The following is a 48,622-nucleotide window of genomic DNA, read 5'->3' as shown; positions in this document are numbered from 1 at the left end:
AGTGATCCGGTGGTACCGCATGGAAGGGCCATCGCTCAACGGATAAAAGCTACCCTGGGGATAACAGGCTTATCTCCCCCAAGAGTCCACATCGACGGGGAGGTTTGGCACCTCGATGTCGGCTCATCGCATCCTGGGGCTGAAGTAGGTCCCAAGGGTTGGGCTGTTCGCCCATTAAAGCGGTACGCGAGCTGGGTTCAGAACGTCGTGAGACAGTTCGGTCCCTATCTGTCGTGGGCGCAGGAAATTTGAGAGGAGCTGTCCTTAGTACGAGAGGACCGGGATGGACGCACCGCTGGTGTACCAGTTGTTCCGCCAGGAGCACAGCTGGGTAGCTAAGTGCGGACGGGATAAGCGCTGAAAGCATCTAAGCGTGAAGCCCCCCTCAAGATGAGATTTCCCAATTAGTAAGACCCCTTGAAGACGACGAGGTTGATAGGCCTGAGGTGGAAGTGCAGCAATGCATGGAGCTGACAGGTACTAATCGGTCGAGGGCTTATCCAAAACTCTACCCACCAAAGTGACGTGAAGCTTCGAAGCTGAGTCCGAGTACTTTGGCGGGGCCCAAAAATATACCCCAAAAAGTGACGCGAGGCTTCGTAGGTAATTCCGATTACTTTTCGGGGACCCCGGGAACTGAATAGGGGCTAACACGCAAATCAAGTTTCGTATCCAGTTTTCAAGGATTAACCTTGAATCGTTTGGTGGCGATGGCGGAGGGGTTCCACGCGTACCCATCCCGAACACGACCGTTAAGCCCTCCAGCGCCGATGGTACTTGGACCGAAGGGTCCTGGGAGAGTAGGACGCCGCCAAGCATGAAGAAGAGCACCGCCGATCACTCGGCGGTGTTTTTGGTATTTTCGGAATGCTGCAGCGGAATGAAATGGATAGTGCTTTTTACAGCGGACACCGGGGGATGGTCACTTACGATATTCACTTGTGGCGTTATTTTTAGCTCGGTAGCGTCGTCTGAGTCTATTAGGACGGGAAATATTCGGGAAATGGGGAGATAAGGCCTTTTCGGTCCGTTAGAGTTTACAGTATGGCGGAGCGGGGCAGTTTCAACAAAGGAAGCCGCCACATAATGAGAAATAGTATTGTCGAGTATCCGTACCATCCTAATTTTCGCGATCTTCAGAAGGAATTTCCAACTTTAATCTCTAATTAGTACAAAATAGAAGGAGGTTTTTAGATGGAGCGGCGGCATGAAGTTTTGTTTGAGCAGTTGAATACATACAGGAGCGAACTGTTGGGAGTGGTCGAAGACATCACCGCAGAGGAAGCGGATATCGTCCCGGAAGGCTTTAACAACAATATCCGCTGGAATTTGGGGCATGTTTTGCTTGATCAGTATTTATGGATACATGCATTAACGAAAGAAGATATACCGATACCGTTGAAATTTAACGAATGGTTTGGATTTGGCACTAATCCGAGCCATTTCACGGAGGGGACGCCTTCACTGGGGGAATTGGCCAAACTCCTAAGACAACAGCCGCAGCTCATTAGGGAACAGAATGAAAATCGCATGGAGCAGCCGTTTCCGCCGACGGAAATGGGCATGCATACGATTGAGCAGGTGCTTGTAAGAACGATTTTTCACGAAGGAATGCATCTCGGAGCTATTCTGGCCATCAAAAGACAGCTTCGTAAGCTATCCCGCTAAAAGATTTGAAAATAAGCTTCTGCCATATGCCAAAAAACCGGGAGGCTTCCGATAAGGGGAGTCTCTCCGGTTCAAGGGCAATTCGCTAAACCATAGTGAATTATTTCACACTCTTGGCCGCTTCAACCAGCGCTTTGACGTATCCTTGGGTATCCACCAAAGTCGCTCCGCTGACAGCATCAACCCATTGTTCCGCACTTTTGCTGGACAGTTCGTCTTCGAGCTCGGCGACGGTTTTGCCGGTTACGTATTGCTCAATGGCAGCCAGCGACTCGTCGACTGGTGTCGTTGCGCCGGCTTCCTCTTTCATGTGCTCGCTATAATACTCGGCATTGGCTTTCTTGGAGGCAAGCACCATTTTCGGGTCTTTGTAGTTTTGCCCGAAATCTTGGTCCGAATTAGGAACGCCTTTGGCTACATCGGTGCTCATGAACTGGTAATCGTCCAAGGATGCGCCGATGATTTTGTCGCCCTGCATGGCCACAACGGCAACCGTGAAGCATTTGGTACCGTGCGCGGCGTATTCGACACGTCCCATTTTGACCGGCGCCGAGTCCGCAGCGGTGGTTGCGGCGGCCGCCGTTGTCGAGGCCTCGGCTGCTGCGCCGGAGCTGCTCCCAGATTGACCGTTGCTGGAGCATCCTGCAAAAACGGCGACTAGCCCCAGACTAAGCAGCAATAATGAGATTTTTTTCACAAACATGTTTGATATCCCCCCATGAGAATTAAATATGTGCCTTTTATTCATATCATGTTCTAAAGAACGGCGCCTATGATCTAACTCACCATTTTGTAAGCGTTATCATAAAAAAATGACCGATGGACAGATCACGGCTTTAGAGCGATTGACACTTATAGATATTTCTGACAAACTCATCATAGGATTGCCGCTAAACCGGCAAAATCAAATTTAAGGAAAAGAGGTGGGTTTGTGGAAATCAGACAGTTAAACGCAGACGAGTTTGATGACAGTTTGACTTTATCCGAATATGCCTTCCAGTATAAATTGCCGCCGGAGGATCGGGAGAAACAAAAGGCCCGGTTTAACCCCGAGCAGACCTGGGGGGCTTTTGAGGGGGGCGAATTGCTGGCCAAACTTACTTTGCTTCCGCTGCAAATTTACATACAGGGGAGAGCTTTGCCGATGGGAGGCATCGCCGGCGTCGCCACCTGGCCGGAGAATCGCCGGGGCGGGCTCGTCAGCAAGCTGCTGTCCAAGGCGCTGGCCCGAATGAATGAAGAAGGTCAGGTGTTGTCCTGCCTGCATCCCTTTTCCGTTCCTTTTTACCGCAAATTCGGCTGGGAATTGTACACAGACTATAAAAAATATACGATCAGCACAGGCAATTTTCCGGCAAAAACGCAAGTTGAGGGGACGGTAAAACGCGACATTAAAGACATCGAGCTGCTGAACCGGATTTACCATAAGTTTGCCCAAAAATATAACGGTACCCTCGTTCGCGATACCGACTGGTGGGAGAGAATGGTGATCGGCAGCGAAGATCATACGGCCGTATATTTTTCCGAAACGGGCGAACCGGAAGGTTATACGATATACCAGGTAAAAAATAGGGAACTGCTGGTTGACGAGTTTGTATTTCTAAACGATACGGCGCGAAAAGGTCTGTGGACGTATTTGGCCAATCACGATTCGATGGTGACCCAGGCCGTGGTCGATCATGTCCCTGCGGACGATTTGCTGCCGTTTATGCTGCACGATCCCCGCTGCAAACAGGAAATCGTACCGTATTTTATGGCCCGGATCGTCAACGCCGGCGCTTTTGCCGGTCAGTATTCGTTTGTTGCCCCGGCCCCGCAAACCCAAACGGCTCGGCTCAATCTTCGGATCATCGACGCGGTTGCCCCTTGGAATGACGGTTCGTGGAAGCTTGAAGTGGATGGCGAGGGGCACGGGCAGCTAGTGAAGGCAGAACAGACCGCCGTGGATGACGGTCTAACTTGCGATATCCAAACTTTGACGGCCATGCTGCTCGGTTATAAAAGACCGCGCGAAATGTATGCTTACGGCCGCCTGACCGGCCCGGAACGGGATGCGGAGACGCTGGAGCGGCTAATCCCGGTTAGCGCGACGGCTTTAATGGACTTTTTTTGACAAGTAATATAGAAAAAAGACAAAGACCGAGGACAACCCACGTCCTTCGGTCTTTTTTCTGCAATTTTCCCGCAATCAGAAAAATTCAAACCTCAAATCGCAATATTGCCTCCTCAAAAAATGTATCCGTTTTCGTTAGACTGAAAATGAAAAATCCGCAAAACCATTGAAAGGGGTACAAGAAATGAAAAGATCGAAACCGTGGGCCATCCTGCTCGCTGTGGTCATGATGGTGTCCTTGCTGGCCGCATGCGGCGGCGGGGGCGGCAACAGTAAGACAAGCAACGGCAGCGCCAACCCTCCGGCGACCACGAATGAAGGCGGAGGAACGGAGAACTCCGGCACCGGCACCGGCGAAAAAATCGAGCTGACCTTCTGGTCGCTGGGGACGACCAACTACGAGGAACTGGCCAAGGAGTATACGGCAGAGCATCCGAACATTACGATCAAGTTCCAAAACACGTCCGACCAAACGGCGCACCACAACAACCTGACGACGGCGTTGTCCGCCGGATCGGGCGCGCCTGACATCTTTATGTTGGAAATCGCCTTCATGGAACGTTTCATCAGCGCCAAAGACAAGTTCCACAACTTATATGATCTGGGCGCCAAAGACATCGAAAGCAACTACCTCGACTGGAAATGGAAACAAGCGACTTCGGTCGACGGTTCCTTCCAACTTGGATTGCCTACGGACATCGGGCCGACGGTCGTTTACTATCGTACGGACTTGGCGGAACAAGCCGGACTTCCTACCGATCCAGACGGCTTCAGTGCTGCCATCGATACATGGGATAAATTCGCTACGGTGGCGAAGCAGTTCAAGGAAAAAACCGGCAAACCGTTTGCCGATTTGACGGACCTCGTCTACAACGGTTTGCGCGACCAATCGCCGGACCAAATTTATTTCAACAAAGAGGACGGCGCTTTCATCGGCGATACGAATCCTCAAGTGAAGAAAGCATACGACTTCACGGTAAAGGGCATTCAAGAAGGCTGGATCGGCAACTGGATTCTGTGGTCGCCGGAATGGCAGAACGCGATCAACAAAGGCGATTTCGGCGTTATGCTCGGCCCGGCTTGGATCGCAGGCACGATCCGCAACGCCAAAGACTCCGCGGGCAAATGGCAAATCGCTCAACTTCCGGAGGGCGCGGGCAACTGGGGCGGTTCCTTCCTGACGCTGCCGAAAGAAGGCAAACATCCGAAGGAAGCTTATGAATTCATTTCCTGGCTCGTCAACAAAGACAACCAATTGAAATCGTTTAAAGAAAGCGGCTTGTTCCCTTCGATTCCGGCCGTATATCAAGAACCGGCATTCAGTGAAGACAAGGACGAATTCTTCAGCGGCCAAGTCATTGCCGAGGCGTACGCCAAATCGGCGGAACGCGTAAAACCGGTCTACTACGGTCCGCTGCATGACCAGGTCGACACGATCATCAAAAACGCGCTCAAAAACGTGCTGGAGAAAAAAGCGGACCCGCAAAAAGAATGGGACGAAGCGATGAAGCAAGCGAAAACGCTGGTTGACCGCAGCTAATACGAACAATTAGCAGTAACGAAATCCATTCACTCATCTCGATTCGCAAGGGGGGAACATACCCTCTTGCGAATTTGGATTTACCCTTAATTCACACCTTGGAGGTGCGTCCATGGCTGACACAGCAGCTACCGCAAGCCCGGTCCAGCCCGCTCCCGGAAAAAAAACGTTCTGGAACGAAACGAGGCGGAGCCGGCTTACGGCATACGGATTTATATCGCCGTTTTTTATTTTGTTCGCGATTTTCGGCCTTTATCCGATTTTTTTCACCATCTATTTGTCCTTCTTTAAATGGGACGCCCTGGGCCCGATGAAATATGTCGGCTTCAAAAACTATCAGCTGATTACGTCCGATCCGACGTTTTGGATCTCCTTCAGCAATACGATCCTCATGGGCCTCATGGGGACGGTGCCGCAGTTAATCGTTGCGCTGCTGGTTGCCGTGATGCTCAACTCGGCGCTCAACAAATACAAAAACACGTTCCGCGTTTTGTATTTCATGCCCAACATCACTTCGATCGTCGCCGTTACGCTGGTGTTCAGCACGATGTTCGGCAACAACGGGATGGTCAACTGGTTATTGAACAGCTTTGGCCTGGAAAGCGTCCCGTTCAACTCGGGCTGGTGGGGCGTTAAAATCGCCATCTCCACGATGGTCATGTGGCGCTGGATGGGTTATAACGCGATTATTTTCCTGTCCGGGCTGCAAAGCATTCCGACCGACATTTACGAGGCCGCGCGGATTGACGGAGCGAGCCGCTGGCAGCAGTTGATCAACATTACGCTGCCGCTTCTTCGTCCGTTTATCCTTTTCGTCACGCTGGTATCCACGATCGGAGCGCTGCAGCTTTTTACCGAACCGTATGTGTTCCTCGGCCAAGGCGGCACCGGCTCCACGCGCCAGGAAGGCGTCACGATGGTTACGTATTTGTACAGCGAGGCGTTCAAAAACGGGTTCTTCGGAACGGCGGCCGCCACGGCGGTGCTGCTGTTTATCGCCACGATTATTTTTTCGCTCCTTAACATGATGGTGTCAAGCCGCATGGGCGGAGATACGGGAGGGGAAAAGGCATGAGTGCGACTGCCATCAAAAAACGAAAACCTGATGATCCGGGCGTTCTGGCCAAAACTTTGTTTTATATCGTCATGGTCATCGGGGCCGTCTTGTCCGTGTTCCCTTTCTACTGGATGTTTGTCGTCGCCACCAATGAGAAGGATGCGGCTTTCCATATTCCTCCGCTGATGACGCCGGGGCTGGAATTTTTCAACAACTTCGACCGCGTGCTGGAGCGCACGGAATTTTTCCGGGCGATGTTCAACTCGATTGTCGTCTCGACCGCGGTCACGGTATCCGTCGTCTTTTTGAGCACTTTGGCGGGGTATGCTTTCGCTAAATACGAGTTTCCGCTGAAAAAAACGCTGTTCGTGTTCGTCATCGCCACGATGCTCGTCCCCGCGCAGCTCAGCGTGCTGCCGCAGTACGTCATTATGGCCAAGCTGCATTGGATCGACAGCTACAAAGCGCTGATCGTTCCGGCCATGGTCAACGCCTTTGGGATATTCTGGATGCGGCAATACATCTCTTCCGCCGTCCATTCCGAATTGATCGAAGCGGGACGGATCGACGGAGGCGGGCATTTCCGCATCTTCTGGAGCATCGCCATGCCGGTCGTCACTCCCGCTATGGCCACGCTGGGGATTTTGAACTTCATGAACGTGTGGAACGACTTTTTCTGGCCGCTGGTCGTGCTGAAAAATAAAGAAAACTATACGCTCCAGCTGGCGCTGCAGCAGCTCTTTACAAACAAGGACGGGCTCGATTTCGGGATGATCATGTCCGCGACCTTTACCGCGACGCTGCCGTTATTGATCGTGTTCCTACTGTTCAGCCGCTGGGTCATCGCCGGACTGACCTCGGGGGCGATTAAAAGTTAATGGGCCGAGAGTTTGCTAACTTGGCAAGGAATATATAACACGATGAAGAATAATAGAGTAAGGAGAGGCTTAGGGGGACACCAAACATGAAGCTCCGTCGAAAAATCTTGCTGGCTATTATTCTTCTTGTGTTTATTCCCGTAATCCTGATGGGGTCGATATCGTATTACAACTTTTCAAAAGCGATGGAGAACAAATCCAGCAATTTTTACTGGGTTTCGCTGCTGGAGACCGACCGCAAATTGAAGTTTGCGCTGAACGAGGTTGCGACCGTGTCCAATTCGGCGATCACGCAGCCGGTCATTCAAAAGCTGCTGAAACAGCCGGACTTTGCCGTGACGTACGAGCAGAAACAGGATATCAACAATTTGATCAACCATCCGATGATCACCTCCTTCGGCCTGTATTCGAAAGACAAGCTTAAATATCAATTAAATGAAGCGATGTCCTTTGAAGAATTAACAAAACAAAGCTGGTATGCGGCGATGATAGCGGCCGAAGGCCGTCCGGTATGGGTCGGCCCCGGCGAGAACGGCTCGGCTTCCGCAGGGAAACGGGTTCTGATTCAAGCGCGTTTGATTAAAGATTACTATTCGCTGGAGGATATCGGCGCGGTTGTCATTTACGTCAAACCCGATATTCTGGATCAGGTATTTTGGGATGCCGCCACGTTAAAGCAGGGGGATATTCTGCTGGTCAACAAGCAGGGGAATATCGTCTTTGACAAGTCCGGCGAACATATTGGGGAACAAACGGAGTTTCCTTTTTTGACCCGGGGGGATTCGGGCGAAAAAGGCTACTATACGGACAAATATCAGGGCGAGAAGTCGCTGATCACTTATTTGCCTTCCCATAACAAAGATTGGTTTCTGGTAGCGATCACCCCCAGCAAGCTAATCGCTTCGGAATCGCTGTCCATCCGCAATATCGCCATCGTGCTGGTGCTCGTCTCTTTGATCTCCGCGTTTCTGTTCGACCGGTTTTTCGTGCGCCGGCTCGTCCGCAGCATTATCGGCGCGGTTAACGGGATGAAACGGGTGCAGCAGGGTATCTTCGTACCGATTACCTCAACGGTGAGCGCCGGGGACGAAACGGATCTGCTGGTCGACGGCTTCAACCGGATGAGCACGCAAATCAGCGAGCTGATCGAACAGGTCCAGACGGAACAGGCGAGAAAAAAGGAAGTCGAGCTGCAGGCCTTGGTCGCCCAGATCAATCCGCATTTTATTTACAATTCGCTCGAATCGATCAATTCGCTGGCGGTGTTGCAGGGGAACAGGGATATCAGCAAAATGGTCGTGTCCTTGGGAAAGCTGCTCAGAATCAGCATTAGCGAAAATCAGCAGCTGATCCCGCTTTCGATGGAAATGGAGCATGTGCGGCATTATCTGGATATCCAGAAATTCCGCTTTGAGGACAAATTCGCTTACCAAATCGAAATCCCCGAGTCTCTGAAGTATTACAAAACCCAGAAGCTGATCGTTCAGCCGATCGTGGAAAATGCGCTGTATCACGCGATTGAGCAGATGGAAGAGAACGGGATCATTTCCATTACCGCCAGGGAAGGCGAGCGGGATATTTTGATCGACGTCATGGACAACGGTCCGGGCTTTGACTCGGATACGCTGATGCATTTATGGAGCAAGGACTGGGGCAATTTGAAAAAATACCGGGAAAACGGCGTGGGCCTGAAAAACGTTCACGAACGGCTGCGCATCCGGTTTGGCGGTTACTACGGCATCATGATATGTTCCTCTCCCGGATTCGGATCGATTATTCGCATCCGCATTCCGAAGATACTTCAATGAGCTTTATGCGAAAGTCTAACGATGAAGGGGGAGCCGCCATGCGCAAATGGTTTTTGAATTGGGGTTGGATCGTGGTTTACGCGTTTGTGCTTGCCGTATCGGTCCTGGTCATCGCCGCCGACGGGCATGAGCCGATCGAGGAGAGCCAGACGGACAAAATTACGCTGACGTTCCGCCATTTTTGGATCAAGGAGCATGACCGCCAGATGCTGAACATCGTCGAGGATGTCGTGGACGAGTTCCAGCGGACGCATCCGAACGTCAAGGTGAATTTTGAAGGGATGGACCAGACCGTCCATCGCGAGCAGAAGCTGAAAAGCGAAATGGTGACGGGAACGCCGCCGGATATGTTCGTGTTGTTTGGGGGCGCCGAAATCGAGCCGTACGTTCGCTCCAACCGGTTGATGGACCTGACCGGTTTCGTGAACGAAAACGGGCTGCAGGGAGAGTTTCAGGATCTGCATCTGTGGACATTTAACGATCGCATCTACGGGCTGCCGATCGAGGGGAACGCGGAGCCGCTGTTTTACAACAAGGAGATTTTCCGGGAGCTGCATTTGGATCCGCCGCAAACACTTGACCAGTTGAACCGGGCGGTCCGGGTGATCGCGGCGAGCGGAATTACGCCGTTTGCGCTGGGCAATGAGGAAAGATGGCCGGCCGCGATTTTTGCCCATTATTTAATGGACCGGTACGCGGGACCCGAGCTGATCGATGATCTGGTGAAGGGTGAGGGGAACCAAAGCTTTGTCAATCCCGGCTATATGCAAGCGTTTACGCATTTGGAGGCGTGGATTGACCAGCACGCGTTCAGCATCCCGGCCAACGATATGTCGACCGAAGAGGCCATCGAGCTTTTTACCAGCGGGAAAGCGGCGATGTATCTCAACGGGAGCTGGGACATCAATCTGTTTCATAACGGGAAAGCCCCGGCCGAATTCCAAAACCAGGTCGGTGTTCTCCCGTTCCCCGCCTTGACGCAGGACGGGGAGAAATCCCTCGCCGGGGGATACACGATCGGGATCGGGTTGTCCTCCAATCTGGATGAAGCGAAGCTGAAGGCGGCACAGGAGCTGCTGCGGGGTTTTTACACGGAGGAGGTTCAACGGCGGATCGTTTACGAAGCGCTGCGGATTCCATCGATGAAGATTTCCTACGATTCGAAAAAAACGGGGCCGGTATTCGCGCAGGTTACCCGGTTGATGGAACAGAGCCCGCCGAGTTTTGTGCCTTACGATAATGTCCTCTCTCCGGAGGTCAACAAAACATTTCTGAAGGTGCTGGGGGATATGATCGACGGGAGAAATTCTCCGGATGAAGCGCTGGAGCAAATTCAACAAACTTCGGAACAGTATTGGCGGCTGCGCAGGAGCTCCGCCCCCGAAGACTCGGTTTGGAGGTGAAGCAAGTGGAAGCAAAGCTGGATAAGGCGGAGAAGTACCGGGTTATTTTGGTCGATGACGAGCCGGTCATTTTACGCAGCCTGAAGGTGGCCGTACCCTGGGAGGAACTGAACCTGGAGATCGTCGGGGAAGCGCGGAACGGGGAAAAAGCGCTGCAGCTCGTCCGGGAGCTGTCCCCGCACATGATTATCAGCGACATCCGCATGCCGGGTATCGACGGGATCGCTTTGATGAAAAAGGTGCTGGCCGAAAACCCCAAGCGGCTGTTTATATTCATCAGCGGGTACGGGGAGTTTGAATATGCCCGCGAGGCGCTGCGGGAAGGTGCCTTCGATTATTTGCTGAAGCCGATCGACCATGATGAGTTGATCGAGATGATCCAGCGGGCCAAAAAAAACCTGGAAAAGCAGATGGAGAACGACAAGCTGCTGCATTCCGTCCAGGTTTTGTCGGTGCTGGCGCGCGAGCGCCTGTTTGCCGAGTTTATCGAGGGCAATCAGGGGCAGAGCCCGATTCAGCATATGCGCTGGCTGGAGAACAGCGAGCTGGCGCAGGAGTATTTTATGGCGGTCATCCAATTGGACCACTATATGAAATTGAACGAGCAATGGACCCCGGAAGAGCGGCGGTTGTGGCTGTTTGCGATCCGCAACATTTTGGGGGAATGGTCGATGGCAAACGGCGCGCTGACGGTATTTCCTTTTCATGGCGGGGAGTGGGTGCTGCTGTTTCCGGGTTCGCTCAGCGCGAAGAAGGAGGAGCTTGGCGGCGACGTCATCCGCCAAATCAAGATGAACACGAAATTGTCCTGTTCCATCGGGTTCAGCCAGCTGGCGGCGGGGATGGAGCAGTTAAGCGAGGCTTACCAAAGCGCGGCCAAAGCGCTGTACCGGCGGTTTTACAGCGACCGGGAAGGCGTGTTTCTCGACTCCGGTTCGGGTTCGGGGCTGGAGGCGGTCCGGGAAGCGAAATATCCGAAGCATCTGGAGGCGGCGCTGCTCGAGAGCATTCGTACACTGGACAGGGAGCGGCTGCTGGGTACTTTTGACGAGACGAAACGGTATATTGAAGATCAGGCGTTCACCAAGGAGATGGCCGAGCGGATGATCGTGGAATTGACGGTAGTGCTGTACCGCCAGTTTGAGCATCTGAATTTATCGATGGAATGGCCCCTGGAAGGGCTGCTGCAGGAGCTGCACTCCCTGGGCGCCCTGCATGAAATGATCGGTCTGCTGAAAAGCAATTTCGGCAAATGGATTACCGACAGCCGGGAGAACCCGTCCAAGGAGAATGTCCAGAATGTGATCGGCAAAACCCAGGAGTACATTCTCGGCAACTACCACAAGGACCTCAGCATCGACGAGGTTGCCGAGCTGGCCGGCCTCAGCATCAGCCATTTTTGCCTGCTGTTCAAGCAGGTGAGCGGATATACGTTCCTGGAATACTTGACCCAATGCCGTATCGAGAAAGCGAAATTCATCCTCAAGAACAGCCATGTCAAAGTGTACCAGGTTGCGCCGATGGTCGGCTACCAGGACCCGCGTTATTTCACGCAAGTGTTCAAAAAAGTCACCGGCATGACGCCAACCGAGTTCCGGGAGGCGGGGGCTTAGTAGATTTAGGGGACTTAGCAGATTTAGTAGATTTGCGAGTAATGCACCTGAAACTAGTAGAATGATCCGGAAATAATATGGCTTATCTGCGGACGGGGGCCATGGATCGCGTTGTGCTACTATATTAGTCTTGTGCACAGTATTATCCCCATGAAATAGCGGAACTTTAGGGTCTTATTTTCCGAATTTGAGCCTATTCATCACCATAGGGGAACATTTTGGGTCTTATTTTTCGATGAACAGGCCGAAAGGCGGACCTTTGCCACTAAATCTTGAAAATAACGCCATAAAATTCCTCTATGATTACGCAGCATAGGGGATGTCGCGGAAATAGCGCCCTTTTTTTCCTTTATGTTGTCACCCGAGATCTTCAATAGACTATTTTGCCGTTTTCTCAAGTCTTCACTTGCCATCATGCTAATGTTAATTCCAGAATCGTCTACTAGATATCGATATTCTCATTGGATATATCCAATTCAATTGGAAATAAAATGGCAGATCCGGCAGCTTGATTGGATATTTCCAATGTGAGTGTGAATGCTGCGCCCCTAACGCCTGCAAATCTAACGCGTGAAAAAGGCAACCCTACCTGAATGTGATCAGGATGAGGCTGCCTTTTAATTTTATGGCGTGGGTTAGCCCGTACCGATATTCTTTAAGCTGCTACGTTGGCCGACGTTTTCTCATAGCCGTTTTCTCCGGTAGAAGGCGATAAATGTGGCGGACAGGATCAGTACCAGCAGAGAAACGCCAGTGAGGATCGCTTCGATGCGGTTGGCGGCTTCGTTTCCGTTTCCGGCCCCTTGGCCGAAACCGCCCGGGCCGCCGCCCCTTGGACCGCCTCCGCCCATGGGGCCGCCGCCCCCCATCGGACCATCGCCGCCCATCGGACCATCGCCCGTCGGGCCGCCTCCGCCGGAAAAACCGCCCTGGCTTTGCCCGCGGTCTTCGCCCATGTTCCGGCCGCCTTGCCCCTGGTTGCCGGCGGCGCCGTTACCTTGCTGCGGGGCTCCAACCTGAGCGTTTTGCCCCGGTTGTCCATCCGTCAGCGCATCGGGGGCAGAGGTATCGGCGGTTTGCCCGCTCTGCGTGCTGGCTGCTGCGAGCTCGACGTTTTGCCAGCCCTGAGCGTTAGAGCCGTATTTGCCGCTCAGAGCGGCTGAGAATGCACCGGTTTTGCTTTGTTCACCTTGTCCGCTTTGAGTTTGGCCCTGCTGATCACCCTGCTGATCGCTCTGCTGGTCATCCTGTGCGTTTCTGTTGCCCGGCACATTTTGGTCAGCTTCGGGATTACCGCCCGCCTCGGGCATGCCGCCGTCACCCATAGGGGGCATACCGCCCATGCCACCCATACCGCCCATGCCGCCGCCGCTGCCGGAGCCATCTCCGGACGAGGGGATCGTTCCGGCAAGCTGCTGCGAAATGTTCTCTATTTGACTGGCATTCGTGGCGATTAATTGCGTGACGGCCTGTCCGAATTCTTCAAATGTGTAGAACGCCGTAGGATCGGCTTTGACATATGACGCAATCATTTCGGACAGTGCCGCTACGCGCTGGCTAAATGCTTTGTTGGCCAAAAAGCCGTCTACCGCCTGCTGGAGAATTTCATGGTAATAGGCCTTATACTCATCGACCGCAAGAAGCTTTGCTACCAGGGGCCGTTCGGAAACGGCGCCTTGCGTCGGCTCATCGATCAACAGGCTGCTTCTGCTCCGGTTAGTCCCGGCCCCTGCTTGGGCTGGTTTGCCTCCTTCGGCAGCCGTGCCTCCGCTGCTGCCCGCCGCGCCGTCTGCGGCAACTCCATCTGCCGCCCCGCTTGCGGCAGTTTCACCCGGCGCAGCACCGCCCGTCGCGCCGCCTGCGGCAGCATCGCCCGCCGCAGCCGCGCCTCCGGCACCGCCGCTTCCCTCGGCGTCAGCGGCGCCGTCCTTGCCGGAAGCTGTGCCGTTCGCACCGTCTGCACCCGCCGGCGCATTCGCCGCGCCATCCCCGCCGGCCTGAGCATTTGCAGCGTCATCCCCGCCGCCCGCTCTGCCGCCAGGGCGGCCCATACCGCGGCCCATGCCGCCGCCCATTCCTCCAAACGCCATGTTATAGTCCCAAGGCAGAACGGAGAAGACGCCGTCATCTTCGTACAAATAGTAGTTTTGTTTGTTTCCGCCGATATAGCTGTCCATATTGTTCGTCAGCACATTCAGCGCGATGTAGCCCAAAGCTTCCTGCACATCGATGTATTTTTCGTAATTGCTGCCGTTATTCAGCTCGTCCAGCATTTTGATCAGAATGTCGCCGTTCGTCGTTTTCGACTTCCGCTCAAGCCCGGTGTAGGCGTCCGGATCGTCGCCGAGCCATAGCAGATCGCTGCCGCTGCCGGTCATTACCCCTTTATACAGGGCGCCGTAAGAGTTCCCGAAATTTCGCTCAAGGTAAGCGTCGCCGACCTGCTCCACAGCCAGGTAAAATCCCCACAGCTTGCCGTTGATATAGATGTTCACGAACGAATGCTTTGGCGTCGGCAGCCCCATCTCCTCGGCCAGCTCATAGGTCAGAAACTCCCGCATATAGGAGGCGTCGCTGTAGTTGTTGTTCAGATTGATTTTTTGAATGCCATCCAGCGTTTGTTTGACATATTCGTCAAAAGAAAGCTTAAAGCTGTACCGGTCGGAATCGTCCATTTGCACGACGCTGCGCAAGCTCAAATTGCCTTTGGTGCGAATCCCGACATTATCGAAATGCAGCCCGTTGTAGTCGACGGATGCCGTTTTGAACTCTTCGGCGCTGGCGTTGTCCAGCATATCCTGAAAATCGTCCTCATCGATCGTAATCTTCACATCGACGACCTTGTCTTTCGGAAACACTTCTTCATCCAGCTTCTGCTCCTCCACCGAGACCACAGGAACCGCCGTCTTCCCGCTGCCGGCCAGGCCGCCGGAACCGCTCGCGAATACACCGGCGTTGTAAACGGCCTCGCCCGCGATCAGGCCGAAGAACAGAAGTGCGGCGCCGATCCAAGCCAGAAGCCGGGTCCCTTTGCGCTTCATCCTCTTCACCTCCGCTTTCCGCCTACGCCACGTAGTCGCCGTTATAGCTGATTAAGACGGCATTTTTGACCCCGCCAAGCTCGGAGATCCGGTTGATGAACTTCCCTTCCTGGTCGCGCAGGCGCACCTCCAACGTGATTTCGATGTTGCCGGGAGTCACGTTTTTTTGCTTCACATTGTACCGTTTCACCAGATTGCCCATCTGCGTGTGGATGAGCTGCTCGCTTTCGTCGTTTTCGCAATTGACCACCAGCAAATACGGCGTTTCCAGCGAACTGCTCTTAATAAACAGGAACAGGATCAAGCCGACGATTGCCGAACCGAGCGCCGCCAGCGTGTAAAATCCGGCCCCGGCGACGATCCCGGCCGCAGCGGCCCAGAACAGGAAAATCAGATCGGTCGGGTCCTTGATCGGAGTTCTGAAACGAACGATCGACAGCGCGCCGACCATCCCGAGAGACAGCACCAGGTTGGAGTTAACGGCGATGATCACCATCGCGGTCACCATCGTCATACCGATCAGCGAGACGTTAAAGCTTTTTGAGTACAACACCCCGCTGAACACCCGCCTGTACAAAATGTAAATGAACAAGCCGATCAGAAATGAAACGCCCAGCGTAATGATGATTTTGGAGATGCTGATGTCCGAAGCGAAATTGTCCAGAATCGATTTTTTAACGATGTCGCTAAAATTGGTTGTTCCCGTATTGTTTGTATTCATAAATCAATAATCCTCCCATGCGTTGGTTTTCGAATATTTGCGGCAAATGACGTATTTGGACGCCGATTGCTGACGCAGCCCTTCCAGCTGCAGGGCCGCCCGGAGGTATTCCGGGATGTATCCGTCGTATTTCACCTCGAGGATGATCAAGTTGTCGTCGATCGCCGGTACGGCCCGCAGGTCCGCGTCAAAAATATCAAGGGCGCTCAGGCCTGTCCTAAGCTCCTTGTCAAACGTGATCCGCACGTTGCCGTTACGGCAGACGAACGGCTCGCGCACGTAATCGACGATGACCTTGGGGGCGAGGAGACGATCCTTCATCTCATGATACAGCTCCATCAACAGCGGTTTATCAGGGTTGCGCAGCGTCTCGATCCGGCCCGCCATGACCTCGTCGTACATCTCCCGGGTTAAAGGCTCCTTCACCTTGGCGATGAAGTCGCCTTGCTTGATTTTTTTCTCGAAATGGATCAGGTTGTCCCGGCCATTGTAGATGCGGATCCGGTATTTGCGCCGGCCATGGACGCCGCCCAATTTCTCGTGAAGCGCCGAATTGTCGATATCGTCAAAATAAAGGCTGCGGATATGGTATTCGCCGCTTCTGCCCGCATGCTCGTCATGCTGCGCCAAACCCCTTAACCTTTGGCGAATCACAAAATATTGGTGGCGGTTGACCATGAATTTTAGTTCGTGGCGGAATTTCAGCTTTTGCTTCATAAACTGCACCTCGTTTTCATGTGACGCTTGTTACTTGACTTATCCTACCAGCAGTGGCTGATAATTGACTTAAGGAAACCTGAAAATCAACTGAATGTTTTTACACAGCGTTAATAAATGTGAAAATTAGGGAATTGCATTTTTGACAGCGGCGAAGGTGGCTTTATCTTTAGGGGAATCGGAAGGAGTCATTTGCATGCGAGGTGTGGAGATGTGGCGCGGACTGTTTATCGTAGGGTTTACTGTTGGCGGAGGCAACGATCGGTTTGCAAAAGAACGATAAGCCATGGGCAATCGTGGCGATGCACCGCCCGGCCCGGCCTGTGGAGGCAACCAGTACGAAAGCGGAGGTTTGGATCAAGGTGTTCGAGGAATTGCGGAGCGGAAAAAACGTCCCCGCAGGGGAAGGGACCGTGTATGTCGTGGCCAACACCGCCGGTCCCAAACTTAACGAGTTCATGCGGTTCATTTTCAAAATAATAAACGGATGTTCGCCGGAATCATCGTCAGCGAGCGTTCGCTGAGCTACAAAACTTATGACGCCGACGGCAAGAAGCTGGACGAAGCCGTGCTTACGCGCTAGTATTTCCGGCGCGGAGCGGACAAATAGTCCGCCTAAACCGTAGCCTTGCCTTCCCGAACAAGCGCTCCCGGCCGTTCCGGAAGCACGTGCCGCGCAGCCGCCGGCGGCGTGGCCTGGGACCCGGCGCCTTCCGCCGTTCCGCACAGCCCGGCGCATTCCCGGAAAGCGAAGTGTTTGCAACCGCGGCATTTTTCGTTATTGATTAGGCCTAGCGCGTAATTCAGTGCATCTCCGGTATTTTCAAAAAAGTGCTCTTCCCCCATCCTATACAAGCATCCGGTTTTGGCCAGCAGCTTGCGCGGCTGAGAACGCAGGCCGGAGACGAGCACCGTGATTTCCGCGCCGCGCAGCCGCTTGACCAGGCTCGCGAAGTTGGCTTCGCCGGTCGTATCCATAAACGGAACCTTGCTCATCCGAATCAGCACAACCCGCTGCAGACCGTCCTCGATTTGCGAAGCGAACCGGTCAAACGCCTGCGATGCGCCAAAAAACAGCGGCCCGTCCACGGTAAATATGGACACCTGCGGGCAGTCGTGATCCTCCGTTACCACATGCGCTTTGACCTTTGCGTTGGCGGAGGAAGGATCGGGCAGCACTTTGTCCACGGTCAATAGCTCGCTCATTCTTTTGACGAACAGCACGACCGCGAGGATCAGGCCGACCTCGACGGCCGTCGTCAGCGTCGTGAACACCGTCAGCAAGAAGGTGACGAGCAGGACGAGGGAGTCTCCCGTCCGCGTTTTGAGCATATGGGCAAAAGCTTTGCGCTCGCTCATATTCCACGCCACCAGCATCAGGATCGGCGCCATGCTGGCGAGCGGAATGTTGGAGGCGTAAGGGGCGAACAAGGCGACGATCAGCAGGACGACCACGCCGTGAATGACCCCGGAAAAAGGGGAAACCGCCCCGTTTTTGATGTTCGTCGCCGTGCGCGCGATCGCCCCCGTTGCCGGTATGCCGCCGAACAGCGGCGCGGCGATGTTGGCGATGCCCTGCCCGATCAGCTCGCGATTGCTGTTGTGGCGGGTGCCGGTCATGCCGTCGGCGACCACGGCCGAGAGCAGCGATTCGATGCTGCCGAGCAGGGCGATGATCAAGGCCGGCTGCAGCATCGGCCGGACGCTGTCCCAGGCGAGCGATATCGGGTGAAAGCCCGGCAAGCCGCCGGGAATGGGACCGTAGGCGGAGCCGATCGTCGTCACCTTGCCGGGGAACAGCCAGGCCGCCGCCAGCGTGGATATGATGATGCCGACCAGCGAACCCGGCACTTTCGGCAAATACTTGGGCGTAAGCAGCAGGGCGGCGAGGCAGATGCCGGCCGTCAGCACGCTGTAAATATTTAAGCTAGGCAGCCGCAGGACGATCTCTTTCATATTTTCATAGAAATATTCATGCCGCTCTACCCCGCGAAGACCAAGGAAATTCCCGATTTGGCCGCTAAAAATCGTCACCGCGATGCCGGCCGTAAACCCGATCGTCACCGGCCGCGGAATAAATTTGATCAGCGCTCCGAGCCGCAGCAGCCCCATCAACACGAGAAAAACCCCGGCGAGAAAGCCGGCGATCAGCAGGTTTTCGTAACCGTATTGCATGACGATCGCCAGCAAAATCGGGATAAACGCTCCCGTCGGTCCGCCGATTTGAAACCGGGAGCCCCCAAGCAGGGAGATTAGAATCCCCGCCACAATCGTGGTGTAAAGGCCGTATTCCGGCTTCACCCCCGAAGCGATCGCAAACGCCATGCCCAGCGGGATCGCCACAATGCCGACGATGCACCCCGAGATCAAATCTTTGCGCAAAGCCGCCATCCCGTAATTTTTAAAACGTCCTGTCCACTTCATCCCTATTGTACGTTATCAGAATAAATGACAAACATGAGATATCCAAAAAAGGCGTGGGAAATGGCGGGAAATCCTGATTCTATGCGGGTTTAGGTGGGATGAAGAACGAATGAGCGTGACAACTATCTTGAGAACATCGAACACGGAAAATAAAAAAAACGGATTTGCCACAAAAACGCCAGAAACCCTTGCTGCATAATGGGATTCGGGCGTTTCGTGATTTCGTCGAGAGTTGATCGAACAGAATTGCTAGATCAAAAACGCCGCCGCGTTAGAACGTTGCGTTATCAAGGGTTAAAAGTCGTTCTTACGATATGTAAAAACTTAAAAAACCGCTATGTCAAAGGGTTTTTGGCGTTACAACATTCAAGGCGTTTAGTAACGTTTTGTCTCCGATCCACTGGAAAAGTTGCAGAAATGAATGGGACAAAACGCCGAATGTTGAAGAATTGGTCCCATTGCAGTAATGACGCGGGTTTTCGGCGTTTTTCACCGCCTAAAATCAGCCTTGAGCAATGGGACACAATTCTGCACAAAAAAACTAACAAATTATCCTGAAAAAAGAAGTTAAAAAAGGCGTTGTTATACGCCCTTTTTTTTGTCCATGTCATCTATCCATTCGAGTGCCCTTATATGTAACCCCCCAGTAACAAGCAGCGCGATTACTCCAATGACAATCGCAGCGGCAATTCCTCCTAGATGCAAGCCTATAACACCACCGATAATTGCCCAAAACAGTGAGAGTAGAACCATAAGAACGACCGCGAGTCGTCGAATTACAGTCAAGACAATCATTCCGATCAAGGAGATTCCGAACAAAACCCACGATCCGGTGAAAATGATGATGGCGACAGATATTACGAATATTTCACCATACAACCAATTTGAAGCAGTATCGTTAAACTTAGCTTGTGTCACGCCGCGTCTAACTTGAACTTCACCTTTCAAAAAAACACCTCCCTCGCATTGACGATTTACTATACTTCTTTGATGCCAATTTTGCTATGTAACTGGAACTATTTTACTACAAAAACAGGGTCTTTGCGACTAAAAAAAAGATTAACAAGTTAATCAAAACAGGCGAAAAAATTAGCCCACATCCTTAGCGGCGGCTTCTTCTCCATTCATCAATTTGGATGACATCCCCACTCTTTGGTGTTGGGGGCTTCCTCCGAGAATAGCGTCAATATACCCTTCGACTTTCAGTTTCTCTTTTTCGGATAGTTGCTGAATTTTATTGATTAGCTGATAATCGACATCGGATGTTTCGATATCGAATCCAGAGGTTTGTTCTGATTTCGAAACACTTTCTTCTCCTGTTAAAAACCAGTCCGAAGAAACGTTAAAGAGTCGGCAGATAGCAATTATTGTTTGTGCGGAAGGCTCGTAGCTATCACTCTCATAATTGCTTATATTCCCTTTCTTTTTACCGATCATCTCCGCGACCTTTTCTTGGGTTAAATTGTGTTTATTTCGCAAAAAACGCAGTCTTTGACCGATTGTTTCCATATCGAACCTCTCCCATATAAAATTACTTAGTCAGTTGCGAAAACGAATCGAAAAAGGTTGACTTGTTTCGATATCGCAACTATAATTAAGTTAGATTAACAAATTAATCATCTAAGAAATTATAGCAGACATCACGATTCCCAAACAGCGCAAGTATGTTCGGCGCTTACTGCTCTTTGAAAACCGAATATCACTGATTGTTTACGCAGCAAGCAAACAGCTTGTTGCTTGACATAGATTTATTCTGCCCTGGAAAGGGGGGGCGCAAACCAGGTAATAGTAGGAGGCGTCATCACATCACGACAATGCAGCATGGAAGGAGTGATAGCAGTTGGAAAAAAGGAAGCTGACTCCACTCGGGGTGATTATCAGAAAACGACTGCTGGATAAAGGAATGACTCAGTTGCAACTTGCGCAAGAGGTCGGAACAACCAAGGTCTATTTGAACTATATTCTTCACGGTGAGCGACCGGGCAAAAAATACCTTCCTCGAATCCTTGCAGTGTTGGATATTGACCCCGAAATTGTCCGTCAGCACATCGCATAAGGAGTGAAAAGCTTTGACGAATAAAGTGAAATTCGTCGAGAATGCTGAAATGTTGAGCGCCTATAAGAATGGATTTCAACAGATCGGCGAGATGGTGAACGGCATTGACCGCTTCACACGTCATTCGACTGGCATCTTCATTGAAACAATTATCAAAGCGAATGAAGAGCAGCTCGGCAACATCCAGCAACAACGGACACAGCTCGAAATCGACATCAAGGAATTCCTGGCTTACGCCAATAGCAAAATGAATTACCTGAATGAAGTGGAGGCGTTCTTGCTGGAGCAGAAGGCGAAAGCGGAACGGATGGCCGAAGAGGCGCGGAAGTCGCTGGAGGAAGAGCAACAGGAGGTTTGACACGATGACGAGCACATCAGTAAGGAGAGGAAGACAAAACGAGGTTTGCGGACATGGAAAAGGGGCGCTCCCACCGCTCAAAGTTGGACGCTCCCCCCGTACCTTGAATAGTTAGAAAACTATTCCCCTCCATTCTAGCATGTGCGCTCAATTCTGGAAAGGAGGGAGAGATTTGGCCGAAACCTTCATCACGTTGGAAGAAGCCGCCGGGCTTGAGGGTGCAAGTTACGAAGCTATAAAGAAGAAAATTCAACGTAACCCCGATGCCTTCAAGACAAAATACGAACAGACTCCAAGCGGTGGAAAGCCTCGAGTCCTTATCTCGCTATCCTCTCTCTCGAAAAAGGCGCGTAGAACCTGCAAGGAAAGGCAAAGCATCGAGGGAGAGGACGTTGTGATCAAGGAACGAACTAGCTCGGAAGATGTGCCATGGTACATCGACGCCGATCTGGATGGCTATATCAAGAAATTTGGCAAAAGGTACTATGAAGCGGTCGAGCTGGCAAAGAACATCCAGGAATTTTTGAACTATGCCGACCGCGACCGGACGGGGTTTTCCGAAGAATTTGCCGCCAAGCTCGGCATGAGCCAGCGCACGCTTTACCGGTATTCACAAGCTTACCTTGAAGCAAGCGCTTGGGCGCTCAAACTCGGGAAGCAGGACGGCAAAAACTACGATTATTTAAAGGTCCTGGCGCTATGCCGAAAGCCGAAGGAGACTTTCACGTTTCCGTCGCTCTCCGATGCGATGAAAGCCTGGATCGAAAACCTATGGTTTGACAAACGCTTTGCGGAGAACCAGGGCACAATTGACATGCTATACACCAAGCTGAAGCAAGTAGCCTCGGCCAATGGGTGGGACTATCCTAGTTACCCAACGGTAGCGCGTTACATCGGTTATTTGATGGAAGTCAAACGCTATAAAAACGCGCATTTCCTGGCCGAAAAAGGCGAACGAATGTATCGGAATAAAAAGCTGCGCAAGGCGCTGCAAGATATGCAATCCGTGCCTGTTATGGGCTTGGTGCAAGGCGATGGTCACACGTTTGACGTTTGGGTCGAGTATACGCACCCTAACGGCAAGAAAACCGCGATTAAGCCGATCCTGGTCGCCTGGATTGACACGCGAAGCCGCTGCATCGTCGGCGATATCATTTGTCACACGCCGAGCGCCCAGGCCATTAAGCAGTCCTTGCTCAACATGATTTATAACGAAGTCGGCGGCGTTCCGCAATGGATCAAGATCGACAACGGCAAGGATTTCACTGCCGAGACCCTGACAGGCCGCAAGCGGACCGAGCGGATTAGCCTAGACAGTGAAGCCATCGGCTTCTACCGCAGCATCGGTATCCAGGACGATTTTCGTTCCTTGCCCTATCAACCTTGGGGCAAGGCGGCTATCGAGCGTTTCTTCCTGACACTGGTCAACCGGTTCGAGAAGTGGCTGCTTAGTTACACCGGCACCCTGACCGGATCGCGCACATCCAGCAAGATCAAGAAGGACATTCCGGGAATGCTGGAGCGCGGCGAACTGATCACGATGGATGAACTTTGCACCCTCTGGCGTAAATGGCGCGACGAGGAATATCACACCCGGCAGCACCGGGGCCTGAAGGATCAGGGCGAACAATGGCATACGCCGCTGGAAGTGTTCCAGAACGCCGAGCGGTACTTCACAGCGGTTCCGCCAAGATCGGTCGCCGCCACATGGCTGATGCAGGCTGAAGAAAGGGTCCGCGTCTATCAAGTTGGTATTCGCCGGTTCGGATACGAATATCGCGCGCCTGAACTTGACGCCTATATCGACGATTACGTGAATATCAAATGGGACGCTAACGATGTTACCCGGCTGTATGTGTACGACCGGATCACCGGTGACAAAATTTGCGAGGCCGAAAGCCAAGAGTTGCTCCAGATCGCCCCGCGCGCACCGCAAAAGGCGCTGGAAGAACACAAGCGGGCGCAAAGTCAGCAACTCAAGGCGGACAAACAACGCCTGAAGGAGCTGACCACCCCACTGGAAGAGCGGATCGGGCAGCATATCGACGCCCAGGGAAACCTTGCAGGCATGTTTATTGGTCAACCTACAGGGAAATCGTCCAAAGTGGTGGCACTGCCGCAGGATAAACAATATAAGGAAGAAATTCGCAGCAAAAAGGCTCGTCCCGCTGCTGTAGAGAACGATTTTTACCAAAAACGTGCCGAGAAAGCCTTGGCGAAGCTGAAGGAACTCGGCTGACGGAGGGATTTTAAAATGGCAATGGAAGCCACGAAGCTGTACACGATCAAGACGGACCTTGTTGTCCGCATGAATGAATACATGAGCCAGACCCAAAACACCATCACGGAATTGGCAAAGGCTATGGGCGTATCCAGACCGGCCCTATCCCGCTTTTTATCGGGTAAGTACGATGCCGAAAACACAAAGCTGGAACCGGCGGTTGCCAAGTTTTTGAACGAACATAGTCAGGTAACTGCAAGGTCTGCAATTCCGATGGTCGCCCCTAGGTTTTTTGCTGGTCACGATGCCCGCGATATCCTCGGTTTATGCACCGAATGCCAGGAGTACAGCAAGCTTGGCGTCGTTACGGGTAAAACCGGCTTCGGCAAAAGCCACGTGCTCAAGCATTACGCAAAAATGCAACGTGTCGCTTACATCGAATGCGACGATTCCATGGGTTGCAAGGACCTGATCGATTCCATCGAAGCCGCTCTCGGCATCCCGCCCACCCCCGGCAGCATTTACCGCAAGAAACAGGGAATCATTCAATTTTTTGAAGTCAATAAGGGGTATCTGCTGATTGTGGATGAGGCCGACAAGTTGATCAATAAGTACACGCAGAAAAAAATGGAAATTCTCCGCTCCATTTACGGCGACGCCCGCGTCGGCCTGGTTATCGCCGGGGAGCCAAAGCTGGAGTCGCTGATTAAAGGCTATCTGGAGCGCTTCGCGAACCGGGTGGATGCCCGGACGGCGCTTGTCGGCCTCACAGAAAAAGAAGTCCGCGACTACCTGGAGGGCTTCCCGTTCGAAGCGGACGCCCTGGAAGAAATGGTCGTTCGCGGCACCAACAGCAAAACCGGCTGCTTCCGGCTGCTCGCCCGAACACTCGACAACGTGCTGCGTGTCCATCGAGAGGACGGCGGAGGCACCATTTCGCTGGACACGATTATTAAAGCCAGCAGCATGATGATGCTGTGACCAAGGAGGAATTTCAATGAATAACGCATTACCGATTAGCAGGGTTGCCCGCTTGTATGAAGTCCTCGCACACATCAAGAGCTTCCCGACTCCAATCAAGCCGGTCGCTATCATGGCTGGTATCGACGAGGACGACATACGCGACTTAATCGCCCCCAGTCTATACACCGTGATTGACGACCACATTCAGCACATCAATGCCATGAAACATCTGGAGAGCGTAACCATCGTCGACGCGGACTTCCTCTATCGCACTAATGGCGTAGCGTCATATGTAAAGGACGGGCGACCGGCTTGGTTGTTTGTGGATGGTTACGAGGACAGGAGCAATTTGCGCCTGGACATGTTGGCCTGGTGGCTCGGTGCAGCGCTGGACGGATCGAGTGATCCTTATAAACCGTGGACGAAAGATGATGCTTTAAGGCGCTTTGACAATCAATAAGGTTTCGCGGCATCTAATTCCCGCCGCTTACTATATAGCCCCGGATTGCTCCGGGGCGAGATCACACCAAGGGAGGGGAATGAATGAGCGATCAACTCGAATCCAGTCATCATAAGGTTTTCGGCAACCTGAATGACATGCCAAGTTTTGAGTGGTCCGATCTTGACGGAAAGACGCTGGATATGGCCGTTTCGCGTGATGAATGTGGCATAACTGTTGCTGGGATCGACAAAGGAACGGGCGTGATCTATGTCCTGCATCAGCAGATTTTCCCAGAAGAGCGTTTGAGGCGGTCGGTTGATAAATTGGCCGGGGAACTAGCTGACGCCCTTGAGCGATCCATGAAGTAAAAAGCCGCCGTTCTGCCAAACGACGGCTTCGGGAGCACGGTTATTCTTGTTCCTGCTTCTTCAGCTCTTCGTGGTACTTGATTAGCATGAGCTTCGTTACCTTGGATGACAGGTTCATCATCGAGTTTGCAAGCTTGGCAATACCGGGTTCGACATCCTTCAAGGCGCTGGAAACCTCTTGAAGCGATTCAAGCCTGATTTTCTCAAAATCCAAAGCGTTTCCCCTCCTTTCTCTTCATCAGTCTAACAGGTGCGGAAGCATTTGTTTACCTAGGGAATATCGACGGGGTTTCGCATAATGACAAAAGGAGGAATTTCTGAATGAAAGAATTCAACAAGAAAATCAGCAAAGGCGGCTCCGTCACCCTTCCGGCGGCACTCCGCAGGGAGTACGGCCTGGCAGGCGGCGAGCGGTTCAAGATCATCGTCGATAGCGAGGACGGCTCGATCCTGCTGCAACGCACGGAAGGAAGTTGCCTCTTCTGCCAATCCGACAAGGAACTGGTCGTCTATTACGGTCGCTTCGTCTGTGCGACATGCGCGGAAAACATGGTCGCCCAAGTCTTCGATGCCCGGCTGGCTGGGGCGCTGCAAGGAGGCGCGGCGGAATGACGAATGAACGCCTAGCCGGACTGGCCGAACTGGTGGACGAAGGCATCCAGCTTGATAGGAAAATCAAGGAAGACGAAAAGCGGCTGGACGCGATCAAAGCCGAATTACAGGCGGCAGCGGTCGAAGTCATGGACAACAAAAATTTGAAGTGGCTGCAAATCTTCGGCAACGACGGACATTTCAACGTGGCGCAAAAGGAGAAATTCGAGATCGATGATTATACCACGCTGATCGAAGTCATGGGCGAAAAGGCTAAGTCGAAGATCGTTCGCGAAGAGAAAATCAAATACACAACGGAAACGAGGTTTAAGGCGGCACTGATTGCCCTATTCAAAGATGATTTTTCTACCGACGGCCAAACCCTGGATGATGTGCTGGCAGGATTGGGATTGGATGCGACGACGATTAAGTCCGTGAAAAAGAAGCTTAAAGGCGATTACCTCAAGGACAAAAGAGTTTTGGAGAGTGTGGGCATCACCGGCGAATGCGAGGAAGAGCTTGACGTGATCCGTCAGATCAAAAATACGCAGTTGATTGACCGTTTCTTCTCCAAATTGACACCGGAGCAGCTCGCACGGGTTCGAAAATCCGTGTTTGTTGAAGATCAGATCGGCGTCGGACTGGAGTATGAGCAATGAGCCGGGCGGGCTTGGAGAAGCGGACTCCCGAGCAAAACCGCAAAATATGGGCGCTGGCGGGCGAGTTGGGTTTTGATGAAGGGTTGCTACGCGATGTGGTGGAGCGCCTGACAGGCCAGCGCAGCACGTCTGCCCTGACCGTTGTCCAGGCTAACCGGCTGATCGACGAGCTAAACCGGATCGCCGGAAAGCCGCAGCCACCAACCACTTCCACCCGTCGTCCTGGTATGGCGACACCGGAGCAGCTCCACAAAATTCGAACCCTGGAGCGTGATTTAGGCTGGGCGGACAATCCGAAACGCCTTCAGGCATTCATGAAAAAGTACTGCGGCGTCGCCCGCCTGGAATGGCTGCAATTCGGCCAGGCGACGACGCTGATCGAATCCTTGAAAGGCGTTCTGCGCACGGAGCAGAACCGTCATCATGGATAAAGCGAAATCCAACATCATTGATTACCAGGTTTTATATGAGCGCCTGAAAGACGGATCAGCAGCCACATGGACGCGGGAAATGGAGTTGTTTTCCCGCCTCTATTTTTGGAAAATCAACGACACACGAAAGGAGGAACGCCCAAGTGTCGAACCTACTTGATAGATACACGCCAGCGCAGAAGTTAGTTATTGAAGTGTATTGGGAAACGATACGCTTCACCCGTCGCTCGGGGAAAATCTCCGAGAACATTAAGCAACGCGAATATGAATATTGGGACAAATTCGATGCTGATGTCGTAATCCAATCCCTGTCAACACATATCGAGAAATATCCAACCCACCGGGAGGATTACACTCGGGGTATCATGCGGAACAAGCGGAACCAAAAAGGAGGCGTAGCTCATGGAAGCAATCGGCCAATACCTCCCCGACCTGCTGCAAAGAATCGAGGCGCTGCGAGCCCAGGGCGCGACGCAGACGCCCAAGAAGCCTTCCGTCGAAGACTCTCCGGTCTTTGATTGCCCGAAGTGCCGGGACGAAGGGATCGTCTTCAACGCCGAACGAAACGTCTGGTATCAGTGCGAATGCATGGAACGCAAGAAGCTGCAACGGCTCATGAAGTCAACGAATATGAGTGAGGACGCGCTGTACAAGACATTTGACAACTTTGTCCTGGACGGCGCGGACCCCCGCGTCTTGAATGCCTACGAGTTGGCCCGCGAATATTCGGACGGCCTAGTCGCCCGGATCAAGAAGGGACAGGGCTTGAAAGGTGTCCCTTGGTTTGGGCTGCTGGGAACCTCCGGTAGCGGGAAAACGCACCTGGTAACGGCGATGGTCGCCCCGCTTATTGAACTGGGCGTTCATCCCCTCTTTTTCAATTGGGTGCAAAGCTTCACGGAATGGTTCGCTTATTACAGCAAAGAGGACGAGGCATACATGGTGGAGGACATCCGCCAGAAAATATACAACTGCGATTTGCTCGTCGTGGACGACGTTTGCAAGGAGAGCCAAAAGGACAATTGGATCAGGGAATTTTATGGCATTGTTGATTACCGTTATCGCAAGCAGCTTCCCATCGTGTACACCAGCGAATACTTCCATGAATTGATTGGCTTCCTTTCTGAAGCGACGGCAGGCCGGTTGTTCGAGAAGACGAAAAGCCCGAAGGGCAAGAAGTATCTGGGCAAAATGCTGCTAGCCGAAGGCGAAGACCCGCTGGCGCTGAATTATCGTTTCAAGGAGCTGCTGTCATGATGACCCCCTCGGTGTTGACGGATACGACTGGAGCAGCCCATATCATAGCCGTTAGGCGTCATCATTTATTCAATATTTGCGACCAGTTGAAATTGGAACGTCGGTTGATCCGCTGGAGCTATGACCTGCGATGTTACGTGCTAGTCGTTCGCACTGAAAACAAACGGGCCGTTCTTCGGTTTCTCAAAATAAATGGCAAAGGAGGCGATTTACTTGCGCATGCAACTGGGGATGTATGAAAAATACGAATGTGTAGACTGTGAGGAAACGTTTTATGTAAAGCGTTTTTCTGAACCTCATTATTGCCCTTTCTGTGGAGACCCGAAGATCGAGCATGATGGCGTATTCTTTGCATCAATGGAAGAAACATCCGATTAAAAGGAGGTCTCACTATGCCTTGGGGGAAACAAGAAACGCGCCAACAGAAAAGTGATCCGATTTTATTCGCGCAGCAAAGGGACCCGGACTTATGTTTCGTCCTATTCCCTTCGGCCAACCTTACGGCCTTAAGCGCTGCGGTTAGCCTGGAAAGCCTGCTGCTACAGGTGCGGCAGCAGCCCGCTGCTCGTCAGATCGAGACGATCAGTTATGATCCCCAGGCGCGACGAATCGATATTCACTTCGTGCCAAGTTCTCAAAATAAATGACAAGGGAGTGTTGCAAATAATGGAAGAAACAACTCAAGGGGAGCGGATAAATCGCCCCATCACTCCGCAAGACTGGAAGGACATTGAAAAAAAGCTACATGATTTTTACGACCGGGTTGAGTTGATTTGTGACGGCTATTATGTATCACTCGTTTTGCGAAGGTACGGCCAGTTCCGAAATGTGATTGCCGTTTACGTGAACGGTGTCATAGAAGGCAAATGGTGGATTGAGGATTGCGAGGAACGTCGCCGATTCTTCTGCCCGCGAACCAAGGACATGATGACCAAAAAGGACAAAGCGGATTTGAAGAAAATCTCCAAAAAGATGCTGAAGGAAATGGAGGCTAAGAGCAAATACACCCATTATGAACCCTACTGGTCTTCATTCCGCTTGTTGAAAAGCCATCTTATCAAGAATAACAAGGTGATCGAGATGGTGGTCACCAATGCCAACGAATAAAGGACGGTGAGAAGCATGAACAAAATCTATATCGCATCTTCTTGGAAGAATGCCGAGCAGGTCCAGACACTTGCCGCTCAATTGCGGGAAGTCGGATTTCAAGTAGATGATTTTACCGACGATTCACGCGGGCGATTTGTGTTTCATTATTCCGAGTTTGCAGGCTTGGAAGAACTGGACGCGATTAGTTTCTTGCAGCACGACCAGGCACGTAGGGCGTTTAACGAGGATAAAAAGTGGCTGGATTGGGCGGATGCGGTGGTCCTGCTGCTGCCTGCCGGAAGATCGGCGCACCTTGAAGCGGGATATGCTAAAGGTTGCGGAAAGCGCCTGGTAATCTATCAGCCGGGCCGGTTCCCTACTGGTGAATTTGACGTGATGTATGGTTTTGCAGACCTGATCACGGCATCCTTTGCGGATATGGTCGCCTTTCTCGCCGAACCACGCAAGCCAGAAGGTTCGCCTGTAATCATCGACATGGGCAAGTTGGAAGACTGGCCGATCACACATTTACGCCGGGCTTGCCAGAAAAATAAGGTCAAAGGGTACTCCACCATGAGCCGGTCCGAGCTGGTGCAGGAAGTACGAAACATATTGAATTCAAAAGGCGGTGTTAGCAATGGAACCGATCATCAAGACGAAGTTGGAAGTGGTGCTTAAGCTAAAGGACATTGAAGCGACCTTAAAGGCGCGCGGGATCGCTGTTACCCAGGCCAATATCAAGCGCCTGGTCGGCCTGATCCGGGACACGCCAATCTCCGCAAATTCGGAATTTTTCGAGAGCGTTCCGACAGACCGGCAAATTTTGCTCATGTATGGCTTTACATTCACCAAGGAGGGATCGGAAAGTGGCAAAATTAACGCGAGCTGAATTTATACGTAAACTTGCACCTTTCGCTATTGCGGATATGCATATCAGTGGGGTTCCCGCCTCCCTGACCATTGCCCAAGGGATACTCGAATCCGCCGATGGCAATAGCAGCTTGACTGTCCAAGCGAATAACCTGTTCGGTATCAAGGGTAAAGGAACGGCAGGTAGCGTCACCATGCCGACGAAGGAATTTTCCGGTGGAAAGTGGATTACTGTCAACGCCCCATTTCGTAAATACAACAATTGGGGCGAATCGGTCGCCGACCACTCGGCCCTGATCGTGAACGGCGTGAGCTGGGACAGGAACAAATATCGGAAGGTATTGGGCGCCGATGGACGGACGGCGGCGTGTGAGATCGCCGAAGCCGGTTACGCCACTGATCCGACTTATGCCGATAAGCTGATCCGTCTCATGAACGACTGGAATTTATATCAATACGATATTAAGGAGGAAGATCAACCCATGACAGCAACTGAAAAGAAAGCATTTACGGAACTGCAAGCCACTGTCAAAAAGCAAGCCGAACGCATCGAGGAACTGGAGAAACAACGAGATATTCCCGCCCCGGAATGGGCTAAAGAGGCAGCGAAATATTACGCTGACCACATGGACACCAAGACCGGTAGCATGGATTTTTGGCGCACGTTAGTGATCCAATACCGCAAGGAAAAAGGGATCACCGTTTGAGTTGACATTTTTTCAAATCTGCTATAATGGGGAGGTGAGTACCCTTTGGAGGATTGGGTTAAAGAGCTTACGCCGGACTTGATCCCAGAACGATACCGGCCTATTGCCGATTTAATTGGCCTCGAAAACCTCATTAAGCTAGCGAATTATTCCAAGGGGGACATCCTCTATATTCCATCATCCGACTTCTTTCTAAGACCGATTCGGGATCGGCGGATCAGAGAGGAATATAAGGTCAGCAACTCCCATCATCTCGCCAAAAAGTATAATTTGAGCGAGAAACGTGTTCGGGAAATTTGCGAAGGGTTAACCCCCGAGCCGGAAAGAGATGAAAATCAGTTAGACCTTTTTGAATTACTGTAATGCGGCGGTGAAACTAAGGGGTTCCCCGTCTAAAATGATCATAAGCGTTGTTATAAGCTACCAGTAGGTGAAAACCACTCGGTAGCTTTTTTTATTTCATTCAAGGAGAGGATCGCATGCAAGAAATGGCGCAAGACATATTGTTAAATCTGGCTTTGGCGGTTTTGACGTTGTTGTCGTCCTATGCTCTGTATTACCTCCGTAAGGCGAAGGCCAAGGTTTCTGCCGAAGCGGCGAAAATCGCGAACGACGATCAGCGGGCGCTCGCCCAGGCGGCAATAGCCCGACTTGATGACGTGGCGACGAAAACGGTCAAGACCATCGAGCAGACGACAGCCAAGGAGCTGCGGCGCGCCGTGAAAAACGGCCAGGCAACGAAGGAAGACCTTACCGCTCTCGCCAAGCAAGCCTACGGCGAAATCGTACGCACGATGGAGCCGGACTATCTCAACGCGCTTAAGTCCACGCTCGGCGATTTCGAAAAATACATCAAAACGACAATTGAGGCGAAGGTTTTGGAGCTAAAGCAAAACGCTGTCATATCCGAAGCGCTGGAGATGCGGGAGGTATAAAAGCGTGGAGTTCAATTGGTTGTTGCAATTGGCTACGACACTAGGGATCGGCGTCATAGGTTATTTTTTGAAAACGTCGATGACCGAGATCAAAGGGCAAATCAAAGAAAATGCCCAGCGCGTGGATAACCTTGAAAAAGAGCTGGACGACCTCCGCTCTGATCTTCCCTTTATCTATACAACTAGGGAAGATTTCATCAGGACCATGAACAACGTGGACAAAAAGCTCGACAAAATACACGACAGCATGATCGGAGGTGGCCGCAATGGATGAACAGACTTATCGCGGCGTTCAGCACAACAAAGCGGTTCGCGGATACATCATGCGGAGCCTGGCAAAAGGGCACAACAATTCTTTGTTGTGCCGCCAGCTTGTAAATGTGATGGTGAACGATGGCGTCATTATCAGCCCGGACATATCCAAGCACTTGGATTATCTGGTCGGCAAGGGATACATCGAATTTACAAACGACCGTATCAACAGCTACAACGCCTATGCCAATGATGCTGTGATCCGCTTGACGGTAGAAGGCATTGACCTCCTGGAAGGCTCCGTTCCCGACGATCCGGGAGTGGCGATCTGAGATGGGCGACCAACATAAAAAGCGGCGTGTGCGCTCTAAGGTGGACGAATTACCGATCCATTTAAAGGACCAGGTGGACGCCATGCTGCTGGACACCAAATACACGTATTACGAAATCGCTGAATTCCTGTATGATCAGGGCTTTGAAGTCTCGAAAAGCTCTGTCGGTCGCTATGCCCTCCGTGTGGGCCGGGCGACCCAGCGGCTTCAGGAAGCCCAGGAACAGACCAAGGCGCTGATCGAGCTGATCAAGAAAAACCCGGACGCGGATTACACCGAGGGCGGCTTGCAGATCATGGCCGGAGAGTTGACGAAGAAATTCGCCCAGGCCCAAGAAGAATGGGACGACATGCCACTGGACAAAGCGGCCCGCGTCATGGTTGCCCTGTCTCGCACTAAAATATACAAGGACAAGATCAAGGCCGACTTGGCCGAGAAAACGAAAATAGCGCTGGATGAATTTAAGAAAGAGGTTTACGCAGAGCTGGAGGGCGTCGAGCCAGAGCTGTGCGAACGATTGATCCAGGTTGCCAATCGGGTGGCCGAACGTTTGGAGGCGGATGAAGAATGAACTGGTACGTCCTCCACGTCCTGACCGGCGAAGAGCTGAACGTCCAGAAGAGGCTCGCCCGTACCGCGCCGCATATCCGAACGCTGGTCCCTCGGCGGAAGCTGATGGAACGACGACAAGGCAGTATGAAGGAAGTGTCTCGTCTTTTGTTTCCGGGGTACGTGTTCGCTTACACATTGCTAGACAATGAAAGCTATTACAAAATGATCGGCCCGGACGGCGTGATCGAAGTCCTGGGCAGACCGGACCCCGCCGCTGTGCCGTTCAAGGAAATGGCCCACGTCCTCAAATGGTGCGAGGATAGCCAGCTGATCGGGGTGTCCAAGGTACACGACGGCGACCGGATCACTGTCATCGACGGACCGCTGAAGAGTATGGAAGGACAGATCGTGCGTGTGGATCGGCGCAAGGGCCGGGCGCGGGTGCGGCTGACGTTGTTCGGGGAACCGAAGGAAATTGATTTTGGTATCGAAATGATTGAACAGGCACCGGAATGAAGCGGCACCTTGTTACGGCAGGGCCGGACTGATCGCCGGGAACACATGCAAGCCACAACCAGCGCCCAATAAGGCAGCCGGGTGGCGAAGCATGCCCGCCGGAGGTGACGCATGAGTATTCTAAAGGATTTTGCCAAAAAAACGGATAACGCCGCCCTCCAGGAGACGAAAGCCATTCGGCAGCTCTTGGAGGTGTATTTATATCGGGACGAGTCGCCCGAGCGCCTGGAACTGCGCAAGCAGTTCCGGGACGGCAAGCCGCTGACCGGGAAGCAGGGTTTGCGCCGGAAGCTCGGAGCGCTCGACCTGGAGTATTTCGGCAAGGCGTATTTTGGTCACTACTTTAACCGGGAAACGCCGGAGTTTCACCGCGAGTTAGACGAGCTATGGACGAAAGGCGTCCTGAAGGGCGTTGTCCCTATTGACAGCGAAGCGGCCAAGAAGGTCAACCAGCAACCGGGCAGCAAACAAGCCATCGCCGCCCCGCGTGGTCACGCCAAGTCAACGAACGTCACATTCAAAGACGCTGCCCATGCAACGCTCTATGAATACAAGCGGTATGTGCTGATCCTCTCCGACAGCTCCGATCAGGCCGAGGGATTCTTGGAACTGATCCGCGATGAATTCGAGGAAAACGCCGCGATCCGGGAGGACTTCGGCGACCTCAAGGGCAAAGTTTGGCGGAACGATGTCATCCTGACCAGCACCGGAATCAAGATCGAAGCCATCGGCAGCGGCAAAAAAGTCCGGGGCCGGAAGCATAAGAATTGGCGTCCTGACTTAATTCTGCTCGACGACATTGAGAACGACGAAAACGTCCTGACGCCACAGCAACGGAAAAAGCTGTCAAACTGGTTTTTCAAGGCGGTTAGCAAGTCCGGGGATACATATACGGACGTGTTTTATATCGGCACTATCTTGCACTATGACAGCTTGCTGGCGAACATCCTGCGCAATCCAGGCTATAAGACGCGAAAATATAAGGCTGTCCTCTCCTTCTCGCCTCGCAAAGACTTGTGGGACGCGTGGGAATTGATCCTGACCGACCTGGATAACGAAAGCCGGGAGCAAGACGCTCTTGCCTACTTCCAGGATCACCGGGAGGATATGCTGGCTGGAACACAAGTCCTTTGGGAAGCGAAGCTCTCCTATTACGACCTCATGGTGATGAAGGTCGTCGAGGGCGAAGCGTCGTTCAACTCCGAGGAACAGAACGAACCGATCAACCCGGAGGATTGCCTGTTCAACGAAGAATGGCTCGACTTTTACAACCCGCTGGCCCTGGACTTTACGGTCGGCTTCGAGTTTTTCGGGTTTGTCGATCCGTCCCTGGGCAAGACCAAAAAAAGCGACTTCTCGACGATCCTGACGCTTGCCAAACATACACGGACCGGCTACATGTACGTGCTGGACGCCGACATCGAACGGCGGCACCCCGACGCTATCATAACCGATGTCATGGAAAAGGAGCGCTGGCTGCGCATGAGTTTCGGGCGCGGCTACACCAAGCTGGGTTGTGAGACGAACCAGTTCCAATGGTTTTTGAAAGAGAAGATCGCGGAGAAGTCCGCCGAGCTGGGGCTGTATCTCCCTATCGAGGAAGTGAATCAGAACACCGATAAAACGATGCGCATTCAAACACTCCAGCCGGATGTGAAGAACAAGTACATCAAATTTGATGCACGTCATAAGCGGCTGCTGGAGCAGCTTAAACAATTCCCGATGGGCGCACACGACGACGGGCCGGACGCTTTGGAAGCTTGCCGGACGATTGCGAAAAGCACGGGCGTCCTGGATAACAAGCTGCTTGGCGTGTTTAGGAGGTTGAGAATATGGGGTTAGGCGCATGGTGGCGGCACGCTGTTGGCGAAATCTCCAAGCTGCGCAGCCGGGTTAGCGCAATGGTTGGCCTGGGTTTCTCCAGCTACAAGCTGGATAGTCGCCGGGTCGATTACGCCCTAGCTCGCAGCCTTTACGACAATGATGCCGAGCAGTACAAACTTGGTGCGGGTTTTTGTAGGCCGATCATCAACGTCAAGGCTGGTTTTATGGGGGTCCCCTCTTTCCACTCGGAAGATGGGGAGGCGAAAGAGGTTGTGAACAAATTTTTCTCCGAGCAAACCTCTAAAATGAACCGGACGCACAAAAAGGCGCTGCTTGAAGGTGACTGTTTTGTCTGGATCAGGCGTGAAACGACGGATGCAGCTCTGTATCCCGAAACCGGGTCGCGTCTTGTATATACGATCATTCCGAACGAGGAAGTGAATTCGATTAACCGTAACCCGATGACGGGCCAGATCGAGGAATACGTCCTGGTGTCCAACATGGAATGGACAGACGAAAACGGGAACCGCAGGAACACAAAGGTCACGCAATGGATCAGCGCCGAACGGCGGAGGATTCGCCTGGAAGGCGATACGATCCCTGGCTTTCCTTCAGAACACGAAGAGCCAAATTTACTCGGCTTCATCCCAATCGAACACTTTGCCAATGAAAAGGACGAAACGCGCCTGTTTGGGCAAAGTGAGCTGGAAGCCATCGAGCCATTTTTAAAGGCGTATCACGATGTTATGCTGCATGCGCTGCAAGGAAGCAAGATGCATTCCACGCCGCGCTTGAAATTCAACCTCAAGGACGTGGCCGCGTTCCTTCGAAATAACTTTGGGATCGAAGACCCGGCCAAGTACGCCCAGGAGGGAGGCACCATCTCCCTGGATGGTAAAGAATTTTTGATTATGACCGAGGGCGAGGACGCGGGCTTCATCGAAGTTCGCAGCTCCACCGGCGATGCGGCAAGCCTGCTGAAGCTGATTTATTATTGCATCGTGGCTGTGTCGGAGACACCGGAATTCGTCCTGGGCGTACACACGCCCAGCAGCTTGTCCAGCGTCCAGGAGCAAATGCCGGTATTCGTCCGCAATATCAGCCGCAAGCGAGCTGACTTTGCGAGCAACTGGCAGCGGCTTGCCCGCGTGGTGCTAGCGATGACCAAAGCAGACACCGGCCAGGAATTCGAAACGTTCGCCACGTCGCTTGAATGGGAAGAGATTGACCCACGCGACGAGAAGGAGCTGGCCGACACGATCAACGCCCTGACGCAAGGGCTGAACACGGCCATTCAAGGCCGGTTCTTGAGCGCCGATTCTGCCGCCGAATTCCTGCGGGCCTACATCCCGACCATGCAGGAGTATGATTCCGACGATCCCAAAGCGGATACCGAGCGTCAGCGGATCATCAAGAACCTTGTGGAACGTGAACGCCTGGCCGACGGTGCGCTGGGACTCGGCGAAATCAATGCGATCAAAAAGGAGCTTAAGAAAGGCGGTGCCGCATGAAATACCATCTGATGCAGCCGGTTATGATTATTTCGGACACGCTCAATTACGGTCTGCCTGTCGGATCGCTGGCCTACGTGGTCATGATCGAGCCACGCGGCTTCTTCGGGACGCCCTACTTTATCCGGGTGCCGTCTGAGCAAAAGGAATACTGGTCGCCGGAATGCGACCTTGAGCCTGCCGCTGACTGGATCGCCAAGGAAAGTGACAACGTGATCCGCGACGCCTTGATTGACTTCGCGCTGGTGACCGGCAATAAGGCACTGTTTGAGGCACAGGCCAGGCAGGGAGCGAAACGGGAATGAATCGCAACGAGATCAATCAAATCAAACGAATTACAGGTGAATATGCGCCCGAAGCGCTCAAGGCCCGGCAAGCGTGGCTAGAGCTGCGGCTGCGCCAAGACCCGGAAATTCGCAAGTTGTTCACCCGGCTGGCCGACGCGATTGCCGACACGCTGCGGCAAGGAGGTTCTGGCCCGGCGGACGACTGGCTGCTTGGTGCCATCGAAGGCCAACTCCGTTATCTGATTACCGAACTGCGAGAAAACCTTACGAAGACGCTGCACGGCCATATCGCGGCTGCGGTGGAGATCGGAAGCCGATTCAACAGAGCCGTTACCATCGATTTGATGACGCAAAAAATTTCCATCCCCCGTATCACCAAAAGCGGCCTGGAACAAATGTTTGTACGGGTAAATGAAGCAGCGGTCCGCGCCCACATCGAGCGAACCAGCTACGGCATGAAGCTGTCAGATCGCATATGGGACACGTCAAACGGCGCAGGCGAAGTGATCCGCAACATCATCCAGGACGGCATCGCCAGCGGGCGCGACGCCATCGAAACGGCCCGCGCTCTGGAGGGATATGTTCGGAGTGACGCAAACGTGATGTCCAAATATTACGAAGGCATGCAAGAACGCATGAAAGGCCGGGTGCCGGATGATTTAAGTTACCAGGCGCTTCGAACGGCGCGGACGGAAACAACCGCAGCCTTGGGGCAAGGCAGCATCCGGTCGGCGAGGGCATCACCGAGCTGTACGGGGATCAAATTTTGTTTATCCACCGCTCACCGGATAAGGGATAAATGCGACGAACTGGCGAGGCAGGATTTCGGAATGGGCCCAGGTGTCTACCCACTGGACGATCCCCCTCCCTACCCTGCGCACCCGAATACGCTGTCCTATCTCGTCGAGATACATCAGCAGGTGGACAACTTCGTCCGTCAGCTCCGGTCATGGATCGACGATCCGGCCAGTCAACCGGGGTTAAACGACTGGTACGCTACCGAATATCTGGGGGCGTCCTAAATCACCGTCTGTGCGATTTGTCGGTGTGCCCCGTCCGAATCTATACCGAACAGCTTATACCCCCGTTATAACGCGTTATAACGCCGTTTCCGGGGCTATTGAACAGGTTGACCCTGACAAGGAGGTGAGAAAAGGATGGGAAAAGCGAAAAATAAACTGGTTTTGCTCCCGGCGCTGATTGCTGGCGAGATGCAGCCCCAGGACATTCCGCTCGCCCCTGGCGTTAACCTGGAAGCGATCAAGTCCGGCGACGAGGACCCGCTCGAAGTTGTGGTCGAAGTCCCCGCAGGCAAATCAACCCGAGGCTGGAATTACAAGCCCGAGTCCTTGCAGGCGATTGTCGATCACGTTAACCGATACACCCTTTCAGGCTTTTTGGGACATCAAAAGCCGGAAGAAGTCGCGAACAAATTTGACCCACCCGTCACGCATTGGGTCGGGGCGCGCATGGAAGGAACGCGGGCTTTATTCCGGGGCGTGGTGGATGCCGCAGCCAAGGACCTGAAGCGCTGGATTCGTTCCGGCAGGATTAAACAAGTCAGCATTTACGGATTGCCCAAGCTTCAAACAGTTGCCGGGGAAACCGAGGTAATCGACTACAAACCGCTGTCCATTGACTGGACGCCGCTTGACCGCTCCGGCATGCCGACGCGGATCGTGGCCCTGGGTGAAATGGACGAATTTGACGAAGGAGGAACCGACATGGGTTGGAAAGAATTGCTTGCACAGCTCAAGGTGAAACTGGCCGCTGGCGAGGTGACCCTACAAGACATCATCGCCGCGTTGGATGCGGACACCGCCGCCAAACTGGAGCTGCTCGACAAAGTGAAGCAAGCGCTTGGCGTGACCGAGGACGGGCAATTGCTGGCAAGCGTGGAGCAAGCCGTGAAGGCGCTCAAGGACAACCAGCAGGCCGCGTTGGGTCAAGAAGTGAAAGACGCGGTCCGGGAAAAAGTTTCCGGTGAAATGGCGCAAACCTTGATTGCAAGAATGATCACGCCGAAGCAAGGACAAACGAAAGAAACGATTGTCGGCGAGATCGACAGCCTGCTGGCAGACGATTCTATCAAGGCGATGGTCAGCCAGATGCAAGTCGGGACGCCGTCGTTTATCGGTGGTTCCGCCAAGGATAACCGCCAACAACCTGGCAGCTCGTCCGTGCAAACGGATAGCGTGCCGATCTAAGGAGGGAAAACGCGATGGATACAAGATACCAAGGCAATCCGGCTCCGGTCACGGCTCACGCGCTGGCCCGCTCGAAGGTTAGCGACGGCAAGTCCGTTACAGTGACAGTGCCGCAGAACACGACCGTCACCGCCGGGGAATGGGTTTTGTTGGATGGCTTTTTCGGCCTGGCGATGCAAAATGTCGTAACTGGTGCAGGCGAAACCAAAGAGTTGGTGCTGACGATTGAGCAAGCGGAATTTGAAACCGATCAGATCAGCACCAGTCAGACGTTTGCGAAGGGAGCGGCCCTCTACTGGAACGCCACGACTAAAAAAATCACCGAAACCGCGACGGATAATCGGCTTGTTGGCCGCGTGACCAATGGCAAAGATGCGAACAATGTCATTTGGTTCCTACTCGGTCCGCAGGCATAAGGAGGGTAATCAATCATGTTCAAAGTCATATCGTTTGAGAGTGAAAAGGCGAAGCGTCGGCAGGGAACCATTGAAAGCCGAGTTCCTTTCGTACTGGACGGCCAGCGGTTCGAAGCGATCAAGAAGATCGTCAACGGGGAAATGTCAATCCCCCGCTGGGCCAAGCCGGTGGGCGAAATGCTGTCCTTGGGCAGCGCCGAAAGCTTCAAGGAGCTGCTGGGCAAAGTGGCCCTTGATGTGGAGCTGGGCCGCGAAAAGGTTCCTTTGCTGTACAAGGAAATCTATGAACTGATTTCCGATGCTAACTTGCCGGAGTTGCTGGATGCCAAATGGGCATTGTCCGGCGCGGTCATCTTTGCCGAACATATGGAGGGCCAGGAAGTGAAATTCGGCTCGGTGCGCGCGGAACAAGGTCCGACCGCTCGGATCGTGACGTATAGCGCGGCCTTTGAATACACCAAGCAAATGATCGACTTCAACCGTACATTTGAAATTGACATCATGAACCGGGCGATGGGCGAAGGTTACAATGCCCTGCTAAATCATATCCACCTTTCTCCTATCGTTTCGTTCACGTACAAACCGGCGAACAAAACGGCGTTTCAGGGTAAGGAGGGCGAAGAGCGCTGGGTGTCCATCTGGCGGACGTTGGATGCTGCCACCAGTTCGGCAGGAACCGCAAAGCGTCAAGGCAGCATCCTGCTTGCCAATAGTGCAGACCGGAACGCCATCGAAACGGCGCTGAAGGGCTTCACTTATAACGGGACAACCTACGCAGCAATCAGCGGTATCACGACGGTCATTTACTATGACGGCTATTCGGTCACGGTCGGCAAGAAGGAACATACCTATGCGGGCGTAGCGCCTGGAAAGGCGTACCTGATTCGCGGCAAGCGTGGTTTCAAAGAGCTTTTAAAACGGGATTTACAGATCGAAACGACGCAAGGCGATTTATCCCGCCTGGTGCAAGCTCAAATGATCGGCTACGCTTATCGCGGCGTGTATGCAGCCATCGAAGAAAATGTTCAGGAGATCGCGCTGCAATAGCGCCATTATCAAAAATTATCAAAATAATTGACAAAGGAGCCGGGTTTGCTCGGCTCTCTTTGGCGTGGGGGGTTGCATGTGACACCGTCCAAAGAGGTTCGCGAGGAACTCCGTGAGTTGCTCGATGAGGAAATACCTAAGGGCGGTACCGATAAGGATACCGCCTTTACCGACGCCCGGTTGGACCGGCTGATCCAGTCGGCGTCAAACCTTTATGCCGCAGCCGCTGAAGGATGGCGGCGCAAAGCAGCTAAGATTCAAAAACGGCTTGGTGACATTGCTTCCTATACGACAGGTGCAGAACAATACGAACGGGTCGATCTTTCTAAGGCACTTGCTGCGGCCCTCAAGATGGCCGAGACATTCGATGGTATGGCGCAAGCTCCCCCGTCTAATGCGGCAGGAAGTTTTATGCTATCCGTCAAGCGCCCGGAGGTGTTTTAAATGATCGACGCGGCAGTCAGAAAGGCCCATATCGGCTGGAATATCCGTCAAAACCCAACGGAAGTCACCATTGGCGTTACCCAAAAGGTGAAGTCGGGCGGCGGGTTCGAGGAAATCAAATCACAGATCGGTCCACTAACCGCGCGCATTTTCGTAGAATCGCGGGAACGGGCGGAAATCGTCTCTGAAAAGGCGGGCCGAAAAGAGGTAAGTGATAGCTACTCCCTGCTTGCCGACTACACGGCCAACCTACCGAGCGGGCCAGATGTTACCCAGGAATTCGAAGCCTATCCGCACGGGAAATTTCGGATCACATCTGTTCATCCGCAGATTGTGCAAAACGAAATATGCGGCTATGTATGTGACCTAGAAAGGACGAAGTGATGTCGATCCTGGATGAAGTTCGGGCTAAAATCGAACGCCGTAAGGTGGCGACGCTGCTTGTTGCCAAGCATGTCGGTAAGATCATGGAAGGCGACGCGAAGCAAAAAGCGTCCTGGGAGGATCGCACCGGCCACACCCGGCAAGGAATCCAAGGTGGTGCAGATGTGCGTCAGGTCGGCCAAAAAGACCGAATGGTGGTTGTTTATTTGGCACATACGATGCGTTCCGGCGGGTATCTCGAAACCGGAACCGGCTTATACGGCCCGAAGAAACGTGTGATCAAGCCGAAGAACAAAAAGGCTCTCCGCTTCCCAGTTGGCGGCGGTCAATACGTGATCGCCAGGTCGGTCAAAGGGATGAAACCAAGGCCGATCATTAAACCGACCGTGCAGCGTCATATCGGTACGCTGCGCAAAGCGGTGCGTGATGTCTGGAGGGATACATGATGCGCGGATTGATTCGTCAACAGCTCATTGATCAAATCCCCGTAATCGGTGGCCGCATTTTTGAGACGGATGCGGCAGCGGCGGACGAGGAAAAGCCATATCTGGTCATGACCAAAGGGTCTGAATCGGATGAAAACGACTGGGCGGGAAACAGTACGCTAATCGAGGTTTGGCCGTATGTGGCACACACGCAATTCAAGCATGTGGATAGCCTCGTCTCTGCTGTGATTGACGCCCTCGATCACCGGCTACTAACGGACAGCATCACCGGCGAAGTGATCTTGTGCCGGTTTACCGGCTCGACCAGCGCGGACATGCTGGACGAAAAGTTCGACGCCATAACACGGGGTGTCCAGTTTGAGGTGTTTTCCCTCGGCTGGCTGCTGCATGTTCCGGTGGAGCCAGATCCCGCATCAGCATTATCGGCCTGGACGGCGCAACGGTTTCCGAGCATGCAGACGGACCCGCGAAGTTGGAATCCGTCGGACGAGACGCCCGCCCTGTATTGGAGACTTGATGCAACCCGCAGCGTTCAAACGATGCCCTGGGGGGCGTGGATCGACGCGACCATGCGTGGGCATATGCTCGTGCCCAACGCTCCCGCCCGCAATGGATGGCTGGATCGGACCGTGCGGCAACTCGCGCTTGACGGCCAGGTCACCATGCAGGATCAGTCCCGCATGATGATCCAGCGCGTCAATGCGGACAGTTCCCTGGACCCGTTTCGCGCCGGACAAATCGCGCTCGACGTGCGGTTTGGCATCCTCCGCCCCGCCATGCACGCTGAACGCCTCAACCATATCCATATTGGAGGTGCATAGCATGTCAGATTCCACAAAGGAAAAACAGGATAACAAAGTGCTAAAGAAGAAAGCTGAACCGGCGTACACCAAAACAGAAATTTTAGCCGCGGCCCATGTATTTGGGGTAACCGTGGATGTGATGGCCGGTGCGCTTCGGCGGGTGGACAAAGAACAGCTCACCCGCGCCGAAATCGAAAAGGCTATACAGAACTTTAAAGGGAAGCAGGTGTAACCCATGCCAGGAGCTACTTTTGTATTAGGCGAGCAAAAGGTTCGCCCGGACGTTTACATCCGTTGGCACAACGCTGGCGGTGCCCGTATCGTGACCGGTACAGTCGGCGTAGCCGCTGCGGTGGTCAAGTCAAATTGGGGACCGCTGGGCGAAGTGATCACCATCGAGGCCGGGAATGTCGCGGAAAAACTCGGTAGCGGCTACGGGCCAGATACGGTTAATGAGATGTTTATAGGTGGAGCCAGCACCGTACTGGCGGTACGTGTTGGTACGGGTGGTTCGCAGGCCAAGCTTGAGCTGGAAAACACCGCCGATCCGGGAGTCAAAGTCGTCCGGTTGCTCACCAAGTACCCGACGACAAGGCGGCTTACCGCGACGATTCGCGATACGCTGGAAGACCCGGCATCCCGCGAGTTGCTGCTGCACGAGGAAACCCGACAGCTTGAACGGCTGCTGTTTGCCAAAGGAGCAAACGAGGCGGCTCACCTTGTCGAGGCGGTTAATTCCGGCAGTAAGTTTTTGACGGCCATCAAGCTGGCCGACGGCAGCGAGCTGGACGAACTGCTGGACGTGCCGCTTAAGGACGGCGCTGATCCAACCGTCACCGGCATTGACTATGCGGATGCATTTGTATTACTGGAGCGCAAGTTTTTTGATACGATCACCGTCGATTCAGAGGACGTGGGTGTACATGCCTCCCTCCATTCGTTCGTTAAACGAATGCTTTCCGAGGGCGGAGGGCGTTTAATCGGCGTGGTTGGCGAGCCGACCAGCGTTGCCTTTGAGACGCGGAAGCAGAACGCTAAGGCATTTAACGACTTTGCCATGGTTTATGTTGGAAATGGATTTTCGACCGCAAGCGGCAAATTGGAAGGCGCAAAAGCGGCGGCTCGCGTCGCTGGGGTGATTGCCTCCAGCGCATACAATGCCAGCTTGACCCATGTTCCAATGACCGGTTCGATTGGCGTCATCGGCGAGCTGACAAATGCGCAGTACAAAGAAGCGATTCTATCCGGCATGCTGACCTTCTCGCTCAACCCCGACGGCTTGGCGCAAATTGACTATGGCATTAATACCAAAGTCACGCTGCTGGCCGACGAGGACGAAGGTTGGAAGAAAATCCGCCGGACCCGGACCCGGTACGAACTGATTGACCGGATCATTTTGACGCTCCACCCGTACCTTGGCAATTGGACAAACAATGATGATGGCCGCGCTTTTGTGATCACCATAGCAAACGGGATTATCCAAATGATGATCCGTGAGGGTGGGCTGGAAAGCGGGCAATTGATCGTGGACCCGGACACCCCCCCGCAAGGTGATTCGGCTTGGTTCCGGTTTACGGACCTCGTGGACTTGGACAGCATCGAAAAGCTGTACATGGATTTCGGGTTCCAATTCTCGCCGCAATCGGCATAAGGAGGCTTAAACAGCGATGGCAACTGATGCAAGATATATTTTCCGGGATTGTGTCCCGGACGGGAGTATTGACTTAGCAAATGTACAACCTGGCGAGATCATTCAGCGGTCGTGGTCCTTCCGCGTCAATACACCGCCGGAACTTCAACAGACGCTCGATAACGGCATGTTGGATTTTCGCAACATCCTTCGTGGCTACAGCGGCGAGTTGTATGACGGCGACGGAAACTTTTTGGCGGAGATTAACACCTGGCAGGCGCAGTTTAACATCACCAACAGCGATTATCAGCCCGCCGGGCAAAAGCATACCTGGGCGCTCATGCAAAGCTATACCATGACTCTTACCTTTACAGAGACGGTTATCCGAGATGCTATCTTATTGCAAAAGCTGGTTGATAGCTTGCGGTCGCAAGCACCGGACGCGGTATTCAACTTTACCGGCGTTCTGCGGATTCCCAAATAATAAACCCCGATATTCAACATTAAAAAACGGAGGTAATAACAATGGATAAAGAAAAGCAATTGCAGCCAGAAGAACTGTTGGAGAACGAAACCGACATCTTGCGTGGGCTGCTGGAGGCCGCAAGCGACACGGTCGAAGATCGGAAAACTATTGAAGTTTCCCGCAAAGGCAAGGTCCTTTTCCGCTTTCGTATTCGTCCGTTATCCGAAGAAGAATACAATGCTTGCCGGGACAAGGCCACGAAGTACAAAAAGAATCGTCGCCTGGGCGGAATCAAAATGCCGGAAGACACAGATGCCGCTCGTTATCGGTCTAACCTGATCTATGAAGCAACCGATTCCGAAGACCGCAAAAAGGTCTGGGACAATAAAAAAGCTTGGGAGCAGCTCAATGTCCTTAGCGGGGTGCAACTGATCGACAAAGTTTTGCTACCTGGCGAAAAGGAAGCGATCATCGAACAGATCGACCGGCTCTCCGGGTATGACCTTGATGATGAAGAGGACAACGAGGCTGAAGAAGTTGTAAAAAACTGATTCGGGCAGGAGGAAAAGCAACCCTCCTGCACCACATCTTTCAGCGCCAGGGAAAGCTCCCGAGCGAAATCATGAAGCTGCCCGAAGGTGAGCGGCTTTTTTGTTTTGCCTCCATGTCGATGACCTTGGAAGCCGAAGCCGAAGAACGGCGAGCTATACTGGCGAAACAAAAGGGGTGATCGCATGGCTGAAGAAGTATATCGCATAGAAATACCGGTAACGGTCGAAGATCATTCCGAACCCGGTTTATCTAATGCGGAGAAAAAAGTCAGTCGTTTTGACAAAATTGTTGAGAAAACAAAAAAGCGGCTTGATGGTATGAACCGAAGCCGCTGGCAGCTCGCGATCTATGCCTTGGATCGGGCTTCTAATGTGATCCGGCAAGTTGGATCATATGCCCGGCGCATGGTCGGCGGGACATACCGCATTACTGTACGAGTACTTGACCTTGCCACGCGCCCCTTGCGCGCGATTGTCCGAGGAATGACCTCGACACTTGGTTTACTCGGCCTTGGCGCTAGCGGCGTTGGTGGGATCGTTATACCCATTAGCCTTGCCGATGATTTTTCCCAGGCACAGATTGGCTTTGAAACCATGCTAAAGAGCGTGGGTAAAGCTCAGAAGCTGATGGCGGAAGTGCAGCAATTTGCGAAGGATACGCCATTCGGCCAAAAGGAAGTCATTGAGCAGGCTAAAGGGCTGCTTGTACGCGGATTCGGTGCAGATGAAATTATCCCGATGCTGACGCAGATCGGTAACGTTTCTGCGGCAATGGGTGGGGGTACAGAATCGATAGAGCGGATCGTTTATGCGCTCGGTCAAATGCGTGCCCTTGGTCGGGTTTCTGCCGAGGATATGAATCAACTTACCGACGCGGGCGTGCAAGCGTGGAAGTATATCGCCGAAGGTATGGGGATGTCCATTGCTCAGGTTCGCAAGCTCTCCGAACAAGGCTTACTACCCGCTGATAAGGCTATTCAGCTCATTCTCAAAGGTATGGGCGAATTTGACGGCATGATGAGCAAAACCGCTAATCTGACCGCCCGAGGCTTGGCGGGTCAAATTATGGATGCTTTCAGTATTCAAATCTTGATGCGCTGGGGTAAGGGATTGCAAAGTGCAGTTATCCCCCGACTTCAAAAGGTCAATGAATGGCTGGGTAACAACCAGGACAAGCTCGAACGCTGGGGCGATACTTTGGAGAAAACCGCCAAGGAAGGCGCGGACTGGGTTTTGCGGCGCTTGGAAAATGCCTTCGGCTACATCCAGCGGCGATACTTGGATAACCCGGAATTCAACCGACTGGACTTTGCCGGTAAAATCCGATTCATTTTCAATGACTTGAACAGTCTTTTCATGGAATGGTGGCAAAGCAAGGGCCAGGCTCAAGTTGAAAAGATTTCGGGGAAAATCGGAGCTGCGATTGGCGGCGGGCTTGGCGGGTTTATTATGGCTGCTTTGGGAGTCGCTGATCCTGATAAATTGAATGAATCACCGTTTATCCAAGCGGGCGCGACGGCAGGACACTCTTTTCTTGAAGCGTTCCTCGAAGCGTTTGACGCCGGGAAGATTGCGGAAAAAGCCAAAGAAGCATTCTTGAATATACAACCGACATGGCTAGGCGGCGAAACAAGCAGTCCAATGGGCCAAGCGTTAGCCTTGCTATTTGACGCTTGGATGATATCGAAAATCGGAAAGATACTCAAAGGACCGGCGACAGCTGTTAAAGGGATGTCAAAAGGAGCCCAAACAATTACGCGGTGGTTTAAAGGAGGCTCTTCCGTTGCCGAGACAGCTACCACAGCAGCAGCCACAACCGCAGCGGCCACCCGGACGACCGCCACCGCTGCCGAGACTGCCACGCGCTCACCGTGGTATAAACGTTGGTTCGGTGGCTCTAAAGGCACGACCTCGACACCTTCGACTGTTCCGGCAGGACCGGCGGCAAACCTACCGGAGAACTACCGTCCGGCAGGCAAACAGTTTTGGAATAACATCCCGCTGGATCGCACGTATAGCCGCGACGAAGTTGTAAGCATGGCGAACAGCGGCCAACTTCAACGCTTCAATGAATTGGAAAAGGCGTTCGGTTCTGTCCCAACCCCCAAAACGAGCTGGTGGAAAAGCTTGTTTAAAGGTGGTGGCAAGGGGCTTGGTCTCTTATCCCGAACAGCGGGCAAGCTGGCGCTTCCGTTATCTATCGGCCTGGACGTGGCGAGTATCGCGACCGCTGCCCCTGGGACCGAACGGAATCGTGCCATTGGCGGAGCGGTTGGCGGCTGGGGCGGTTTTGCGGCTGGAGCTGCGGGAGGTGCTGCTGTTGGTTCGGTGGTGCCTGGCCTTGGAACTGCGGTCGGCGGCTTGATCGGCGGCATCATCGGTGGCTTGGGCGGCGGTGCGATTGGCGACTGGATCGGCAGCAAGGGCGAAGAGATTTCAAATTGGTTCAGCTCTACGCTGTGGCCGTCACTGAAAGATGGTGCGAGTGCGACTTGGACTTGGATTTCAGATACTGGTCCGAAATCCATCGCCAAAGGCGTCGGCTTTGCTGTTGGCTATATCGGTGAGACCTTGTTCAATGGTGAATGGTGGAATGAGAAATGGAGCGCGGTGGAAGCCTGGTCCGATGCATCGTGGGAAGGGGCAAAACAAACCTGGAACAATGCTATTTCAGCTATTGAAGCGACAATCTTTTCCGGCGAATGGTGGTCCGAAAAATGGCAAGGCGTGCAGACCTGGGCAGCAAACTCCTGGGAGGGCGCTCAAGAGATTTGGAACAGCGCCCTCAATGCCATAAATAACACGCTGTTCAATGGCGAATGGTGGCAATCGAAATGGGACAACGTCAAAGGCTGGGCCTCCAGCGCCTGGGAGAGTATCAAAGGCGGCTGGGGCAAGTTTTGGGACAAGATCGGCGGTGCCTTTGAGGAAGGTAAGGAAGCCGGTCAGCAAGCCGCCGGAGGCGGTGCGAAAGCCTATGCCCGTGGCGGGTTCGTTACCCGGCCCCATATCGGCCTTGTCGGT

Annotated in this window: 56 protein-coding genes and 2 rRNA genes (2 of these 58 only partly in view); 50 read left to right on the top strand and 8 right to left on the bottom strand. The window is 53.1% G+C overall.

Going from position 1 to position 48,622, the window contains the following annotated elements; all coding sequences use genetic code 11:
• The 3 genes from DYE26_RS18175 to DYE26_RS18165 all read left to right on the top strand — a co-directional run.
• Window positions 1-504, top strand: a 23S ribosomal RNA gene (locus DYE26_RS18175) (it extends 2,555 nt beyond the left edge of the window).
• A gap of 196 nt (window positions 505-700) precedes the next feature.
• A 5S ribosomal RNA gene (gene rrf / locus DYE26_RS18170) occupies window positions 701-817 on the top strand.
• Between the two features lie 377 nt (window positions 818-1,194).
• A complete protein-coding gene (locus tag DYE26_RS18165) occupies window positions 1,195-1,668 on the top strand; it encodes a DinB family protein (protein WP_036626050.1) in 474 nt (157 codons plus the stop codon).
• A gap of 100 nt (window positions 1,669-1,768) precedes the next feature.
• On the opposite strand, the gene DYE26_RS18160 is transcribed toward DYE26_RS18165, so the two are convergent.
• Window positions 1,769-2,371 carry a hypothetical protein gene (locus DYE26_RS18160; protein ID WP_155621522.1) on the bottom strand — a complete coding sequence of 201 codons (603 nt, stop codon included), beginning with the start codon at window positions 2,369-2,371 and terminating at the stop codon, window positions 1,769-1,771.
• A 228-nt stretch (window positions 2,372-2,599) separates the two neighbouring features.
• Between DYE26_RS18160 and DYE26_RS18155 the strand changes: the two genes are divergently transcribed.
• The 7 genes from DYE26_RS18155 (at window position 2,600) to DYE26_RS18125 (ending at window position 12,080) form a co-directional block, all read left to right on the top strand.
• The gene (locus DYE26_RS18155) at window positions 2,600-3,781 is read left to right on the top strand and encodes a GNAT family N-acetyltransferase (RefSeq protein WP_036626049.1); all 1,182 of its coding nucleotides are present in this window, start codon (window positions 2,600-2,602) and stop codon (window positions 3,779-3,781) included.
• A gap of 184 nt (window positions 3,782-3,965) precedes the next feature.
• A complete protein-coding gene (locus DYE26_RS18150) occupies window positions 3,966-5,321 on the top strand; it encodes an ABC transporter substrate-binding protein (protein WP_036626046.1) in 1,356 nt (451 codons plus the stop codon).
• A 112-nt stretch (window positions 5,322-5,433) separates the two neighbouring features.
• Window positions 5,434-6,396, top strand: a complete 963-nt coding sequence (locus DYE26_RS18145; RefSeq protein WP_036626043.1) for a carbohydrate ABC transporter permease — start codon at window positions 5,434-5,436, stop codon at window positions 6,394-6,396.
• The gene (locus tag DYE26_RS18140) at window positions 6,393-7,256 is read left to right on the top strand and encodes a carbohydrate ABC transporter permease (RefSeq protein ID WP_036626041.1); all 864 of its coding nucleotides are present in this window, start codon (window positions 6,393-6,395) and stop codon (window positions 7,254-7,256) included. The genes DYE26_RS18145 and DYE26_RS18140 overlap by 4 nt, the downstream gene beginning before the upstream one ends.
• A gap of 86 nt (window positions 7,257-7,342) precedes the next feature.
• On the top strand, window positions 7,343-9,064 hold the full coding sequence (locus DYE26_RS18135; RefSeq protein ID WP_036626039.1) for a cache domain-containing sensor histidine kinase: 1,722 nt from the start codon (window positions 7,343-7,345) through the stop codon (window positions 9,062-9,064).
• 38 nt (window positions 9,065-9,102) lie between these two features.
• Window positions 9,103-10,467: an ABC transporter substrate-binding protein gene (locus DYE26_RS18130; protein ID WP_036626038.1), complete on the top strand. Its 1,365-nt coding sequence runs from the start codon at window positions 9,103-9,105 to the stop codon at window positions 10,465-10,467.
• A gap of 5 nt (window positions 10,468-10,472) precedes the next feature.
• The gene (locus DYE26_RS18125) at window positions 10,473-12,080 is read left to right on the top strand and encodes a response regulator (protein ID WP_227872970.1); all 1,608 of its coding nucleotides are present in this window, start codon (window positions 10,473-10,475) and stop codon (window positions 12,078-12,080) included.
• 683 nt (window positions 12,081-12,763) lie between these two features.
• Here the strand turns inward: DYE26_RS18125 and DYE26_RS34565 are convergent.
• The 3 genes from DYE26_RS34565 to DYE26_RS18110 are packed head-to-tail and all read right to left on the bottom strand — an operon-like array spanning window position 12,764 to window position 16,559.
• Window positions 12,764-15,121 (bottom strand): CotH kinase family protein, encoded by a 2,358-nt coding sequence (locus tag DYE26_RS34565; RefSeq protein WP_115311244.1) that lies wholly within the window; start codon window positions 15,119-15,121, stop codon window positions 12,764-12,766.
• 22 nt (window positions 15,122-15,143) lie between these two features.
• Window positions 15,144-15,842, bottom strand: a complete 699-nt coding sequence (locus DYE26_RS18115; RefSeq protein ID WP_036626036.1) for a DUF4956 domain-containing protein — start codon at window positions 15,840-15,842, stop codon at window positions 15,144-15,146.
• 3 nt (window positions 15,843-15,845) lie between these two features.
• The gene (locus DYE26_RS18110) at window positions 15,846-16,559 is read right to left on the bottom strand and encodes a polyphosphate polymerase domain-containing protein (protein WP_036626034.1); all 714 of its coding nucleotides are present in this window, start codon (window positions 16,557-16,559) and stop codon (window positions 15,846-15,848) included.
• Between the two features lie 266 nt (window positions 16,560-16,825).
• Here DYE26_RS18110 and DYE26_RS18105 point away from each other — a divergent pair, with 266 nt between their 5' ends.
• Complete coding sequence (locus DYE26_RS18105; RefSeq protein WP_124333567.1) at window positions 16,826-17,083, top strand: hypothetical protein; 258 nt, start codon at window positions 16,826-16,828, stop codon at window positions 17,081-17,083.
• A 91-nt stretch (window positions 17,084-17,174) separates the two neighbouring features.
• Here DYE26_RS18105 and DYE26_RS18100 read toward each other — a convergent pair whose 3' ends face one another.
• The 3 genes from DYE26_RS18100 to DYE26_RS18090 form a co-directional block, all read right to left on the bottom strand.
• The gene (locus DYE26_RS18100; RefSeq protein WP_036626029.1) at window positions 17,175-18,983 is read right to left on the bottom strand and encodes a SulP family inorganic anion transporter; all 1,809 of its coding nucleotides are present in this window, start codon (window positions 18,981-18,983) and stop codon (window positions 17,175-17,177) included.
• A 582-nt stretch (window positions 18,984-19,565) separates the two neighbouring features.
• The gene (locus tag DYE26_RS18095) at window positions 19,566-19,931 is read right to left on the bottom strand and encodes a hypothetical protein (protein WP_036626027.1); all 366 of its coding nucleotides are present in this window, start codon (window positions 19,929-19,931) and stop codon (window positions 19,566-19,568) included.
• Window positions 19,932-20,072: 141 nt separating this feature from the next.
• A complete protein-coding gene (locus DYE26_RS18090; protein WP_051985701.1) occupies window positions 20,073-20,492 on the bottom strand; it encodes a helix-turn-helix domain-containing protein in 420 nt (139 codons plus the stop codon).
• 331 nt (window positions 20,493-20,823) lie between these two features.
• On the opposite strand from DYE26_RS18090, the gene DYE26_RS18085 reads away from it, so the two are divergent.
• The 6 genes from DYE26_RS18085 to DYE26_RS18060 all read left to right on the top strand — a co-directional run bounded on the left by DYE26_RS18085 (window position 20,824) and on the right by DYE26_RS18060 (window position 25,391).
• Entirely contained in the window at window positions 20,824-21,039 is a 216-nt protein-coding gene (locus DYE26_RS18085) for a helix-turn-helix domain-containing protein (protein ID WP_036626025.1), read from the top strand.
• Between the two features lie 13 nt (window positions 21,040-21,052).
• On the top strand, window positions 21,053-21,397 hold the full coding sequence (locus DYE26_RS18080) for a hypothetical protein (protein WP_036626023.1): 345 nt from the start codon (window positions 21,053-21,055) through the stop codon (window positions 21,395-21,397).
• A 172-nt stretch (window positions 21,398-21,569) separates the two neighbouring features.
• The gene (locus tag DYE26_RS18075; protein WP_082207936.1) at window positions 21,570-23,636 is read left to right on the top strand and encodes a Mu transposase C-terminal domain-containing protein; all 2,067 of its coding nucleotides are present in this window, start codon (window positions 21,570-21,572) and stop codon (window positions 23,634-23,636) included.
• A 15-nt stretch (window positions 23,637-23,651) separates the two neighbouring features.
• Window positions 23,652-24,599, top strand: coding sequence for an AAA family ATPase (locus tag DYE26_RS18070; protein WP_036626021.1), 948 nt, complete (start codon window positions 23,652-23,654; stop codon window positions 24,597-24,599).
• Window positions 24,600-24,615: 16 nt separating this feature from the next.
• On the top strand, window positions 24,616-25,041 hold the full coding sequence (locus tag DYE26_RS18065; protein ID WP_036626019.1) for a hypothetical protein: 426 nt from the start codon (window positions 24,616-24,618) through the stop codon (window positions 25,039-25,041).
• A gap of 83 nt (window positions 25,042-25,124) precedes the next feature.
• Window positions 25,125-25,391, top strand: a complete 267-nt coding sequence (locus DYE26_RS18060) for a hypothetical protein (RefSeq protein WP_036626017.1) — start codon at window positions 25,125-25,127, stop codon at window positions 25,389-25,391.
• Between the two features lie 40 nt (window positions 25,392-25,431).
• On the opposite strand, the gene DYE26_RS33530 is transcribed toward DYE26_RS18060, so the two are convergent.
• Window positions 25,432-25,605, bottom strand: coding sequence for a hypothetical protein (locus DYE26_RS33530; RefSeq protein ID WP_164815237.1), 174 nt, complete (start codon window positions 25,603-25,605; stop codon window positions 25,432-25,434).
• A 107-nt stretch (window positions 25,606-25,712) separates the two neighbouring features.
• Between DYE26_RS33530 and DYE26_RS18055 the strand changes: the two genes are divergently transcribed.
• The 33 genes from DYE26_RS18055 to DYE26_RS17900 form a co-directional block, all read left to right on the top strand.
• Window positions 25,713-26,003 carry an AbrB/MazE/SpoVT family DNA-binding domain-containing protein gene (locus tag DYE26_RS18055; protein WP_036626015.1) on the top strand — a complete coding sequence of 97 codons (291 nt, stop codon included), beginning with the start codon at window positions 25,713-25,715 and terminating at the stop codon, window positions 26,001-26,003.
• On the top strand, window positions 26,000-26,641 hold the full coding sequence (locus tag DYE26_RS18050) for a hypothetical protein (RefSeq protein WP_036626014.1): 642 nt from the start codon (window positions 26,000-26,002) through the stop codon (window positions 26,639-26,641). Before DYE26_RS18055 ends, DYE26_RS18050 begins: the two co-directional genes overlap by 4 nt.
• Window positions 26,638-27,072: a regulatory protein GemA gene (locus DYE26_RS18045; RefSeq protein WP_036626011.1), complete on the top strand. Its 435-nt coding sequence runs from the start codon at window positions 26,638-26,640 to the stop codon at window positions 27,070-27,072. Before DYE26_RS18050 ends, DYE26_RS18045 begins: the two co-directional genes overlap by 4 nt.
• Window positions 27,065-27,232: a hypothetical protein gene (locus DYE26_RS33525; RefSeq protein WP_164815236.1), complete on the top strand. Its 168-nt coding sequence runs from the start codon at window positions 27,065-27,067 to the stop codon at window positions 27,230-27,232. The genes DYE26_RS18045 and DYE26_RS33525 overlap by 8 nt, the downstream gene beginning before the upstream one ends.
• Before the next feature lie 242 nt (window positions 27,233-27,474).
• Window positions 27,475-28,329, top strand: a complete 855-nt coding sequence (locus DYE26_RS18040; RefSeq protein WP_036626009.1) for an ATP-binding protein — start codon at window positions 27,475-27,477, stop codon at window positions 28,327-28,329.
• Between the two features lie 213 nt (window positions 28,330-28,542).
• Entirely contained in the window at window positions 28,543-28,707 is a 165-nt protein-coding gene (locus DYE26_RS33520) for a hypothetical protein (protein ID WP_164815235.1), read from the top strand.
• A gap of 14 nt (window positions 28,708-28,721) precedes the next feature.
• Window positions 28,722-28,976: a hypothetical protein gene (locus tag DYE26_RS18030; protein ID WP_036626007.1), complete on the top strand. Its 255-nt coding sequence runs from the start codon at window positions 28,722-28,724 to the stop codon at window positions 28,974-28,976.
• 19 nt (window positions 28,977-28,995) lie between these two features.
• Window positions 28,996-29,436: a hypothetical protein gene (locus tag DYE26_RS18025; protein WP_051985699.1), complete on the top strand. Its 441-nt coding sequence runs from the start codon at window positions 28,996-28,998 to the stop codon at window positions 29,434-29,436.
• 15 nt (window positions 29,437-29,451) lie between these two features.
• Window positions 29,452-30,096: a hypothetical protein gene (locus tag DYE26_RS33745; RefSeq protein ID WP_063836331.1), complete on the top strand. Its 645-nt coding sequence runs from the start codon at window positions 29,452-29,454 to the stop codon at window positions 30,094-30,096.
• On the top strand, window positions 30,056-30,307 hold the full coding sequence (locus DYE26_RS18015) for a hypothetical protein (protein ID WP_036626003.1): 252 nt from the start codon (window positions 30,056-30,058) through the stop codon (window positions 30,305-30,307). Before DYE26_RS33745 ends, DYE26_RS18015 begins: the two co-directional genes overlap by 41 nt.
• On the top strand, window positions 30,285-30,995 hold the full coding sequence (locus DYE26_RS18010; RefSeq protein ID WP_036626001.1) for a glycoside hydrolase family 73 protein: 711 nt from the start codon (window positions 30,285-30,287) through the stop codon (window positions 30,993-30,995). Before DYE26_RS18015 ends, DYE26_RS18010 begins: the two co-directional genes overlap by 23 nt.
• Window positions 30,996-31,040: 45 nt before the next feature.
• Window positions 31,041-31,358, top strand: a complete 318-nt coding sequence (locus DYE26_RS18005) for a Mor transcription activator family protein (RefSeq protein WP_036626000.1) — start codon at window positions 31,041-31,043, stop codon at window positions 31,356-31,358.
• Window positions 31,359-31,474: 116 nt separating this feature from the next.
• Window positions 31,475-31,930, top strand: coding sequence for a hypothetical protein (locus DYE26_RS18000; RefSeq protein WP_036625998.1), 456 nt, complete (start codon window positions 31,475-31,477; stop codon window positions 31,928-31,930).
• Between the two features lie 4 nt (window positions 31,931-31,934).
• Entirely contained in the window at window positions 31,935-32,204 is a 270-nt protein-coding gene (locus DYE26_RS17995; protein WP_036625995.1) for an ATP synthase subunit D, read from the top strand.
• Window positions 32,197-32,514, top strand: a complete 318-nt coding sequence (locus DYE26_RS17990; RefSeq protein ID WP_036625994.1) for a hypothetical protein — start codon at window positions 32,197-32,199, stop codon at window positions 32,512-32,514. Before DYE26_RS17995 ends, DYE26_RS17990 begins: the two co-directional genes overlap by 8 nt.
• A gap of 1 nt (window position 32,515) precedes the next feature.
• A complete protein-coding gene (locus tag DYE26_RS17985; RefSeq protein WP_036625992.1) occupies window positions 32,516-33,085 on the top strand; it encodes a phage protein Gp27 family protein in 570 nt (189 codons plus the stop codon).
• A complete protein-coding gene (gene loaP, locus DYE26_RS17980) occupies window positions 33,082-33,582 on the top strand; it encodes an antiterminator LoaP (RefSeq protein ID WP_036625990.1) in 501 nt (166 codons plus the stop codon). The genes DYE26_RS17985 and loaP overlap by 4 nt, the downstream gene beginning before the upstream one ends.
• 111 nt (window positions 33,583-33,693) lie before the next feature.
• Window positions 33,694-35,424 (top strand): phage terminase large subunit, encoded by a 1,731-nt coding sequence (terL, locus tag DYE26_RS17975; protein ID WP_036625987.1) that lies wholly within the window; start codon window positions 33,694-33,696, stop codon window positions 35,422-35,424.
• The gene (locus tag DYE26_RS17970) at window positions 35,415-36,917 is read left to right on the top strand and encodes a phage portal protein (RefSeq protein WP_036625985.1); all 1,503 of its coding nucleotides are present in this window, start codon (window positions 35,415-35,417) and stop codon (window positions 36,915-36,917) included. The genes terL and DYE26_RS17970 overlap by 10 nt, the downstream gene beginning before the upstream one ends.
• On the top strand, window positions 36,914-37,222 hold the full coding sequence (locus tag DYE26_RS17965) for a hypothetical protein (protein WP_036625984.1): 309 nt from the start codon (window positions 36,914-36,916) through the stop codon (window positions 37,220-37,222). The genes DYE26_RS17970 and DYE26_RS17965 overlap by 4 nt, the downstream gene beginning before the upstream one ends.
• Window positions 37,219-38,226, top strand: a complete 1,008-nt coding sequence (locus DYE26_RS17960; protein ID WP_036625981.1) for a hypothetical protein — start codon at window positions 37,219-37,221, stop codon at window positions 38,224-38,226. Before DYE26_RS17965 ends, DYE26_RS17960 begins: the two co-directional genes overlap by 4 nt.
• Before the next feature lie 135 nt (window positions 38,227-38,361).
• Window positions 38,362-39,411 (top strand): hypothetical protein, encoded by a 1,050-nt coding sequence (locus DYE26_RS17955; RefSeq protein WP_036625979.1) that lies wholly within the window; start codon window positions 38,362-38,364, stop codon window positions 39,409-39,411.
• Window positions 39,412-39,425: 14 nt separating this feature from the next.
• The gene (locus DYE26_RS17950; RefSeq protein ID WP_051985698.1) at window positions 39,426-39,827 is read left to right on the top strand and encodes a DUF2190 family protein; all 402 of its coding nucleotides are present in this window, start codon (window positions 39,426-39,428) and stop codon (window positions 39,825-39,827) included.
• A 15-nt stretch (window positions 39,828-39,842) separates the two neighbouring features.
• Window positions 39,843-40,874 carry a phage major capsid protein gene (locus DYE26_RS17945; RefSeq protein ID WP_036625977.1) on the top strand — a complete coding sequence of 344 codons (1,032 nt, stop codon included), beginning with the start codon at window positions 39,843-39,845 and terminating at the stop codon, window positions 40,872-40,874.
• A gap of 78 nt (window positions 40,875-40,952) precedes the next feature.
• A complete protein-coding gene (locus DYE26_RS17940; RefSeq protein WP_036625974.1) occupies window positions 40,953-41,318 on the top strand; it encodes a hypothetical protein in 366 nt (121 codons plus the stop codon).
• Window positions 41,319-41,702 (top strand): hypothetical protein, encoded by a 384-nt coding sequence (locus DYE26_RS17935; protein ID WP_036625973.1) that lies wholly within the window; start codon window positions 41,319-41,321, stop codon window positions 41,700-41,702. It abuts the gene before it with no gap.
• Window positions 41,702-42,148, top strand: coding sequence for a hypothetical protein (locus tag DYE26_RS17930; protein WP_036625971.1), 447 nt, complete (start codon window positions 41,702-41,704; stop codon window positions 42,146-42,148). The genes DYE26_RS17935 and DYE26_RS17930 overlap by 1 nt, the downstream gene beginning before the upstream one ends.
• The gene (locus tag DYE26_RS17925; RefSeq protein ID WP_036625970.1) at window positions 42,148-42,969 is read left to right on the top strand and encodes a 3'-phosphoadenosine 5'-phosphosulfate sulfotransferase; all 822 of its coding nucleotides are present in this window, start codon (window positions 42,148-42,150) and stop codon (window positions 42,967-42,969) included. The genes DYE26_RS17930 and DYE26_RS17925 overlap by 1 nt, the downstream gene beginning before the upstream one ends.
• A gap of 1 nt (window position 42,970) precedes the next feature.
• A complete protein-coding gene (locus tag DYE26_RS17920) occupies window positions 42,971-43,183 on the top strand; it encodes a YqzN/YkzM domain-containing protein (RefSeq protein WP_036625968.1) in 213 nt (70 codons plus the stop codon).
• A 3-nt stretch (window positions 43,184-43,186) separates the two neighbouring features.
• Window positions 43,187-44,602, top strand: coding sequence for a phage tail sheath subtilisin-like domain-containing protein (locus tag DYE26_RS17915; RefSeq protein ID WP_036625967.1), 1,416 nt, complete (start codon window positions 43,187-43,189; stop codon window positions 44,600-44,602).
• 16 nt (window positions 44,603-44,618) lie between these two features.
• A complete protein-coding gene (locus tag DYE26_RS17910) occupies window positions 44,619-45,065 on the top strand; it encodes a hypothetical protein (RefSeq protein ID WP_036625965.1) in 447 nt (148 codons plus the stop codon).
• Window positions 45,066-45,106: 41 nt separating this feature from the next.
• Complete coding sequence (locus DYE26_RS17905; RefSeq protein WP_036625964.1) at window positions 45,107-45,598, top strand: phage tail assembly chaperone; 492 nt, start codon at window positions 45,107-45,109, stop codon at window positions 45,596-45,598.
• 183 nt (window positions 45,599-45,781) lie between these two features.
• Window positions 45,782-48,622 carry the 5' portion of a tape measure protein gene (locus DYE26_RS17900; RefSeq protein ID WP_036625962.1) on the top strand. It continues 1,056 nt past the right edge of the window, so the window shows 2,841 of its 3,897 coding nt (coding positions 1-2,841); the start codon lies at window positions 45,782-45,784; its stop codon lies off the right edge, out of view.

Origin of the sequence: Paenibacillus macerans (assembly GCF_900454495.1) — a bacterium.
GTDB lineage: Bacteria > Bacillota > Bacilli > Paenibacillales > Paenibacillaceae > Fontibacillus > Fontibacillus macerans.
This window is presented reverse-complemented; position numbering and strand designations above follow the sequence as displayed.

Bases quoted from the DNA above. Each gene is read 5' to 3' on its own strand.
- DYE26_RS18165 (WP_036626050.1), top strand. From the start codon at position 1,195: ATGGAGCGGCGGCATGAAGTTTTGTTTGAGCAGTTGAATACATACAGG.
- DYE26_RS18160 (WP_155621522.1), bottom strand. From the start codon at position 2,371: ATGTTTGTGAAAAAAATCTCATTATTGCTGCTTAGTCTGGGGCTAGTC.
- DYE26_RS18150 (WP_036626046.1), top strand. From the start codon at position 3,966: ATGAAAAGATCGAAACCGTGGGCCATCCTGCTCGCTGTGGTCATGATG.
- DYE26_RS18145 (WP_036626043.1), top strand. From the start codon at position 5,434: ATGGCTGACACAGCAGCTACCGCAAGCCCGGTCCAGCCCGCTCCCGGA.
- DYE26_RS18140 (WP_036626041.1), top strand. From the start codon at position 6,393: ATGAGTGCGACTGCCATCAAAAAACGAAAACCTGATGATCCGGGCGTT.
- DYE26_RS18135 (WP_036626039.1), top strand. From the start codon at position 7,343: ATGAAGCTCCGTCGAAAAATCTTGCTGGCTATTATTCTTCTTGTGTTT.
- DYE26_RS18130 (WP_036626038.1), top strand. From the start codon at position 9,103: ATGCGCAAATGGTTTTTGAATTGGGGTTGGATCGTGGTTTACGCGTTT.
- DYE26_RS34565 (WP_115311244.1), bottom strand. From the start codon at position 15,121: ATGAAGCGCAAAGGGACCCGGCTTCTGGCTTGGATCGGCGCCGCACTT.
- DYE26_RS18115 (WP_036626036.1), bottom strand. From the start codon at position 15,842: ATGAATACAAACAATACGGGAACAACCAATTTTAGCGACATCGTTAAA.
- DYE26_RS18110 (WP_036626034.1), bottom strand. From the start codon at position 16,559: ATGAAGCAAAAGCTGAAATTCCGCCACGAACTAAAATTCATGGTCAAC.
- DYE26_RS18100 (WP_036626029.1), bottom strand. From the start codon at position 18,983: ATGAAGTGGACAGGACGTTTTAAAAATTACGGGATGGCGGCTTTGCGC.
- DYE26_RS18090 (WP_051985701.1), bottom strand. From the start codon at position 20,492: ATGGAAACAATCGGTCAAAGACTGCGTTTTTTGCGAAATAAACACAAT.
- DYE26_RS18070 (WP_036626021.1), top strand. From the start codon at position 23,652: ATGGCAATGGAAGCCACGAAGCTGTACACGATCAAGACGGACCTTGTT.
- DYE26_RS18065 (WP_036626019.1), top strand. From the start codon at position 24,616: ATGAATAACGCATTACCGATTAGCAGGGTTGCCCGCTTGTATGAAGTC.
- DYE26_RS18060 (WP_036626017.1), top strand. From the start codon at position 25,125: ATGAGCGATCAACTCGAATCCAGTCATCATAAGGTTTTCGGCAACCTG.
- DYE26_RS18055 (WP_036626015.1), top strand. From the start codon at position 25,713: ATGAAAGAATTCAACAAGAAAATCAGCAAAGGCGGCTCCGTCACCCTT.
- DYE26_RS18050 (WP_036626014.1), top strand. From the start codon at position 26,000: ATGACGAATGAACGCCTAGCCGGACTGGCCGAACTGGTGGACGAAGGC.
- DYE26_RS18045 (WP_036626011.1), top strand. From the start codon at position 26,638: ATGAGCCGGGCGGGCTTGGAGAAGCGGACTCCCGAGCAAAACCGCAAA.
- DYE26_RS33525 (WP_164815236.1), top strand. From the start codon at position 27,065: ATGGATAAAGCGAAATCCAACATCATTGATTACCAGGTTTTATATGAG.
- DYE26_RS18040 (WP_036626009.1), top strand. From the start codon at position 27,475: ATGGAAGCAATCGGCCAATACCTCCCCGACCTGCTGCAAAGAATCGAG.
- DYE26_RS18030 (WP_036626007.1), top strand. From the start codon at position 28,722: ATGCCTTGGGGGAAACAAGAAACGCGCCAACAGAAAAGTGATCCGATT.
- DYE26_RS18025 (WP_051985699.1), top strand. From the start codon at position 28,996: ATGGAAGAAACAACTCAAGGGGAGCGGATAAATCGCCCCATCACTCCG.
- DYE26_RS33745 (WP_063836331.1), top strand. From the start codon at position 29,452: ATGAACAAAATCTATATCGCATCTTCTTGGAAGAATGCCGAGCAGGTC.
- DYE26_RS18015 (WP_036626003.1), top strand. From the start codon at position 30,056: ATGGAACCGATCATCAAGACGAAGTTGGAAGTGGTGCTTAAGCTAAAG.
- DYE26_RS18000 (WP_036625998.1), top strand. From the start codon at position 31,475: ATGCAAGAAATGGCGCAAGACATATTGTTAAATCTGGCTTTGGCGGTT.
- DYE26_RS17990 (WP_036625994.1), top strand. From the start codon at position 32,197: ATGGATGAACAGACTTATCGCGGCGTTCAGCACAACAAAGCGGTTCGC.
- DYE26_RS17985 (WP_036625992.1), top strand. From the start codon at position 32,516: ATGGGCGACCAACATAAAAAGCGGCGTGTGCGCTCTAAGGTGGACGAA.
- loaP (WP_036625990.1), top strand. From the start codon at position 33,082: ATGAACTGGTACGTCCTCCACGTCCTGACCGGCGAAGAGCTGAACGTC.
- terL (WP_036625987.1), top strand. From the start codon at position 33,694: ATGAGTATTCTAAAGGATTTTGCCAAAAAAACGGATAACGCCGCCCTC.
- DYE26_RS17970 (WP_036625985.1), top strand. From the start codon at position 35,415: ATGGGGTTAGGCGCATGGTGGCGGCACGCTGTTGGCGAAATCTCCAAG.
- DYE26_RS17965 (WP_036625984.1), top strand. From the start codon at position 36,914: ATGAAATACCATCTGATGCAGCCGGTTATGATTATTTCGGACACGCTC.
- DYE26_RS17960 (WP_036625981.1), top strand. From the start codon at position 37,219: ATGAATCGCAACGAGATCAATCAAATCAAACGAATTACAGGTGAATAT.
- DYE26_RS17955 (WP_036625979.1), top strand. From the start codon at position 38,362: ATGGGAAAAGCGAAAAATAAACTGGTTTTGCTCCCGGCGCTGATTGCT.
- DYE26_RS17950 (WP_051985698.1), top strand. From the start codon at position 39,426: ATGGATACAAGATACCAAGGCAATCCGGCTCCGGTCACGGCTCACGCG.
- DYE26_RS17945 (WP_036625977.1), top strand. From the start codon at position 39,843: ATGTTCAAAGTCATATCGTTTGAGAGTGAAAAGGCGAAGCGTCGGCAG.
- DYE26_RS17935 (WP_036625973.1), top strand. From the start codon at position 41,319: ATGATCGACGCGGCAGTCAGAAAGGCCCATATCGGCTGGAATATCCGT.
- DYE26_RS17930 (WP_036625971.1), top strand. From the start codon at position 41,702: ATGTCGATCCTGGATGAAGTTCGGGCTAAAATCGAACGCCGTAAGGTG.
- DYE26_RS17925 (WP_036625970.1), top strand. From the start codon at position 42,148: ATGCGCGGATTGATTCGTCAACAGCTCATTGATCAAATCCCCGTAATC.
- DYE26_RS17920 (WP_036625968.1), top strand. From the start codon at position 42,971: ATGTCAGATTCCACAAAGGAAAAACAGGATAACAAAGTGCTAAAGAAG.
- DYE26_RS17915 (WP_036625967.1), top strand. From the start codon at position 43,187: ATGCCAGGAGCTACTTTTGTATTAGGCGAGCAAAAGGTTCGCCCGGAC.
- DYE26_RS17910 (WP_036625965.1), top strand. From the start codon at position 44,619: ATGGCAACTGATGCAAGATATATTTTCCGGGATTGTGTCCCGGACGGG.
- DYE26_RS17905 (WP_036625964.1), top strand. From the start codon at position 45,107: ATGGATAAAGAAAAGCAATTGCAGCCAGAAGAACTGTTGGAGAACGAA.